Annotated in this window: 52 protein-coding genes and 1 other annotated feature (2 of these 53 cut by a window edge); of the genes, 50 read left to right on the top strand and 2 right to left on the bottom strand. The window is 39.1% G+C overall.

Features of this window, described 5'->3' with window-relative positions:
• The 26 genes from flgL to FLK20_RS03785 form a co-directional block, all read left to right on the top strand.
• Positions 1 to 164 carry the end of a flagellar hook-associated protein FlgL gene (gene flgL / locus FLK20_RS03905; protein ID WP_152655250.1) on the top strand. It extends 706 nt beyond the left edge of the window, so 164 of the gene's 870 nt are visible here — the last part of the coding sequence; its start codon lies beyond the left edge, outside the window; it ends in the stop codon at positions 162 to 164.
• Positions 165 to 441: 277 nt separating this feature from the next.
• Positions 442 to 1,005, top strand: coding sequence for a DUF6470 family protein (locus tag FLK20_RS03900; RefSeq protein ID WP_152655249.1), 564 nt, complete (start codon positions 442 to 444; stop codon positions 1,003 to 1,005).
• Positions 1,006 to 1,020: 15 nt separating this feature from the next.
• Positions 1,021 to 1,467 (top strand): flagellar assembly protein FliW, encoded by a 447-nt coding sequence (gene fliW / locus FLK20_RS03895; RefSeq protein ID WP_152655248.1) that lies wholly within the window; start codon positions 1,021 to 1,023, stop codon positions 1,465 to 1,467.
• The gene (gene csrA / locus FLK20_RS03890) at positions 1,467 to 1,691 is read left to right on the top strand and encodes a carbon storage regulator CsrA (RefSeq protein ID WP_152655247.1); all 225 of its coding nucleotides are present in this window, start codon (positions 1,467 to 1,469) and stop codon (positions 1,689 to 1,691) included. The genes fliW and csrA overlap by 1 nt, the downstream gene beginning before the upstream one ends.
• Before the next feature lie 116 nt (positions 1,692 to 1,807).
• Positions 1,808 to 2,167 (top strand): flagellar protein FlaG, encoded by a 360-nt coding sequence (flaG, locus tag FLK20_RS03885; protein WP_152655246.1) that lies wholly within the window; start codon positions 1,808 to 1,810, stop codon positions 2,165 to 2,167.
• A 13-nt stretch (positions 2,168 to 2,180) separates the two neighbouring features.
• Positions 2,181 to 3,686 carry a flagellar hook-associated protein 2 gene (locus tag FLK20_RS03880; protein WP_152655245.1) on the top strand — a complete coding sequence of 502 codons (1,506 nt, stop codon included), beginning with the start codon at positions 2,181 to 2,183 and terminating at the stop codon, positions 3,684 to 3,686.
• 19 nt (positions 3,687 to 3,705) lie between these two features.
• Complete coding sequence (gene fliS / locus FLK20_RS03875) at positions 3,706 to 4,107, top strand: flagellar export chaperone FliS (protein WP_152655244.1); 402 nt, start codon at positions 3,706 to 3,708, stop codon at positions 4,105 to 4,107.
• On the top strand, positions 4,107 to 4,460 hold the full coding sequence (gene fliT / locus FLK20_RS03870) for a flagellar protein FliT (RefSeq protein WP_152655243.1): 354 nt from the start codon (positions 4,107 to 4,109) through the stop codon (positions 4,458 to 4,460). Before fliS ends, fliT begins: the two co-directional genes overlap by 1 nt.
• 355 nt (positions 4,461 to 4,815) lie before the next feature.
• On the top strand, positions 4,816 to 5,370 hold the full coding sequence (hpf, locus tag FLK20_RS03865) for a ribosome hibernation-promoting factor, HPF/YfiA family (protein ID WP_152655242.1): 555 nt from the start codon (positions 4,816 to 4,818) through the stop codon (positions 5,368 to 5,370).
• A 306-nt stretch (positions 5,371 to 5,676) separates the two neighbouring features.
• Positions 5,677 to 5,829, top strand: coding sequence for a hypothetical protein (locus FLK20_RS21520; RefSeq protein ID WP_194165514.1), 153 nt, complete (start codon positions 5,677 to 5,679; stop codon positions 5,827 to 5,829).
• Positions 5,830 to 6,128: 299 nt separating this feature from the next.
• Positions 6,129 to 8,645, top strand: a complete 2,517-nt coding sequence (gene secA, locus FLK20_RS03860; protein WP_152655241.1) for a preprotein translocase subunit SecA — start codon at positions 6,129 to 6,131, stop codon at positions 8,643 to 8,645.
• A 26-nt stretch (positions 8,646 to 8,671) separates the two neighbouring features.
• Positions 8,672 to 9,773 (top strand): peptide chain release factor 2 gene (prfB, locus tag FLK20_RS03855; RefSeq protein WP_152655240.1). Its coding sequence is split into 2 segments (ribosomal slippage): positions 8,672 to 8,743 and positions 8,745 to 9,773, totalling 1,101 coding nucleotides; the frame shifts between segments, so codons are not numbered across the junction.
• Positions 9,774 to 9,929: 156 nt separating this feature from the next.
• Positions 9,930 to 10,238 (top strand): c-type cytochrome, encoded by a 309-nt coding sequence (locus FLK20_RS03850; protein WP_152655239.1) that lies wholly within the window; start codon positions 9,930 to 9,932, stop codon positions 10,236 to 10,238.
• Positions 10,239 to 10,983: 745 nt separating this feature from the next.
• Positions 10,984 to 11,670, top strand: a complete 687-nt coding sequence (gene ftsE / locus FLK20_RS03845) for a cell division ATP-binding protein FtsE (RefSeq protein WP_152655238.1) — start codon at positions 10,984 to 10,986, stop codon at positions 11,668 to 11,670.
• The gene (gene ftsX, locus FLK20_RS03840) at positions 11,660 to 12,553 is read left to right on the top strand and encodes a permease-like cell division protein FtsX (protein WP_152655237.1); all 894 of its coding nucleotides are present in this window, start codon (positions 11,660 to 11,662) and stop codon (positions 12,551 to 12,553) included. The genes ftsE and ftsX overlap by 11 nt, the downstream gene beginning before the upstream one ends.
• Before the next feature lie 174 nt (positions 12,554 to 12,727).
• Complete coding sequence (locus FLK20_RS03835; RefSeq protein ID WP_152655236.1) at positions 12,728 to 14,344, top strand: murein hydrolase activator EnvC family protein; 1,617 nt, start codon at positions 12,728 to 12,730, stop codon at positions 14,342 to 14,344.
• A 532-nt stretch (positions 14,345 to 14,876) separates the two neighbouring features.
• Positions 14,877 to 16,355 (top strand): S41 family peptidase, encoded by a 1,479-nt coding sequence (locus FLK20_RS03830; protein WP_152655235.1) that lies wholly within the window; start codon positions 14,877 to 14,879, stop codon positions 16,353 to 16,355.
• Between the two features lie 134 nt (positions 16,356 to 16,489).
• Positions 16,490 to 17,698, top strand: a complete 1,209-nt coding sequence (locus tag FLK20_RS03825) for a PDZ domain-containing protein (protein ID WP_152655234.1) — start codon at positions 16,490 to 16,492, stop codon at positions 17,696 to 17,698.
• Positions 17,699 to 18,025: 327 nt separating this feature from the next.
• Positions 18,026 to 20,008: an excinuclease ABC subunit UvrB gene (gene uvrB / locus FLK20_RS03820; protein ID WP_152655233.1), complete on the top strand. Its 1,983-nt coding sequence runs from the start codon at positions 18,026 to 18,028 to the stop codon at positions 20,006 to 20,008.
• 7 nt (positions 20,009 to 20,015) lie between these two features.
• Positions 20,016 to 22,889: an excinuclease ABC subunit UvrA gene (uvrA, locus tag FLK20_RS03815; protein ID WP_152655232.1), complete on the top strand. Its 2,874-nt coding sequence runs from the start codon at positions 20,016 to 20,018 to the stop codon at positions 22,887 to 22,889.
• A 297-nt stretch (positions 22,890 to 23,186) separates the two neighbouring features.
• Positions 23,187 to 23,540 (top strand): YojF family protein, encoded by a 354-nt coding sequence (locus FLK20_RS03810; RefSeq protein WP_152655231.1) that lies wholly within the window; start codon positions 23,187 to 23,189, stop codon positions 23,538 to 23,540.
• A 53-nt stretch (positions 23,541 to 23,593) separates the two neighbouring features.
• The gene (gene bshB2 / locus FLK20_RS03805) at positions 23,594 to 24,277 is read left to right on the top strand and encodes a bacillithiol biosynthesis deacetylase BshB2 (protein WP_152655230.1); all 684 of its coding nucleotides are present in this window, start codon (positions 23,594 to 23,596) and stop codon (positions 24,275 to 24,277) included.
• Between the two features lie 515 nt (positions 24,278 to 24,792).
• Positions 24,793 to 24,984 (top strand): PspC domain-containing protein, encoded by a 192-nt coding sequence (locus FLK20_RS03800; RefSeq protein WP_152655229.1) that lies wholly within the window; start codon positions 24,793 to 24,795, stop codon positions 24,982 to 24,984.
• The gene (locus FLK20_RS03795; protein WP_152655228.1) at positions 24,984 to 25,337 is read left to right on the top strand and encodes a phage holin family protein; all 354 of its coding nucleotides are present in this window, start codon (positions 24,984 to 24,986) and stop codon (positions 25,335 to 25,337) included. The genes FLK20_RS03800 and FLK20_RS03795 overlap by 1 nt, the downstream gene beginning before the upstream one ends.
• A gap of 84 nt (positions 25,338 to 25,421) precedes the next feature.
• A complete protein-coding gene (locus FLK20_RS03790; RefSeq protein WP_152655227.1) occupies positions 25,422 to 26,366 on the top strand; it encodes a helix-turn-helix transcriptional regulator in 945 nt (314 codons plus the stop codon).
• A gap of 69 nt (positions 26,367 to 26,435) precedes the next feature.
• Positions 26,436 to 26,957 (top strand): GyrI-like domain-containing protein, encoded by a 522-nt coding sequence (locus tag FLK20_RS03785; RefSeq protein WP_152655226.1) that lies wholly within the window; start codon positions 26,436 to 26,438, stop codon positions 26,955 to 26,957.
• 131 nt (positions 26,958 to 27,088) lie between these two features.
• Here FLK20_RS03785 and FLK20_RS03780 read toward each other — a convergent pair whose 3' ends face one another.
• Both FLK20_RS03780 and argS read right to left on the bottom strand, forming a co-directional pair.
• On the bottom strand, positions 27,089 to 27,865 hold the full coding sequence (locus tag FLK20_RS03780) for a MerR family transcriptional regulator (protein ID WP_152655225.1): 777 nt from the start codon (positions 27,863 to 27,865) through the stop codon (positions 27,089 to 27,091).
• Positions 27,866 to 28,026: 161 nt separating this feature from the next.
• Complete coding sequence (gene argS / locus FLK20_RS03775; protein WP_152655224.1) at positions 28,027 to 29,715, bottom strand: arginine--tRNA ligase; 1,689 nt, start codon at positions 29,713 to 29,715, stop codon at positions 28,027 to 28,029.
• Positions 29,716 to 29,775: 60 nt separating this feature from the next.
• Positions 29,776 to 30,249, bottom strand: a binding site (T-box leader).
• Between the two features lie 221 nt (positions 30,250 to 30,470).
• On the opposite strand from argS, the gene hprK reads away from it, so the two are divergent.
• From hprK to FLK20_RS03655, 24 genes are all read left to right on the top strand, one after another.
• Positions 30,471 to 31,409: an HPr(Ser) kinase/phosphatase gene (hprK, locus tag FLK20_RS03770; RefSeq protein WP_152655223.1), complete on the top strand. Its 939-nt coding sequence runs from the start codon at positions 30,471 to 30,473 to the stop codon at positions 31,407 to 31,409.
• 13 nt (positions 31,410 to 31,422) lie between these two features.
• Positions 31,423 to 32,301, top strand: coding sequence for a prolipoprotein diacylglyceryl transferase (gene lgt, locus FLK20_RS03765; RefSeq protein WP_152655222.1), 879 nt, complete (start codon positions 31,423 to 31,425; stop codon positions 32,299 to 32,301).
• Positions 32,302 to 32,343: 42 nt separating this feature from the next.
• Positions 32,344 to 33,291 carry a nucleoside recognition domain-containing protein gene (locus FLK20_RS03760; RefSeq protein ID WP_152655221.1) on the top strand — a complete coding sequence of 316 codons (948 nt, stop codon included), beginning with the start codon at positions 32,344 to 32,346 and terminating at the stop codon, positions 33,289 to 33,291.
• Entirely contained in the window at positions 33,266 to 33,925 is a 660-nt protein-coding gene (gene ppaX, locus FLK20_RS03755; RefSeq protein WP_152655220.1) for a pyrophosphatase PpaX, read from the top strand. The genes FLK20_RS03760 and ppaX overlap by 26 nt, the downstream gene beginning before the upstream one ends.
• The gene (locus FLK20_RS03750) at positions 33,903 to 34,424 is read left to right on the top strand and encodes an acyltransferase (RefSeq protein ID WP_152655219.1); all 522 of its coding nucleotides are present in this window, start codon (positions 33,903 to 33,905) and stop codon (positions 34,422 to 34,424) included. The genes ppaX and FLK20_RS03750 overlap by 23 nt, the downstream gene beginning before the upstream one ends.
• Before the next feature lie 13 nt (positions 34,425 to 34,437).
• Entirely contained in the window at positions 34,438 to 34,977 is a 540-nt protein-coding gene (locus FLK20_RS03745; RefSeq protein ID WP_152655218.1) for a glycerol-3-phosphate responsive antiterminator, read from the top strand.
• A 561-nt stretch (positions 34,978 to 35,538) separates the two neighbouring features.
• Positions 35,539 to 37,305: a solute:sodium symporter family transporter gene (locus FLK20_RS03740; RefSeq protein ID WP_152655217.1), complete on the top strand. Its 1,767-nt coding sequence runs from the start codon at positions 35,539 to 35,541 to the stop codon at positions 37,303 to 37,305.
• A gap of 15 nt (positions 37,306 to 37,320) precedes the next feature.
• Positions 37,321 to 37,998: a DUF4867 family protein gene (locus FLK20_RS03735; protein ID WP_152655216.1), complete on the top strand. Its 678-nt coding sequence runs from the start codon at positions 37,321 to 37,323 to the stop codon at positions 37,996 to 37,998.
• A gap of 76 nt (positions 37,999 to 38,074) precedes the next feature.
• Complete coding sequence (locus FLK20_RS03730; RefSeq protein ID WP_152655215.1) at positions 38,075 to 39,304, top strand: Gfo/Idh/MocA family protein; 1,230 nt, start codon at positions 38,075 to 38,077, stop codon at positions 39,302 to 39,304.
• A gap of 59 nt (positions 39,305 to 39,363) precedes the next feature.
• The gene (locus FLK20_RS03725; protein WP_152655214.1) at positions 39,364 to 40,803 is read left to right on the top strand and encodes an L-fucose/L-arabinose isomerase family protein; all 1,440 of its coding nucleotides are present in this window, start codon (positions 39,364 to 39,366) and stop codon (positions 40,801 to 40,803) included.
• Positions 40,800 to 41,972: a diphosphate--fructose-6-phosphate 1-phosphotransferase gene (locus tag FLK20_RS03720; RefSeq protein ID WP_152655213.1), complete on the top strand. Its 1,173-nt coding sequence runs from the start codon at positions 40,800 to 40,802 to the stop codon at positions 41,970 to 41,972. Before FLK20_RS03725 ends, FLK20_RS03720 begins: the two co-directional genes overlap by 4 nt.
• Entirely contained in the window at positions 41,953 to 42,687 is a 735-nt protein-coding gene (locus tag FLK20_RS03715) for a GntR family transcriptional regulator (protein WP_152655212.1), read from the top strand. The genes FLK20_RS03720 and FLK20_RS03715 overlap by 20 nt, the downstream gene beginning before the upstream one ends.
• Positions 42,688 to 42,702: 15 nt before the next feature.
• Positions 42,703 to 43,569: a class II fructose-bisphosphate aldolase gene (locus FLK20_RS03710; protein ID WP_152655211.1), complete on the top strand. Its 867-nt coding sequence runs from the start codon at positions 42,703 to 42,705 to the stop codon at positions 43,567 to 43,569.
• A gap of 43 nt (positions 43,570 to 43,612) precedes the next feature.
• A complete protein-coding gene (locus tag FLK20_RS03705) occupies positions 43,613 to 45,046 on the top strand; it encodes an aldehyde dehydrogenase family protein (protein ID WP_152655433.1) in 1,434 nt (477 codons plus the stop codon).
• A 93-nt stretch (positions 45,047 to 45,139) separates the two neighbouring features.
• Positions 45,140 to 46,021, top strand: a complete 882-nt coding sequence (locus FLK20_RS03700) for an AEC family transporter (protein ID WP_227994851.1) — start codon at positions 45,140 to 45,142, stop codon at positions 46,019 to 46,021.
• 355 nt (positions 46,022 to 46,376) lie between these two features.
• Complete coding sequence (locus FLK20_RS03695) at positions 46,377 to 48,290, top strand: alpha/beta hydrolase (RefSeq protein ID WP_194165513.1); 1,914 nt, start codon at positions 46,377 to 46,379, stop codon at positions 48,288 to 48,290.
• 24 nt (positions 48,291 to 48,314) lie between these two features.
• Complete coding sequence (glpK, locus tag FLK20_RS03690) at positions 48,315 to 49,814, top strand: glycerol kinase GlpK (protein WP_152655208.1); 1,500 nt, start codon at positions 48,315 to 48,317, stop codon at positions 49,812 to 49,814.
• Between the two features lie 303 nt (positions 49,815 to 50,117).
• Entirely contained in the window at positions 50,118 to 51,779 is a 1,662-nt protein-coding gene (locus FLK20_RS03685; protein WP_152655207.1) for a glycerol-3-phosphate dehydrogenase/oxidase, read from the top strand.
• Between the two features lie 248 nt (positions 51,780 to 52,027).
• On the top strand, positions 52,028 to 53,029 hold the full coding sequence (locus FLK20_RS03680; protein ID WP_152655206.1) for a tetratricopeptide repeat protein: 1,002 nt from the start codon (positions 52,028 to 52,030) through the stop codon (positions 53,027 to 53,029).
• A gap of 83 nt (positions 53,030 to 53,112) precedes the next feature.
• Positions 53,113 to 54,045, top strand: coding sequence for a thioredoxin-disulfide reductase (gene trxB, locus FLK20_RS03675; protein ID WP_152655205.1), 933 nt, complete (start codon positions 53,113 to 53,115; stop codon positions 54,043 to 54,045).
• 532 nt (positions 54,046 to 54,577) lie between these two features.
• Positions 54,578 to 55,465 carry an RNase adapter RapZ gene (gene rapZ, locus FLK20_RS03670; protein ID WP_152655204.1) on the top strand — a complete coding sequence of 296 codons (888 nt, stop codon included), beginning with the start codon at positions 54,578 to 54,580 and terminating at the stop codon, positions 55,463 to 55,465.
• Complete coding sequence (locus FLK20_RS03665) at positions 55,462 to 56,412, top strand: gluconeogenesis factor YvcK family protein (protein ID WP_152655203.1); 951 nt, start codon at positions 55,462 to 55,464, stop codon at positions 56,410 to 56,412. Before rapZ ends, FLK20_RS03665 begins: the two co-directional genes overlap by 4 nt.
• An 84-nt stretch (positions 56,413 to 56,496) precedes the next feature.
• The gene (gene whiA / locus FLK20_RS03660) at positions 56,497 to 57,447 is read left to right on the top strand and encodes a DNA-binding protein WhiA (RefSeq protein WP_152655202.1); all 951 of its coding nucleotides are present in this window, start codon (positions 56,497 to 56,499) and stop codon (positions 57,445 to 57,447) included.
• Positions 57,448 to 57,575: 128 nt separating this feature from the next.
• On the top strand, positions 57,576 to 57,671 hold the 5' end (the start) of the coding sequence (locus FLK20_RS03655) for an HPr family phosphocarrier protein (protein WP_152655201.1). Its footprint extends 162 nt past the window's final position; the window shows 96 of its 258 coding nt (coding positions 1-96); its start codon is at positions 57,576 to 57,578; its stop codon lies beyond the right edge, outside the window.

Below are 57,671 nucleotides of genomic sequence, written 5' to 3'. Positions count from 1 at the left end.
TAGCCGATCAAAAAATCGTAACGACAAAAACGTTATCTGATAATGAAGACGTTGATTTTGCTGAGGCAATCACAAATTTAATCACACAAGAGAGTTTACATCGGGCAGCACTTTCAGCAGGTTCCCGGATTATCCAGCCTTCTTTAGTTGACTTTTTACGTTAATGACCATGCACCCTGCCCATTTTTTGAGTGGAGCAGGGTATTTTTAAAGAAAACTTGGTAAGCCAACCTTGAAGAGGCGGAGAATTTGCTTAGCTGGGGCTGGGACTGCGATTACTCGTCCCACCGAAGAGCTTTTGCGATTACTCACCCCATTAAAATCGTTGCACTTATACTTTATTTCTTAAAGCTTTAATCCTCTTTAAAATGTAAAGAAATTCCTGTAATTCAAGCAGTACCAATCCTATAGTGCGAAAAAACTGATAATGAGGGAATAGTGATGGAGATTCCACAAATTAGAATATATTCACAGCTGGCAAAAATTAAAATACAAACGGATCCGGCACAATTACATATATTACAGCCGGCTGGTGATTTGACAATCAGACAGCCCAAAGCAGAGGTCTCTATGCGTACTAGACCGGGGAGACTCAGCATCGATCAGAGTCAGGCATGGGAGGAAATGAACTTATTAAGTGCGAAAAAAAGTATTGCCAAAAATGCTCAGGCAGGACAGCAGGCAGCTGCTGAAGGAACTGCCAGAAGAGCGCGGCAAGGTGATGCTTTAATGCGAATTGAAAATCATACAGAATCAATCAAGGTACAAGCAATAGAAAATGGCTTTTCCCGGCAAAAAAGATTGGGACTTACATTTATCCCTTCTACCTTTGCTGTTAAGACCTCCTATCAACCGGCAGAATTAGAGATTCAGGTTCAAACACATCGGCCAATCATTGAAGGACGTGCCAACCGGCCAGTAATGCAATATACACCTGGAAGCATAAAAACTTCTCTTGCACAGCGGCCGGAGTTAACAATAGAAGTAGTCAATATAAAAGTATAAGGAGTGTACACCGCGATGAAGATGACATCTGCTTATTTAGGTGAAATTGAAGTTAATGAATCAAAAATAATAACATTTCCATCAGGAATACCTGGATTTTCAGAGTCCAAACAATTTGTGCTGCTGGAATTTCCTGATAATCAAATTTTTCATATATTACAATCGGTCGATAATGTGAAGCTGGCTTTTATCATTACCGATCCTTATTATTTATATCAGGAATATACTTTTGAACTGGAAGCTTCTACCCTGGAGCTATTAAAGATAAAGGATCGCAATGATGTAGCTATATATACGATCGTTACCGTAAACAAACCTTTTGCGGCCAGTACGATGAACTTAAAAGCGCCAATCGTAATTCATGTAAAGGAAAACCTGGCAAAGCAGGTCGTCCTGCAAAAGGAAGATTATTCTTCCAGAGCTCCAATCAGTCTATCTCTTCATGAAAAGGAGGAGAAATAATGCTTGTGCTCTCCAGAAAAAGAAATGAAGCCATTCAAATCGGCGATGATATTGAAGTGGAAGTAATCGCTGTTGAGGGCGATCAAGTCAAGCTTGGTATTCGTGCTCCAAAGTCGGTAGATATCTATCGTCATGAAATCTATGCAGATATTAAAAATCAAAATAATCAGGCAGCACAAATTGATCAAAACCTCTTTGAATTCTTAAAAGGAGAAAAACTGTAGCTACTGGAATTTCCGGTTTTCTGCGTTTTAAGCAGCCTTTAAAAATATTACATGTAATCCTTTAGATTTCAAAATAAAAGCCGATATAAAAGATAAACAGTAAGGAGTGTAACCTAATGGTTGTAAATAAAACTGGAGTTCAGGATACTTCATTTATCCCTCATTCCATTAAGACTGTTACATCACCCGCTGCTTTACAATCTGACTTGAAAGAAAAAGAAACAGCTTTGAAAGAAGAGAACAAAGTAGTGAGTAAGGAGAAAGTAGAGCAAGTTATTGATAAAATGAATGGTTTTTTAGAGCCTGTCAGAAGAAATGTAAAGTTTGAAATGCATGAGAAACTGGAAAAATATTATGTTACTGTTGTCGACGCAGATAAGGATGAAATCATACGGGAAATCCCGCCGAAGAAGCTTTTGGATATGTATGCAGAAATGGCTGATTTTATGGGACTGTTAATTAATAAAAAAATATAAGAGGTGAGGGAAAATGCGAATTGGCGGATTGGCAAGCGGAATTGATACAGAATCTATTATTAGAGATTTAATGAATGCAGAAAGAATGCCGCTCGACAGACTTCATCAGGATCGGGCAAGATTGGAATGGAAGCGTGATGCTTTCCGGGACGTGAATAAAATGCTGGCTGATTTTGATCGGAATTTGATTTTGAATATGAAACTGAGCGATACATTTAATACAAAAATTATTTCCTCGACACAGGAAGGTGCGGTTCGTGCAACAGGAAATGCAGGTGCGAATAGCGGGACGTACCGGATTAATGTCAGTCAATTAGCAAGTTCTGCGATTAATGTTGGGGAAAAGGGAGTAGATTTTGATACGAATCAGACGTTAAATGAAGCAGGAATTACGGGAGCTATTACATTTAGAACGTATGGAAAAGATAGTTCGTATGGGGAAGACGGTAATAATTACAGAGATCATGTATATGAAATACGGGAAGGCGATAAACTGTCTGATGTTATCAAACGAATTAATGATGATGTAAATAGCCCTGTTCGTATGACCTATGATGAAAATTCGAATAAAGTTATTTTAGAGGCAACAAGGACAGGGATATATAATGAGGGTGGAGCTGAAATTGATTTTGGCTCTGATGAAAGTGGCTTTTTTGATAGATTGGGTCTTGATATAAACAATGAACAAGGTGCTCAAAACGCCAGGTTCACCTACAACGGTGCTTATGAAGTAACAACCCAGGACAATCATTATCAGTTAAACGGTGTTACTTTTCAATTTCTAAACGTTACAGACGGTGAAGCGACTTTAAATGTAACCAATGATATTGACCATACCGTTGAAAAAATCAAAGAATTTGTCGAAGCTTATAATGAAATTGTTGATAAAATTACAGCATCACAGCGTGAACAGGTTTTTCGTGATTACCCGCCATTAACAGATGAGCAAAAAGCAGATATGTCAGAGCGTGAAATTGAACTGTGGGAAGAGAGAGCAAAAAGCGGGATGCTTCGGGGAGAATCATTCTTATCTACCGGCTTATCCAGTATGCGTATGAGCTGGTATGGAACAGTAAAAAATGATGGGGCATTTACCTCTTTAACGCAAATTGGAATTGAAACCTCATCTGACTATATGGATGGCGGGAAGCTGGTTATTGATGAGAAAAAACTTCGAGAGGTGCTTGCTGAAGACTCTGAAAGTGTGCAGAAGCTTTTCTCCAACAATGTAGAAGGGGAAGGCAGAGGGCTAATTAATCGTCTGGAAGATGCTGTAGAGTCTACAATTGGTCAAATTAATCAGCGTGCCGGACGGGCAACAGATGTCAGCTTGGATAGCTATGCATTAGGTAAACGGATGGAAGAAATAAATAGCCGAATTGAGAATTTTGAACGTCGTCTGGAGAAAGTCGAAGCGCGTTATTGGAGACAATTTTCAGCAATGGAGCAGGCTGTTGCCATGATGAATAATCAATCCAATATGCTGATGGCAAACTTCTTCCCGGGACAAGTACAATAATGAAAGAGGGGTGCACGTTATGTCTACCAATAAAGCTTATCAGACATATCAAAATAATTCCGTTAATACAGCAACTGGCGGTGAATTAACACTAATGCTTTATAACGGCTGCATGAAGTTTATAAAACAAGCAAGAAAAGACATGGAAAATAAAGATTTTGCTGCCAAAAATACCAATATCCAAAAAGCGCAAAAAATCATTAATGAATTAATGGTAACTTTAGATATGAAAATGGAGATTTCCCATCAAATGATGCCATTGTACGACTATATGCACAATCTTTTAACAGAAGCTAATATAAAGAATGATTTAGAGAAATTAGAAGAAGCACTTGGCTATACAGAAGAGTTCCGCGACGTCTGGAAGCAGGTTATTCTTAAGGATCGTCAACAGAAATATAAGCAAGGTGCTTCCATCTGATGAACCGGATAGTGCGTATCCACCAAATAACTGAAAGTATGCAGCAGCTATTATCACAGGATATTGGTTCTCATAATCGTGAAGAGGTAATCGGTATATTTCAAGAAAAGATGGAGGAGAGAGGGCAATTGCTTGAGTCGATAGCTCCTCCGTATACAGAAGAGGAAGATAAGCTTGGGAAATCCGTTGTACGAATGAATCAAGAGATTGAGAAAAAAATGCAATACTTATTTCTTGCCTTAAAAAACGAGATGAGACAGGTGCAGCAGCAAAAAAAATCGACAACAAGCTATTCGAATCCATATAAAAATATACAAAGTATGGACGGGATGTTCTTAGATCAAAAAAAATAAAAAATCTATTTAACTACAAAAAGAGATGATGTGTACATTTTGATAAATACGCATTATCTCTTTTTGTATGCTAGATATGTATTTAATTGTAGTTGTATTTGTCAAAAATAATAGAAAGTCATTTGAAAAACCTGCTAAACAGATAAAGAAAAATAAAGATATATCTACGATTCATATATTTTATCTGTTTTATTCGAATTTTGTCAAAAAAACTTTAATCATTACAAGCCTTGTACATAAAGGGGTTTACATCATACGAAAGAAAACGTTTTCAAAAAAATAAGGGTTTAGACAAGAGAAGTTTGTGAAATAGTGCTATAATAAATCTATAAAAGTATAGAAGGAGGACACTTACATGAAATTTAATATTAGAGGCGAGAATATTGAGGTTACAAACGCTATTCGGGAGTATGTTGAGAAAAAGATTAGTAAACTGGAAAGATATTTTGATTCCGCTCCGACTAGCGATGTGCATGTTAATTTAAGTGTCTATAACGATGAACAGCGCATTGAGGTTACTATCCCAATGACAAATCTATTACTGCGGGCTGAGGTACAGCATCTTGATTTATACGCAGCTGTAGACCTGGCCGTAGATAAATTAGAAAGACAAATTCGCAAACATAAAACAAAAATTAATCGCAAGTTCAGACAAAATGGTGCCGCTAAGCATGCATTTGCTGAGTTAGAAAAAGAAGCAAGAGCAGCGTCTGCAGAAGCTGAAAATGAAATTGAACTGGTACGTACAAAACGTTTTAATTTAAAACCAATGGACTCTGAAGAAGCAATCCTGCAAATGGATATGCTTGGGCATAGCTTTTTTGTATTTACCAATGACCAATCAGGAGAAACCAATGTGGTATATAAACGCCGCGACGGGAAATACGGCTTAATTGAACCGCATGTTTAATTTTAAATAGAAAAATATATTTATAGAAAAAGCAGTATACCTTTTCATTCTAAATGAGGCGGTATACTGCTTTTGTTTTATCGTGATTAATATGAATCTATGGAAAATGAATGGTATTTGTCGAAAAAAATATCAATTTAGCTTTTTATTACTCTTTTTGCGGGCGAACTGCCCTTTATTACAGTCAAATATTCAGTTTGCCCTAGACAAACTGAATATTTGACAGCTTAAAAATGCATTTTGCTGATTCGCAAGAAAAAGAAGGCTATGGTATAAACAAATTAGAAAGAAAAAGGAGGCAGTCAAATGCAATATACCGATCAGCGGCTGTTGAATGAATTGGAGCAAAGAGTGAGACAGCAGGAGCATACGATTCAACAATTATTACGCATTGTAGGTTCCCTCAACAAGAATATTGCACAGCTATCCCCTGAACAAAAAGAAAAATTATTAAAGTAGTATAACATTAAATGATACTGCTCTTCGTAAAAACTCCCTCGCAAGACCTCCTCATTTAGAACTGGAATAATCATTTCAGTTCTTTTTTTATCAGACTTTTGAAACAAGCATGTAAAGAGATGTATTGTTAGAAATAGAATGGACAATGTAAGTTGTCATAACGGTTTAGGAAGTGTTATGATACTATTGTTGACCATTATCTATAAACTATAAACAATGGTATATCATATATATTAATTACACGGTAGTGTGTGATGAGATAAGTAATAAAAGTTTCAATTAACTGAGGAGCGTTCATTATGGCAGGATTATTAACAAAGATTTTTGGAGACGGAAATCAAAAGCAAGTGAAGCGTATCGAAAAACAGGTGGACAGAATTGAGGCCTTGGAGCCTGAGGTGGAGAAGCTTTCAGATAAAGATTTGCAGAAGAAAACAGAGGAATTTAAAGAACGGATTGCAAATGGAGAGGAATTGGATGATCTTCTTGTTGAAGCATATGCAGTTGTCCGCGAAGCCTCTAAACGAGTGCTCGGAATGCGTCCTTTCCGTACACAATTAATTGGAGCAGTAGCTCTGCATAACGGAAATATATCTGAAATGAAAACCGGGGAAGGTAAAACGTTGGCTTCAACCATGCCAGCGTATCTTAATGCACTTTCCGGTGAAGGCGTGCATATTATTACGGTCAATGATTATTTGGCAGACCGTGATGCGAAAGTAAATGGGGAGCTGTTTGCCTTTTTAGGGTTAACGGTTGGTTTAAATCATAATGGTCTCTCTAAGGAAGATAAGCGTAAAGCATATCAGGCTGACATCACTTACGGAACAAATAATGAATTTGGTTTTGATTATTTAAGAGATAATATGGTGCTGTATAAAGAACAGATGGTACAGCGCTCATTAAATTATGCCATTATTGATGAGGTCGACTCAATTTTAATTGATGAAGCCCGTACACCATTAATTATTTCCGGATCAGCAAAAAAATCTGCATCGCTTTATCAGCAGGCAGATCGGTTTGTGCGTACACTGCAAAAGGAAACAGATTATACCTTTGAAGAAAAAACAAAGGCAGTACAGCTGACCGAGCAAGGGATTGATAAAGCAGAGAAATTCTTCCATATTGAAAACTTATTTGATTTATCACATGTCTCCCTGACACACCATATTAATCAATCTTTAAAGGCACATGTATCTATGCATAAGGACACGGATTATATGGTGGAAGAAGGTGAAGTCATTATTATTGATCAGTTTACTGGTCGTAAAATGAAGGGCCGCCGATATAGTGATGGTTTGCATCAGGCTATTGAAGCAAAGGAAAATCTGCAGATTCAAAATGAAAGCATGACACTTGCTTCCATTACCTTCCAAAACTATTTCCGGATGTATAAAAAATTATCCGGGATGACAGGTACAGCGAAAACAGAAGAAGAAGAGTTCAGAAGCATTTATAATATGGATGTCATTGCGATACCTACAAATCAGCCTGTTCAAAGAGATGACCGGGCAGATCAAATTTATAAAACGATGGAAGGTAAGTTTAAATCTGTTGTAAATAATATTAAAGAGCGCCATGAAAATGGACAGCCTGTATTGGTTGGTACAGTAGCTGTAGAAACATCTGAATTAATTTCACAGATGTTAAAACGTGCAGGAGTAAAGCATGAAGTGCTGAATGCCAAAAACCACTTTCGTGAGGCGGAAATTATCGAAAATGCCGGTCAAAAAGGTGCAGTAACCATTGCAACCAATATGGCTGGCCGGGGTACAGATATTAAACTTGGAGATGGTGTGACAGAGCTTGGCGGACTGGCTGTAATCGGTACGGAACGCCATGAATCTCGCCGGATTGATAATCAGCTTAGAGGTCGCTCAGGGCGTCAGGGAGACCCGGGTATATCACAGTTCTTCCTGTCAATGGAGGATGAGCTGATGCGCCGCTTCGGATCAGATAATTTAAAAGCGATGATGGAAAGGCTTGGTATGGATGACTCCCAGCCAATCGAAAGCAAAATGGTTTCACGGGCAGTAGAATCTGCTCAAAAACGGGTGGAAGGAAATAACTATGATGCCCGTAAAACAATCCTGTCTTATGATGATGTGCTGCGCGAACAGCGTGAGATTATTTATAAACAGCGTTTTGATGTCATTGACTCGGATGGCAATCTGCGTGAGATTATTATAAATATGATTCAATCGACTGTAGAGAGAATTGTTGCAACACATACGCAGGACAATGATGAAGATAATTGGAATCTGGATGCTATTGTAGAATACGTGGAAGGGAACTTGTTAAATCAGGGCGATATTACAAAAGATGCCTTTAAAGATAAGGAAGCAGATGAAATAACAGGCATCATAATGGAAAAAGTGAACCGCCGTTATGACGAAAAGGAGGCAGAACTTACACCAGAGCAATTTGCCGAATTTGAAAAAGTCATTTTATTACGTACAGTGGATTCCAAATGGATGGATCATATTGACCAGATGGATCAGCTGCGTCAGGGGATTCATTTACGCGCATATGGTCAAAATGATCCATTGCGTGAATATCAGATGGAAGGCTTCGCAATGTTTGAAGAGATGATTGCAAGCATTGAAGAGGAAGTGTCCAAGTATGTTATGAAGGCGCAAATCCAGGACAACCTGCAGCGTCAAGAGGTTGTGAAAAATACACAAGCTGTTTCCGGGGGCGGAGAAGGGCAAAAGAAGAAATCAAGGAAGCCGGTTGTGAAAAATAACACAGTTGGGCGAAATGACCCTTGCCCATGCGGCAGCGGCAAGAAATATAAAAACTGCCATGGAAAATAATACATTTTACTAGGAGGACTCCGTTTATGGAATTAAGCGAAATTAAACAAGAGCTGGAAAAAATAACTTCACGAGTTGAAGAATTCAGGGGGTCTCTTTGACCTCGAACAGAAGAAAGCGCGAATTGCTGAATTAGAAGCATTCATGGCTGATCCTACTTTTTGGGATGATCAGAGCCAGGCACAAACAGTTATTCAGGAATCAAATGGATTAAAAAGCTATGTTGATTCCTTTGAAGAAATCGAAGAAACATTAGAGAATCTGGAAGTTTCCTACGAGCTGGTTAAAGAGGAAAATGACCAGGAATTATTTGATGATCTGCAAATAGAGTTAAAAGATTTTAAAGAACAAGTAAATAAATTTGAATTACAGCTCTTATTAAGTGAACCATATGATGCCAATAACGCCATTTTAGAGCTGCACCCCGGGGCTGGCGGTACAGAATCGCAGGATTGGGCAAGTATGCTGTTGCGTATGTACCAACGCTGGGCGGAGAGTCAATCTTTTTCTGTAGAAACGATCGACTACCTTCCGGGAGAAGAAGCAGGTGTGAAAAGTGTGACATTGTTAATCAAAGGCCATAATGCTTACGGTTATTTAAAAGCGGAGAAAGGGGTGCACCGTCTTGTGCGCATCTCTCCTTTTGATTCATCTGGCAGACGCCATACATCTTTTGTATCCTGTGACGTTACTCCAGAAATGAGCGATGATGTCGATATTGAGGTAAAAACAGAGGATATTAAAGTGGATACGTATCGTGCCAGCGGTGCTGGTGGACAGCATGTTAATACGACAGATTCGGCTGTCCGGATTACGCATCTTCCGACAAATATCATCGTAACATGTCAAAATGAGCGGTCACAGATTAAAAACCGCGAACAAGCATTAAAAATGTTAAAATCAAAGCTTTATCAACTGGAAATTGAAAAACAACGACAGGAATTAGCTGAAATTCGCGGAGAACAAATGGAAATTGGCTGGGGAAGTCAGATCCGTTCTTATGTTTTTCATCCGTATTCCATGGTGAAGGATCACAGGACAGATGTAGAGACAGGAAATACACAGGCTGTCATGGACGGCGATCTGGATATGTTTATTGACGGCTATCTCCGTTCGCAAATGAAATAAAGCGAAACTTCATTCAGAGGGAATTTCCAAAAATCAATTGTTTCCGGCGGGACTATGATAAAGCAAAATTGTTCTTTTTTGTTCAAAATGGTTTATGCAGAAGCAATTGAAAAAAAGATATACTAACAGTAACAACTAACGAGGAGGAATGAAGCTATGAAAAAAGGAATAACTGCCTTGTTCTTAGGAATGATTTTTGTCCTTGGAGCTTGTGGGAATGCAGATGACACCAATACCAGTGAAAACCTAGAAGCTGGTGAGGAAGTATATCGAAATAACTGTGCTGCTTGTCATGGTGCTGATCTTTCCGGAAATGGCGCCCCAGAACTGACGGATATCGGCTCGAAGTATTCTCAGGAGCAAATTGAGGATATTGTTCAAGAAGGTATTGGCAGCATGCCGCCCCAGACACAAGTGGAAGGGGCAGACTTGGAAGAGCTAGCTTCGTGGTTATCTGAGCAGTAGTGATTGACCGGCGTTTGCTCTATTGCAGACGTTGGTCATCTCCCTTTCTCGTTGTAATAAAAGAAATAGTCTACTATTCCTATTATCGTATTAAGGCAGCTTATTGATAATTCTTCTTTGTATTGATATTATGTTATATCTTCTATCCAGTTTTGATATTTGAGCAGAAATAATGATAAATTGTATCCTCCTTGATGAAATATACTCCATCCCTTTTTCCTATTATTTAAGTTGTTGACAAGTTATCAGCTGAAAATCGTTTAATGTAAAGTAATCTTTGGCTTCTGTGTTTTAATTATAAAGAAAAGCATGAGTTTGCTAAAGAACAAGCTTGTATCGTTTTCTAATTTAATTATCACAGTGTAAATTGCTGTAAGGCTCCTATATCAATAAATAAGAAAAATGTCATTTTTAAGTGGGAGATCTAACAGCCCAAAACAGCCAGATTGGTCCGGGACTACTGAATGAAGTTTGACTTTATTACAAGGATTGTCGAATTGAAATAAAAATGTAATACGATTTTTTCATCATAAAATACGCAGAGATGTTATAATTATTTTTGTTCGTCCAAATCTATGTTAAGCAAGTTTAATTGACATGAAAAAGATAGAGAATAAACAGCAAAAATAAAAAAATAATCGAAGTTTGTAAATAAATAGATGTCGCGAAATATATATTTTTAGCAATGAACTAGATGTGTCAGGACATAGACAGAAATAATATATTAAATTTAGGTGGTCATGAAATGATAACAATGGAGAATGTATCCAAAACATATAGTAATGGTGTAACAGCACTGAACGATATAAACATACAAATCGAACGCGGTGAATTTGTTTACCTTGTTGGCCCAAGCGGAGCTGGAAAATCATCGTTTATTCGCTTGATTTATCGTGAGGCAAAGGCGACAGCTGGGAAAATCATCGTTAATGGGCGGGATTTAAGTAAAATAAAAGAAAGGCATATCCCATACTTGCGACGTGATATTGGCGTTGTCTTTCAAGATTTTAAACTTCTGCCGAAACTGACAGTCTATGAAAATGTGGCGTTTGCTTTAGAGGTCATCGAAGCATCGCCGAAAAGCATCAAACGCAGAGTTACTGATGTTCTGCAACTGGTGGGTTTAGAAGGTAAGGCAAAAATGATTCCAAGTGAATTATCTGGGGGAGAGCAGCAGCGTGTGGCAATTGCACGGGCTATTGTAAATAATCCAAAGGTCGTTATAGCAGATGAACCGACAGGAAATTTGGACCCGGATACTTCATGGGAGATTATGAAAGTGTTAGATGATATTAATTCAAAAGGTACAACCATAATCATGGCAACTCACAGTAAACATATTGTGAATACAATTAAACGTCGTGTCATTGCAATTGAAGATGGAAATGTTGTACGAGATCAACAGCGGGGTGACTACGGCTATGAAGTTTAGAACATTATTAAGACATATACGTGAAGGTACAAAGAACATATTCCGGAATGGCTGGATGACATTTGCTTCCATTGCGGCTGTAACAACAACATTAATTCTTGTTGCCGTATTTTTAGCCTTAGTCCTGAATCTTGACCAGATGGCAAGAAACATTGAGCAGGATGTACAAATTAGTACATTAATTGATGTGATGGCGGATGAGGATCAGATTGTTGCGTTGGGTGAAGAAATAGAACAGATAGACGGTGTTGCAGAAGTACAGTTTTCTTCTAACGATAACGAACTAGAAAGATTGATTGAGAGTATGGGAGATGAAGGTCAAGCATGGGTGATGCTTGAGCAGGATAATCCATTAAACCATGTGTATATCGTAGAAGCTGTTGTGCCAGAGGATACAGAGGCTATTGCTAATCAAATTGAAGAATTAGACAATGTAGAGAATGTGTTATATGGACAAGAAGTTGTCGAACAGCTTTTCCAATTTAATAACTACGCGAGAGCGATTGGACTGGCGTTAATTGTAGCGCTTGTATTTACAGCTATATTCTTAATTTCAAATACAATCAAGATAACAATTATTGCGAGAAGTACAGAAATCGGGATTCAAAAATTAGTAGGAGCAACGAATGCATTTATTCGCTGGCCATTCTTTGTGGAAGGAGCATTATTAGGAATCCTCGGTTCCCTGGCTCCAATAGCAGTTATAATAGGCGGATATTATTATGTGTATCACAATTTCCCGGATGCTGTTACTTTCCGGTTTGTAGAGCTCCTGCCATTTGATCCATTTGCATGGCAATTGTCGGGAATGGTTCTTCTCATAGGAGCATTAATTGGAGTCTGGGGAAGCGTGATGAGTGTACGTAAATTCTTAAAAGTATAGACAGAAACAGCCTGATGAAAGAGTATATTTGATATTTGAAAACAATACGAAAAACTCGCATTCGCTTAATAAACGAATACGAGTTTTTCTAAAAATAGAATAATCAGCTGTAACGAAGGATTCATGTTTTGCTGATTTTTTAATGCAGAAACATAATGGAGAGGAGAACAACATATGAGAAGCTTACAAGTATTTGCGGCAGGAAGCTTAGTTGCATTGCTTGCTGCGGCAGCGCCAATACATACTGTTTCAGCAGAATCTGTAAAAGATGTAGAAGATGAAATTAATGAATTACAGGAAGAAAAATCTAATTTGAAATCAGAAAAAGAAGAAGTAAAGAAAAAGCAAGAAGAGTCTGAGGAAAAGTTAGAATCAAATCAAAGAGAGCAGGCTGAGGTGGAAAGTGAAATCTTATCAATAGATGAAGAATTAAGACAAACCGAGTCTGATATCACTGCAAAAGAAGGCGAAATTGAGCAAACCAACCAAGAAATTGAGAACTTGACGAATGAAATTGAAGAATTGTCAAACCGTATTGAAGAATTAATAGAAGATATAGATGATTTAGAAGAGCGAATTGAACAAAGAGATAAACTTATTAAAGATCGACTTCGCAGTATACAGCAGAATGGCGGGGAGATTCAATACTTAGAAGTTATTTTCGGGGCGCAAAATTTCAGCGAATTTGTATCGCGAAGCACAGCTGTTAATAGAATCATGGATTCCGACAGAACTATTTTGGAAGAACAAGCTAACGATAAGGCACAGCTGGAAGATGACAAAGAAGAACTGGAAGTTAGCAAGACAACTGTTGAAGAAAATAAAGTTGCTGTAGAAGAAAATAAGGCAGCACTTGAAGCCCAACATGATGAACTGCTTGTATTACAAGACCAATTAGATGAACAAATTTCTGATAGAGAAACATTATTGGCTGACTTGGAAATTGAATATGATGAAATTCAGGAAGTGAAATTAACAGCTGAAGAAGAACAGCAGTTAATTGATGCTCAAACCAGAGCAAAACAAGTTGCATTGGAATCCGCCCAAAGTAAGAAAGAAGAATTAGAGCAGAAGGAAGCAGAAGAGGCAGCGCGTGCCCAAGCTGAGGCGGAAGCAGAAGCGGAGCGTAAGGCAGAAGAAAAACGTCAGGCAGAAGAGGCGGAAGCAAATCGCCAAGCTGAGGAAGAACGTCAAGAAGAAGCGAAGCAGCAAGAGCAAGTACAGGAACGAAATCAGGAACAAGAAAGCGTAGAACCGGAAGAGAACGAATCAGAAAGTAATGATTCTTCCGGTGAATCGGAAAGTGAGAGTGCAGGGGATGTACAAGTTGCCAGCAGCGCTTCAGGAGAGGTAAAATCAGATAGTGCACCACCAAGCAATAGTTCTGGTTTTATTCGCCCGACTTCCGGTCCGACGACTTCTCCTTTTAACCCGAACCGAGTGCATCCAATTCATGGAGATGTCAGACCGCATAATGGAATAGATTTTGGACAAGCTGGAGAAGCGGATAAAGTGATTCGCGCTGCAGCAGATGGTGTGGTTGCCTTTACTGGTTCAATGAGCGGATACGGTAATACTGTGATGGTTACACATACTATCAATGGCCAGGATTATACTACATTGTATGCACATTTGGATAGCTATACTGTATCTAGCGGGCAAACAGTAAGTCAGGGCGATCAGATTGGTGTGATGGGGAATACTGGAGGATCCACCGGTGTCCATCTTCATTTTGAAATACACCCTGGAGGTTACAAGAACCCTGTAAACCCGGCAGGTTATATTAATTAATGCAGTGAATAAAATATAGAATAAAGCAGTCTATCAAACGAGAAATCCGAACTATTACTTCTTTTTCTTCTATTTAGAAATTGAATTAGTCCGGATTTCTTCTTTTTTGATAAGGTTGTCAGATTTAGGCTTTGAATAATTCGGGAAGTAGATTTCTTGATGAAGTTTGTGTGTAAAATCGTAGTCATTCCTTTCATAACATGATATGATTTCCTTATCAGAAATAAAGAGAAACATTTTAGTAAAGAAGTGCATATTCTCAGAAGTGCCGAAAAAGAGATAGTCAGCTAAGGTCTTAGACGTCATGGGACTGGGACTGCGATTTTGCGATTACTCTTCCTGTCGAAGAGCATTGCGATTACCCGTCCCACTAAAAAGCGTTGTACGCCGAAGATGAAGGTGACGAAGTTTTTCAGCTTAAGAGAGCAGGTATTATGGAAGAATAAGAACAGTGACATACCTTTGGTGAGGTATATATTAATTTAACTTCAGAGGTAGATGCAAGCTTTTGAAGCAATAAAGAGGTGTAGAAATGAAGCTTAATCAATCGAAAATCATCCTGATATTCATCGGTGCATTACTTATCGGTGTATTAGGTGGTTACGGTGGAGTCAAGTTAGCCGGGAATCAAGAGGATAACTCTACCTTAGAGATATCGAATACGGAAAGAGCTACATTGAGTAATGACAATGAAGATTCGGATACTGAATTGCCAGCAGATTTAAATAAAATTTCTCAAACCTTTGATTTGATTAAATCAAACTATATAGAAGATGTAGATGATAACGAGCTGGTGGAAGGAGCTATTGAAGGGATGCTTTCTACACTGGAAGATCCCCACACGTCTTACTTAGATAGTGAAATGATGAAGCAGTTCAATGAGCAGATTGAGTCATCCTTTGAAGGAATTGGTGCAGAGGTCAGTGAGGTAGATGGTTATATTACAATTGTATCGCCAATGAAAGAGTCTCCTGCAGAAAAAGCAGGATTGCGCCCAAATGATCAAGTTTTAAGTGTGGATGGAGAAAGTATTGAAGGATTAAATGTAAATGAAGCAGTTGCTAAAATTCGTGGAGAAAAAGGAACCGATGTTGTGTTAGAAATACAGCGTTCAGGTGTTTCTGATTCATTTGAAGTTACGATTCAACGGGATACGATTCCAGTTGAAACGGTGTATAGTGAAATACACACAGAGGATGGCAAGGATACAGGTGTTATTCAAATTACAAACTTCTCTGAACATACAGGTGAAGAGTTTGAAGAACAACTGACTGATTTAGAAAATCAAGGTATTGATGGTCTGGTTATTGATGTTCGTGGAAACCCTGGAGGATTATTAGATGTTGCTGAAGAAATTTTACAGCAATTCGTCCCAAGTGATATGCCTTATCTGCAAATAGAGGATGCGGATGGGAACACGGAAGAATACGTATCCGATTTAGATGAGGAGAAAGACTATCCTATCAGTGTATTAATTGACGAAGGCAGTGCCTCTGCTTCTGAAATTATTGCTGTTGCTATGAAAGAGCTTGATTATGATATTGTTGGCGAAACGAGTTTCGGAAAAGGTACAGTCCAGCAGGCTATTCCACTGGGGGATGACAGTTCAGTTAAAATGACAACCTTTAAATGGTTATCTCCTAATGGTGTCTGGATTGATGGAGATGGAGTGGAACCGACAATCGAACAAAAACAGGATGACTACTACTATTCTATTCCGATTCAAGTAACAGATGACGAGCCACTCACCTTTGACCATACAAGCGAGGCAGTGGCGAATATGCAAGTGATGTTATCTGGTCTGGGATATGATACTGGAAGAACAGATGGTTACTTTAACGAAGAAACAGAAAATGCTGTAGAAGAATTCCAGGATGATAATGATCTGGAAGTAACTGGAGAAGTTGACGAAGAAACGGGCGGTTTAATTGAAACACAGGTTATTGAAAAGATTCGGGATGGAGAGGATGACAGGCAGCTGGAGCGCTCCTTAGAGGAGCTTTATCAATAACAGAAGAGGTTTGTTCATTCATCGAACGATGGTGAATGAACAAATTTTTTTACAGATAATCATCTGTAAATTTCCCCACTGAAAGAAGGTTTACTTTATCTGACAAATTGTATTTGCAAAGCAGGTGAGAAGTTTTGATCGAAGCATGGCTTATTGAACTGGCAAAAGGTATAGGTAAGTTTTTTCTGAACCCGGCATTATACTGGTTTTTATTTATATTAACCATAGCAAGTTATTTTCGTATTAAAAGAGAGCGATATGATTTTGGAATAAAAATATATCCGAAGTTCATTGAATGGCATCAGACATGGCTTGTCTCACTAATCAGCGGAATATTAATATCTGCCGTAATCATTAGTGTGGGTATGGTGTTTTCCTATGAAACACTGTTCGTATTAGCTCTCAGCTTTATCATTTTAAGCATCAGTACACGTTTTACATTGCTGTCTCCCAGCTATACGTTAGGATTGACTTTTTTAATTTTATTTTTTGCACCTTATATGATTGACATGCAGAATGTTTTTGATTATTCCCTGGTTTATGAACGCAGTCTTCCAGCATTGGCTGTATTAGCAGGATTGCTTCTTTTTGTAGAATCTTTATTTATTAAACGTATTGAAAAACAAGATACATTTCCAAGAATTCAACTGAGTGACCGCGGTGTATGGGTAGGAGAGCAGCAAATTAAACGATTGACAGCTGTTCCGCTGCTTATGCTTGTACCTGAAGGGTTAATCACATCTTTTGCACCGTGGTGGCCATATTTATCCATTGGGGAGTCTACATTAGGCTTAGTTCTTATTCCATTTTTAATTGGTTTTAACTATAATGCAAAAGGACATTATCACCAGGATGCTATTTACAAGCTTGCGAAGGCGAATACATTCTTAGCAATAGGTATTCTGCTTATTGCTGTCAGTGGAGTGTTTATCCCCTATCTTTCGCTGGCCGCTATGATCTTAGCAATTATCGGAAAAGAGTATTTGAATTATCGCTATAGAGAAGGTGACCGTTTACGCCGTCCGTATTATCAGCCTCATCCAAAAGGCTTGAGAGTGATTGGTATTTTACCGGAAAGCCCGGCAGACAGGCTGGAAATAGAGCTTGGTGAGACGATTTACCGTGTAGGTGGAAAAAATGTGCAGTCAACTCAAGCTTTTTACGAAGCACTGCAAGGAAGCGGGGCTTATATTAAAATGGAAGTTCTGGATAAGGATGATGAGGTCCGTTTTGTGCAATGCTCTCTTTATGAAGGCGAGCATCACTCCCTAGGCTTTCAATTCGCAGAGGAGCCTTTTAAAGCAAGAAGAGAGAGAAGAGAGGAAAGCGATGACGCATCCTAAAATAAAAATGCTTGGAACGACAGCTGCAAATCGGTCCAAGCATTTTTTATTTCATTATCAACTGTAAACGGGGATTGAAAGATTGACAGAAGGGCTATAATGAACATAGGAGTTTTTTAAGAGGATAATATTTGATAGGATCAGTTATATATGCTGGTGTGTTAAATGAACAACATTTCCCCAGGCATTTCTGATAATCTGCATTAACTCGTAAACGATATAAGCAAAAAAATATATAATTTCTAAAAAAACAAATCGAATACTTGTTCGTTTTCCGGGAAAAGGATATAATAGAAGATAGCTATTGTAAGGAACGGAGGAAATAGAATGAAGGAGCATTTTGAATTAGTTTCTGCTTATGAACCGGCAGGCGATCAGCCGGCAGCTATTAAAGAAATTGTAGAAAAAGTACTTGCCGGTCAGCGCCATCAGACCCTGCTAGGAGCCACCGGAACGGGGAAAACATTTACCATGTCCAATGTTGTCAAAGAAATTAACCGTCCGACACTTGTTATTGCACATAATAAGACGCTGGCGGGGCAGCTTTATAGTGAGTTTAAAGAATTCTTTCCCAACAATGCTGTGGAGTATTTTGTAAGCTATTATGATTATTATCAGCCAGAAGCTTATGTACCTTCAACAGATACGTTTATTGAAAAGGATGCAAGTATTAATGATGAAATAGATAAATTGCGGCACTCTGCTACATCTGCACTTTTTGAACGGAATGATGTACTGATTGTAGCGAGTGTATCGTGCATTTACGGGTTAGGTAATCCGGAAGAATACAAGAGCCAGGTACTTTCCTTAAGACTTGGCATGGAAAAAGAAAGAGATCAGCTGCTGCGGGAATTAGTAGATGTTCAATATGCCCGAAATGATATTAATTTTCAGCGCGGGACATTTCGGGTGCGCGGGGATTCAGTTGAAATTATTCCCGCCTCTCATGAGGAACATTGTATCCGTGTAGAGTTTTTTGGAGATGAGATTGACCGGATTCGTGAGGTAGATGCTCTGACCGGCGAGATTATCGGTGATCGTGAGCATGTAGCTATTTTCCCGGCATCTCACTTTGTTACCCGTGAAGAAAAGATGAAAATTGCGATTAAAAATATTGAAAAAGAATTAGAAGAACGGCTGAAGGAATTAAATGATGCCGGTAAGCTGCTGGAAGCACAGCGTCTGGAGCAGCGAACCAATTATGATTTAGAAATGATGCGGGAAATGGGCTTTTGCTCCGGAATTGAGAATTATTCACGTCCGTTAACACTGCGGGAGGCAGGTGCAACCCCATATACCTTACTGGATTTCTTTCCGGAAGACTTTTTAGTGATTATTGATGAATCTCATGTGACACTGCCGCAAATTCGCGGTATGTATAATGGAGACCAGGCGCGGAAGCAGGTTCTGGTTGATCATGGCTTCAGATTGCCTTCTGCAATGGATAATCGTCCATTACGTTTTGAAGAATTTGAGGAAAAGACGAATCAGCTCGTTTATGTTTCTGCAACGCCTGGACCATATGAATTAGAGCATTCACCGGAAATGACAGAACAGATTATCCGTCCGACAGGATTACTGGACCCAGAGGTGGAAGTCCGTCCAATTGAAGGACAGATTGATGATTTAATTGGTGAAATTAACAAGCGGATAGAGCGTAATGAACGAGTGTTAATCACTACTTTAACAAAGAAGATGTCGGAGGACTTAACCGATTACTTAAAAGAAATTGGGATGAAGGTTGCTTACCTGCATTCTGAAATTAAAACTCTGGAGCGGATTGAGGTTATTCGTGATCTGCGTGTCGGGAAATTCGATGTGCTGGTCGGGATTAACCTTCTCCGGGAAGGCTTAGATATTCCGGAAGTATCTTTAGTTTCCATTTTAGATGCAGATAAAGAAGGTTTTCTTCGCTCAGAACGTTCCTTAATCCAGACCATGGGACGTGCTGCGCGAAATGAGCACGGGAAAGTCATTATGTATGCTGATAAAATGACGGACTCCATGCAAAAAGCGATTGATGAGACAAATCGCCGCCGTACCGTTCAGCAGGAGTATAACGAAAAGCATGGTATTACACCAAAAACCATTCGTAAAGAAGTCCGGGATGTTATTCAGGCAACGATTGCTGCGGAAGCACCGGAAGTGTATGAATCAGAAGCAAAACAAGTGAAGAAGATGACGAAGAAGGAAAAACAGAAAGTCATCGAGAAAATGGAAAAAGAAATGAAGCAAGCAGCCAAAAATCTAGACTTCGAGAAAGCAGCAGAATTGCGGGATGTTCTCTTGGAGCTAAAAGCGGAAGGATGAGTTTTTTATGCCAAGCAAATCTATAAAAATTCAAGGTGCCAGAGCGCATAATTTAAAAAATATAGATGTAGATATTCCTAAAAATAAATTAGTTGTTCTGACTGGGCTTTCTGGTTCCGGGAAATCATCCCTCGCATTTGATACGATTTATGCAGAAGGACAGCGCAGATATGTTGAATCCTTATCTGCTTATGCAAGACAGTTTTTAGGACAAATGGATAAACCGGATGTTGATGTAATAGAAGGGCTGTCTCCGGCAATTTCGATAGATCAGAAAACAACCAGTAAAAATCCCAGATCGACAGTTGGAACAGTGACAGAGATTTATGACTATTTACGCCTGCTTTATGCACGCGTTGGGAAACCGACCTGTCCGAAGCATGGTATTGAAATCAGTTCACAAACAGTGCAGCAAATGGTTGATCGGGTGCTGGAATATCCAGAAAGAACGAAAATGCAGATTTTATCTCCTGTGGTCTCAGGCAGAAAGGGAGAGCATGTAAAAGTATTAGAAGACTTGAAAAAACAAGGCTATGTGCGTGTACGTATAGATGGCGATATGATGGAAGTTACAGACGATATTAAATTAGAGAAAAATAAAAAACACTCTATTGAGGTAGTTATTGACCGTATCGTTATTAAAAGCGGAATAGAAAGCCGTCTGAGTGATTCCCTGGAAGCTGCGCTTAAATTAGGAGAAGGAAATGCAATTGTGGATGTCATTGATGATGAAGAGCTCATGTTCAGTGAAAATCATGCCTGTCCCATCTGCGGTTTTTCTATCAGTAAATTAGAACCGCGTTTATTCTCCTTTAACAGCCCTTTCGGCGCCTGCACGAGCTGTGATGGATTAGGGACAAAGCTTGAAGTCGATGTTGATCTGGTTATTCCTAATTGGGATAAGACGTTAAATGAGCACGCGATTGCACCGTGGGAGCCAATCAGCTCGCAGTATTATCCGCAGCTTTTGAAAAGTGTCTGTGATCATTATCATATTCCGATGGATGTTCCTGTTAAAGATATCCCTGAGGAGCAAATGGACAAAATTTTATATGGAAGCGGAAAAGAAAAAATTCATTTTCATTATGAGAATGATTTTGGGAGCTCCCGTACGAAGGATGTTACTTTTGAAGGTGTACTGAAGAATGTTGAGCGCAGGTATAAAGAGACTTCTTCTGATTTTATCCGTGAGACATTAGAAAAATACATGGCACAGAAAAATTGTCCAACCTGTAAGGGGCATCGTCTGAATAAAGAAGCTCTTGCTGTATTAATTGACGGGAAGCATATCAGTCACATAACTGATTTTTCTATTTTAGAATCAATGGACTTTTTCAAACAGCTTGATTTAAGTAAAAAGGACCGCCAGATTGCACGTTTAATCTTAAAAGAGATTGATAATCGGCTGTCATTTTTAAATAATGTCGGTTTAGATTATTTAACTTTATCCCGTTCAGCAGGAACACTTTCGGGCGGGGAAGCACAGCGGATCCGTCTGGCTACACAGATTGGCTCGGCGCTGACAGGTGTTCTTTATGTACTTGACGAGCCTTCTATAGGACTGCATCAGCGTGATAATGACCGCCTGATTGAAACGCTTAAACAGATGCGTGATTTAGATAATACGCTAATCGTGGTTGAGCATGATGAAGATACGATGCTGGCAGCGGACTGGCTGATCGATATTGGACCTGGTGCCGGTGAGCATGGTGGAGAAATTGTTGCCAGTGATACGCCAGAGAATGTGATGGCTAATGAAAATTCATTAACCGGCCGTTATTTATCCGGAAAAGAATTTATCCCTGTCCCTTCCAAACGTAAAAAAGCGGACAAGCGCAAAATAAAAGTAACCGGAGCATCAGAAAATAATTTGAAAAATGTATCGGCCGACATACCGATTGGTCTGATGACGGTTGTAACGGGTGTTTCCGGTTCCGGTAAAAGTACACTTGTTAATGAGATTATCTATAAATCTTTAGCAAAAGAATTATATAAAGGCAAAGTGAAGCCTGGTAAGCATCGCAGTATGAAAGGAATCGAGCATATTGAAAAGGTCATTGATATTGACCAATCGCCAATTGGAAGAACGCCCCGTTCTAACCCGGCGACGTATACCGGTGTATTTGATGATATTCGTGATGTGTTTGCCCAAACAAACGAGGCCAAGGTCCGGGGCTATAAAAAAGGCCGTTTCAGCTTTAATGTGAAAGGCGGGCGCTGTGAAGCCTGCCGTGGAGACGGCATTATCAAGATCGAAATGCATTTTCTGCCGGATGTGTATGTGCCTTGTGAGGTTTGCGACGGAGCGCGTTATAACCGGGAAACTCTGGAAGTGAAGTATAAAGGGAAGAATATTTCAGATGTGTTGGATATGCGTATTGAGGAAGCGTTAGAGTTTTTCTCAGCTATTCCAAAAATTAAACGGAAGCTGCAGACGATTTATGATGTCGGTCTGGGTTATATTAAACTGGGGCAGCCGGCGACAACCCTATCAGGCGGGGAAGCACAGCGTGTAAAATTAGCAAGTGAACTGCATAAACGCTCCAATGGAAAGACTTTTTATATTCTGGATGAACCGACAACCGGACTCCATGTTGCAGATATCCGCCGGTTACTGGATGTTCTGCAGAGAATCGTTGATAATGGGGATTCTGTCTTAATTATCGAACATAATTTAGATGTGATTAAAAGTGCGGATCATATTATTGATTTAGGTCCGGAAGGCGGAGACCGCGGCGGTCAGATCATTGCTACGGGAACGCCGGAAAAAATTGCGGAGCAGGCGGATGTTTCTTATACAGGAAAATATCTTGGTCCTGTACTTGAACGGGATAAAGAACGTATGAGTGAAATGGTGAAAGAGAAAGTTGCCAGCAAATAAAATGAAACGGATCCATCTGGAGAGTATAATTTTGCTCTTTAGGTGGATTTTGCTTTCATCCAGTTTTTTATAAGCAAATCATAGCTATTCTTCAGAAAAATTGGTTGGTTTCATCAGGAATTTGTAAAAATTCAATCGGAATACTTTGTTATAAAAGAAACTGAATATACTCCTAATAGAGAGCAGGTATTTTTGAAGGCAATGTGGGAAAATAGTATTTTCATGTTGATGAAGCTATCTAATTGACGCTTGGTCTGCATTTCGATAAAGTAAAAGAATAGAATTGGAGGTTAGAGCATGAAACCGATAGAAATAGAAAAAGTTCAACAAATGCTGGACAATTATTTAGATAAAGAAGTATATATACATTTAGAAACAACAAATGGTGCTTATGCGAATCATTTAGACGCCAATGCATATACAGTCGGAGCATATATTCGGAATACGAAAGTAACCTATAAGCAGGCAAAGATTATAGGAGACGGGAGCTCTTATCGTGTCGGCTTAAAAATGGAGCTTGGCTGGATTTATGCAGAAGGGTTAACTGACTGGACCATCTATCAGGAAAATCAATTACTGCTGGCTGGCCATGATAGGGAAGGCCGGTTAATGGTAGCTTTAGAGATTAGTGAAACGCCTTTTCAACAATAGAAAATAGAATAAATAAAATGGATGTTTTTACACTAGAAGGATAGGTGAAAGTAATGGAAAAACATGTTGTCGTTATTTTTCCGCATCCGGACGATGAAGCATTTGGAGCTGCTGGGTCTGTTGCAAAGTTTCGTGCGGAGGGTGTGCCAGTGACATATTTATGCGGGACGTTAGGGCAAATGGGAAGAAATATGGGAAATCCGACGTTTGCCAATAGAGAATCTTTACCGGAGATTCGCAAAAAAGAATTAAAACAAGCATGTGCTACATTGGATATGGAGCTGAAGATGCTGGGATACCGCGATAAAACAATTGAATTTGAAGATAAGCAGGAGGTTGCAGATCATTTAAGAGGCTATTTAGAAGAGATTAAACCTTCTCTTGTGATTACGCATTATCCTGGTTATGCCGTACATCCAGATCATAATTCGTTAGGAGCCGCTGCAATTCAGGCAGTAGAAGATATGAATCCGGAAGAAAGACCTAAAATATGGGCTCAAGCCTTTTCAAATGGACATGAAGAAGCCTTGGGAGCACCTGATATAAAGCATGATATTCATGATTATTTTGATAAAAAGCTGCAAACAATCCTGTCACATGATTCACAGGTGGCTGGCATGTTCGGCTGGTATAAACAGCTGGATGATTTAGATGAAGAAGTGAAAAAAGAATTAATTGAAAATCAGGCAATCGAACGTTTTTATCTTTGGGAGTTCGATAAGAATGACGAAAAATAATCGGATTGTTTAAAAAGAATACGAAGTGGGAAAATAGAAATGTGTGTTCAAAAAGTCCGATAAAAAGAATCAGTCGGTTAAAAACGCGACGTCCTGGGGTTGCGATTACTCACCCCACCGTAAAGAACTGTCGCAACACCGACACTAGCACGTCCTGTGCGTCGAAAGTTCAAGGCGACTTGGCTTTTACGAACGGGCTTCCACAGGATGTGGTGATTTCTACGTTGCCCACACGATGTGGGCGTTCTTAGTAGAAGTTCCCCCATGCTTTTAAATACGTGAGTAACGCTCTTGGTGGGGCGAGTGCTCGCACAAGCTCTTCGGTGGGACGAGTAATCGCAGTCCCAGCCCCATCGGAAAAGCCACGTCAACGCAGAAATTCGCCATGTTATTTTTGTTGGGCTTTTTGAACGTCCTCTAGAAATGAAACTTTTTCATTTCTATTTTCGTATGAAAGTATAGAAGAGCATATAATCATGAATAAATAGACAAAAAACGTGGAGGGAGGTATGACGATGAAAAAGTTACATCGATCAGAATCAAATAAATTTCTGGCAGGGGTACTTGGCGGGTTAGGAGAATATTTAAATGTAGATCCGACATTACTCCGTATTATCTTTTTAATATTACTAATCCCGAGCTTTTCAACGTTAGCAATTGTTTATGTGATTGCTGCATTTATTATGCCTAAAGGAGACGTGTATTAATGTTACTTCGGGGAATTGTTTCACTCGTTTTAAATGCCGTAGCGCTAATAGCAGTTGCTCAGATTTTTGATTCCTTTCAACTCGAGGGATTTGGCACAGCGCTTTTAGCCAGCTTTATCTTAGCTATCCTGAATATTTTTGTAAAACCAATTTTAATCATCTTAACATTGCCAATCACGGTGATTACATTTGGTTTATTCTTAATTGTTATCAATGCGATTACCTTAATGATTACCCAGGCATTAATCGGCTCTGCGTTTGTCATTGACGGATTTGGTACCGCGCTTATTGCGTCTATTGTTATTTCGTTAATTACAATGATTTTAAACAGTGTTGTTCGGGATATAAGGTAAGAAGAGAAGGTCAGGTTTTACCTGGTCTTTTTCTTATGTATACAACTTAGGCTGGTTATCTTATTTTTGTCAGGAGAGAATGCCATGAAATTAGAAAGACTGCTATCTATCATTATTTTATTAATAAATCATCGTATGTTACAGGCAAAGGATTTGGCAGAACGATTTGAAGTATCTGTCCGGACGATTTATCGGGATATTGATGCGATTAATGCAGCCGGCATTCCCATCGTAACCTATCAAGGAGTTCATGGCGGTATTGGACTGGCAGAAGGTTATCGATTGGATCGTAATCTGCTGACCAATGATGAGCTGGCAGCGATTGTGACTGCACTCCGCAGTATTTCAACTTCCTATGAAAAAGAGCAGTATCAGCAATTGATGGAAAAAATGAATAGTGTCGTGCGTTCCAGTGATGCAGAAGCTTTTCAGAATAAAACGAGCAGGGTACTCATTGATTATGCTCCCTGGGATAAAAGTAAAAGCCTTCAAGTAAAGCTGGAAAGCATTGAAAAAGCAATTGACCAATGTTTGGTAATGGCATTTACATATTCGGATGCGGGAGGGAAAATTACCAAGCGGACTGTAGAACCGCATACCCTGATTCTTAAAGGGAGGCAATGGTATATACAGGCATACTGTCTGGAGAGGAAGCAATTCCGTTTATTTAAATTACGGAGAATGAAAAACGTATTGGTTGATTTAGAAACGACATTTCCTCGTCGTCCTTTACCAGAGCAAAATCACATAACGGGAAAACAATCAGCTATTGCTGCTGGTAATGAGGTGGTTTTACGCTTTCAGGAAGAGGCACGCCATTTAGCAGAAGATTGGTTTGATGCAGAGGAACTCATCCCTGCAGCTGACGGGTCATGGCAAGTAAAGAAAGCCTACCCGGAGGATGAATGGTTATACAGCTTTATTCTCGGCTTTGGTCCCTATGTGGAAGTATTAGAGCCTGTTCATTTACGGGAGATCATTGCAGATCGTGCGGAACAAATTAGTAAATTGTATAAAAAAGATACCTAAACCTGACAGATAGCTGTCAGGTTTTCTGCTTTATAATAGCTATTATAAAAATGATGAGGAGATGGATAGATGATGAAGCGAGATAAATTGCCAGCAGAAAAAATAAAGCCGGTTCGTATTGAAAAGCGACCAGCCTTTACTTTGGCGGGAGTCAGTGCAGTGACTACAAATGAAGCAGAGCAGCTTGGAAATGGAAAGATAGGCACGTTATTTGAACGCTTTTTCACAGAGAATATTGGAGAAAAATTGGGTGTGAATATTCGCGAAGCAGGGAATTACAGCTGTTATTTTCATTATGAGCAGGAGGATAAGGGCGCTTATGAAATTATGGTAAGTGTACAGGTAGAGGATGAAGCTAGCATTCAGAACGTAGAAGGAATACAGACCTATACCGTGCCGGAAGCAACATATGCTGTATTTAAAACGGAGAAGGGACCTGTTGTGGAAAAGATTCAACAAGCTTGGGCAGCTATTTGGGAGTGGCAGCAGCTGCCTGAAAATCAGCGAACCTTTACTGGTGATTTTGAATATTACAGCGGTGATATGGCTCCGGAAAATGGGCAGGTAGAAATATATATTGCGATTGAATAAACTGGGTGAGACAAAAAATACCTTAGATGGTAAAGCAAGATAGCAATCTTTAGAATTTGTAAAAAATCGAATGAAAAAGTTCGGACAATGTCTATTTTATATAGAGCAAAGCTCCGGACTTTTTCACTCCATTATTTTTCCTTATCTCCCTCATACTTCTGCTCCATTGCTTTTGCTATTTCCTCTACATATGCTTCTTCCTCTTTTGACCAAAAAGTTGGAGCAATAAAGTCATCCGCTTCAGGAGCAGATTCCAGCTGCTTTTCCCATTTATCCATATTTTCTGTTATGACATCCTCAGGAATCATTTTTAGGAATAGCTCACTGAAATTTACAAGCACCTGCTGCGCTTCAGGAGCATGCGGTGGAACATTATCTCGCATCAGCTTTTTTACATCAGCCAGGATGGATAGCGATTCTCGATCTAATTTCTTGCGTTCTTCCTTTGGTATATCTATAAAAAGAGGTGAAAAATCATCTGGAAAATGCTCTTTCATCCATGCCTTTTGCTCCTCTTCAAATTCCATACCGTGGAGCAGCGAGGTGAGCACGGTCCAATCTAACGGAAAGTCCTCATCCAAAAGCGTTTGCACATGCTCAATAGCTGCAATCGCCCTGTCTAATTCTTCCCGTTTATGAACTAAAACCTTTCTTTGGACAGGCAGAGAATCTGCAAAATTTGCTAACGTGATGTCTTCTTTATCCAGCATTTCTTTAATTTCCTGCAGAGAATAGCCAATAAACTTCAATGATTGAATGCGCTGTAAGATTGCCAGCTCTTCCAATCCATACAGACGGTGACCACTTTCCGTTCTTTTGCTTGGGTACAGAATACCAAGCTCCTCATAAAATCGCAGCGTTCGTGTGGAAAATCCCGTTTTTGCTCCAAATTCACCAATCGTATACATCTGTATCAGCTCCTTTACCGTTAAGTATAACGGTTTCCGTAACGTGAAGTGCAAGGACGAATTTGAATATATATGATGCTTTTATAGTTACTATTGCAATTTAGGAAAATGGAATTAACATCCCCCCGATACCTATAAATCATGATAACCAAACAGGTTTTTTACAGTTTTTCAGGAGCTTTGATTCCAAGTAATCTCAACCCTTCTTTCAAAACAATCGTAACAGATTTCACCAATGCCAGCCTGCTGCTTTGCTCTGCATCATCAGCTAAAATCTTGATATAACCATAATATTTATTGAACTCCTGACTTAATTTCAGCACATACTTGGCAACCACAGAAGCTTCCGCCTGTTGAAAGCTTTTTTCAATAACATCTGGAAAATCCATCAATGTTTTGATGATGGGCCAGCTGTATGAATCGGTGAGCCCGCCGATAGCCAGGTTATTTTCAGAAGGAGCTTTACGAAGTATTGAGCAGGCACGGGCGTGTGTATATTGCACATAAAGTCCCGTAGACCCTTCAAATCTTAGCATCTCATCCAGATTAAATTCAATATTATTTTGGCGTTCATTTTTTAAGTCGTGAAAAATAATCGCGCCGACACCGACCATTTTTGCTACTTCTTCTTTATTTATCAGTGCTGGATTTTTGGCTTCAATGTTTTGATAAGCCAGGTTAATGGCTTCCTTGATAACATCTTCCAGCAGCACAACCTTCCCTTTTCTGGTCGACATCTTCTTTCCGTCTTTTAATATAAAGCCAAAAGGAACATGCTTTAATTCTGCTGCCCAGTTATATCCCATTTTTTGAAGCACAAGGAATAGCTGCTGGAAATGCAGGCGCTGCTCCTGACCGACAATATAGAATGACTTGTCAAACTGATAGGTTTTTTTGCGATAAATAGCTGCTGCTAAATCTCTGGTTGCGTAAAGGGTAGCACCATCCTTCTTTTTGATTAAGCATGGCGGTAATTTCTCATCCGTTAAATCAACTACCTCAGCTCCATCCGAGTGAGACAGAAGATCTTTTGCTTTTAATTCCTGGACAACATCATCCATCTTATCGTTATAGAATGCTTCTCCATCATAGGAATCAAATTTGATATTTAACAGCTCATAAATTTTCGCAAATTCTTTTAAAGATTCTTCTCTGAACCATTTCCACAGCTGAAGTGCTTCTTCGTTTCCTGATTCTAATTGTTTGAACCAGAAGCGGGCTTCATCCTCTAAATGGGGCTGCTTTTCCACCTGTTCATGAAAGGAAACATAGAGATGAAAAAGTTCTTTAATCGGATTCTCCCGTACTTTCTCTTCTGATCCCCATAGCTGATAAGCAGTAATAAGCTTGCCAAATTGTGTACCCCAATCGCCAAGATGATTGATACGAATTGCTTTATAGCCGCATTTTTCTGATATATTTGCAAGTGCATTGCCAATTACAGTAGAGCGTAAATGTCCCATAGAGAAAGGCTTGGCAATATTCGGTGATGAGAAATCGATAGTAATTGTCTTTTCAGCACCTGCAGAAAGTGAACCGTAGTTTTCCTGCTCTTTATTAATGTGTTCCATTGCCTGTTTACTGACGATTTCCTTGTTTAAAAATCCATTCAGATAAGGGCCTGCAGCAACAGTCTTTTCTAAAAAAGGAGCAGATACTTTCTCAGATAACTCCATAGCGATTTGCCGGGGAGCTTTCTGGAGCTTTTTTGCAAGTGTAAAGCAGGGAAAGGCTAAATCACCATGCGTATTATATTTTGGCTCCTCAATCAATGGAATAATCTCATCCATGTCTAGTTTCTTTTCTAACTGGGTATAAATCTCCTCCGCAAATTGTTGTCGATAATTCATCGTATAACTCCTCCTGTTTCATTTTATAAAACCATAAAAAAACCCGTCTCCATGCTGTCACATAGAGACGGGTTTATCCGCGGTACCACTCTAATTGTTCTTTGTTACACTTTAAGTATAAAGAAATTAAGGAATAAAGTACGACGGATACGATGCCCTAGTATCGGCGTAGGCTACAACGATGTGGCTGTACTTAGTCGATGAAAGTGCAATGGTTTTCGGTGGGATGAGTAATCGCAAAAGCTCTTCGATGGGGCGAGTAATCGCAGTCCCAGTCCCAGCTAAGGCAAATCTGCACCTTCTCAGGCTTGGTTTATCAAGCTTTCCTTATGTTCATAAAGCATTATCCTTCTCGAAAAATAAAAAAGAACCTTCTTGTCATATCGATAACGGAATTACCCGGCACATCCTACTCGTTGTTCAGACAGCACCTCCGAAGTGCGCTTCATTATATTCTGTATCATCAGGCTTCCACCAGCTCCCGATTCGCTAACACACAGGAAATATAATTACTCTCTTCATCCACGGTTATATATTATGCAATATTATACAGCGATTTTTAAAAATGGCAAGGGCTTACTTATAAAAATGATGAAATAAAGGAATATTGTATATAGAAAAGCCAGAAAGGAAAAAATTTCACGATCTTTTCTTTTATGAAACATATAGGATTAAAAAACTTCTCCCCTACGTTTTTTAAATGGATTATGCTAAAATGTATATCAGTTAGCTTTGTTGAAGAGAGGAGCTTCAAAATGGTATCGACCGTCTGTACAAAGGATTTATTGGACAGGTTTAATTTACAACTGGTAGCAGGAGAAGAGGGGATTCACCGTGAAATTATCACAAGTGATATTTCACGCCCGGGATTAGAAATGACAGGCTTTTTTGATTATTATCCGAGAGAACGCCTGCAATTGATCGGAAAGACAGAATTAGCTTACTTTCTGGGGTTAAGTGCGGAGGAAAGAAAGCAGCGTGCTGAAAATCTATGTACGGATGTAACACCAGGGATTATTATTTCCCGCGGGATGGATGTACCGGAAGAATTTTTTGAAGCATCGAAGCATTCTGGTGTTCCTATCATACAATCACCGCGGACAACTACGCGGGTATTAAGCCGTTTAACCAATTACTTAGAATCTAAATTTGCGCCATTTACAGCAGTACATGGTGTTTTAATCGATATTTATGGCGTCGGCGTTTTAATTATCGGACAAAGCGGTGTCGGTAAAAGTGAGACTGCATTGGAATTAGTCAAGCGGGGACACCGGCTTGTAGCGGATGATAATGTAGAAATCAGGCAAGAGGATTATGAGAGTCTGATTGGAAATGCACCTGCGCTTATTGAACATTTGCTGGAGATTCGGGGCTTGGGTATTATTAATGTTATGACATTATTTGGAGCCAGTTCCATTCGCAGTCAAAAAAAGATATCTATGGTTATTCAGCTAGAAATTTGGGATGAAAAGAAGCAGTACGACCGCTTAGGTTTAGATGAGGATACGATGAAGATTATGGATGTTCATTTGCCAAAAGCAACGATACCAGTCAGACCCGGGAGAAACCTGGCTGTTATTATTGAAGTAGCTGCTATGAATTTCCGTTTAAAAAGGATGGGCGTGAACACAGCAGAGGAATTTTCAGATCGTTTAACAAAAATGATAGAACAAGGTGATTTAGAATCACAATAGGAGGTAGGTATGGATGGTTGGGACAGCAGCTCCTATTGACCGTGTATTTTTAGAAATTGGTCCATTAACCATATACTGGTACGGAATCATTATTGCTATTGGAGCTATACTTGCAGTTTATTTAGCGACGAGGGAGGCAGAAAGGGTCGGACTTGGCAAAGAAATCATTATGGATTTCATTATCTTTGCCGTGCCGATTGCGATTATTTCAGCAAGAATTTATTATGTATTTTTTGAATTTGATCAATACGCAAACGGTCCGTTATGGAAGATATTCGCTGTCTGGGAAGGCGGTATTGCTATCCATGGAGCGATTATCGGCGGAGTTATTACAGCGATCGTTTTTGCAAAAGTAAAGAAAATTTCATTTTGGCGGCTTGCTGATATCGTTGCCCCGAGCTTAATACTGGGACAGGCAATTGGGCGCTGGGGAAATTTTGTGAATCAGGAAGCGCATGGCGGTCCGATTTCAGAAGCTACATATGAAAGCTTTCATCAGTATTTGCCGGATTTTATTATGAATCAGATGGTGATTGATGGTGTCATGTATCATCCGACATTTTTATATGAATCTACCTGGAACTTCCTGATATTTTTCGGATTATTATTTTTCCGCAGAATGAACCCGAGGCGTGGAATGGTTTTCTTATCGTATGCAGTTACCTATTCTATTGGACGGTTCTTTATTGAAGGACTGCGCGCAGATAGTTTATACATTATTGGGGAACTCAGGACAGCACAGGTTGTCTCCATTCTAACGATTATAGCAGGGATTATTATCATGCTGTATCTAATGAAGACAACAAACGTCCGTTATCTTGATGTGCCAGCGAAAAAGAAGCAGGCAAAGAAGTCAAATAAAAATAAAGGTAAAAAGAAGAAAAAGAAATAAAGTGAAACTTGATTTGTATGAATCTGGAAATGAGGTAATAAAATGAAAGGTATGCTTTACAGGGGATTAATCCAGGGATTAAAGACCACACGAACACTTGGAAAGGTTATTTTTCCAATTACATTAATCATAACCATACTGCAATTTACACCTGTTTTTCCCTGGTTTATGAATATTATCTCGCCATTTATGGGGTTATTCGGTTTGTCAGGTGAAGCTGCTGTACCGCTTGTTTTAGGGAATGCGCTGAATTTATATGCTGGTATTGCAGCGATCATTTCCTTTGATTTTACAGTCAAAGAAGTATTTATTATGGCAGTAATGCTGTCTTTCTCCCATAATCTCTTTATTGAATCTGCTGTAGCAACAAGAGTGGGAGTAAAATGGTGGGTTATTGTCGGAGTTCGGATTGGGCTCGCTGTGATGTCCGGACTTTTAATTAATTTATTCTGGAATGGCGGCGCAGAGCTCGCGCAATATGGGTTTATTTCCAGCAATGAAGTTGTTTTAAATAATTGGTGGGAAATTGCACTGCATGGTGCGCAGGCTGCCATCATAGCTATTGTTCAACTAGCTTGTATTGTTATTCCGTTAATGATTATCATGCAAATTATGCGGGAGCTGGGATGGATGACTGCAATGTCTAATGCATTGGCTCCGTTTATGAAGCTGCTTGGAATGGATAAACGTGCTTCCATGACAATGGTTGCCGGGCTTACGATCGGACTTGCTTATGGGGCAGGATTAATGATGCAGGCGGTAAAAGAGGATAATGTACCAAAGAAGGATATGTATTTAGCATTAATCTTTCTGGTATCCTGTCACGCTGTCGTTGAGGATACACTTGTCTTTATTCCGCTCGGTATTCCAGTTTGGCCATTATTAATTATCCGGCTATCTGTGGCGATTATTTTAACGATAACCATTGCTTATTTTTGGAAGAAGGAAGAAAGGAAAATGCAGCATGAGCATTCGTACCATTCTGTTTGATTTAGATGGAACATTATTAAATACAAATGAGCTGATACGTGCTTCCTTTGAACATACATTTGAAAAATTTCAGATGCATTTTTCACCGGAAGAGATCAAAGCTCTTAATGGTCCGCCTTTAAACGAAACATTTCGTGAAATAAATCCGGATCAATCGGAGCAAATGATAGCAACCTACCGGGAATATAATATGAGAGAGCATGACCATTATGTAGAAGCTTTTCCATATGTTTATGAAACGATAAAACAGCTGCATGAAGCAGGTATCACCTTAGGAATTGTCAGCACAAAAATAAGAAAAACGGTCATGATGGGATTAGAATTAACAAAGCTGACCGATTTCTTTTCTGTCATCATTACCTACAATGATGTTATTCATAAAAAGCCTGATCCGGAACCGGTGAAAAAAGCGATGAGTCTGCTTGATGCAAATCCGGAAACAACATTAATGGTAGGTGACAATTTCCATGATATTGTTTCTGGGCAGCGTGCTGGTACACAAACGGCTGCAGTAAGCTGGTCCGAAAAAAAAGAGGATTTTTTGAAAAGCTATCATCCAACCTATTATTTGGATACAATCAGGGATTTATTAACAGTGGCAGGTGAACGTCATGCGGAGAACAGAAAGGTATAAAGTCCGCCATAAAGCAAATTCTCTATGGCAGATGTACAGTACAGTATCTTTTTTTAAAATAGCGAAGAATTTTATTGTCATTCAGCTGGCGCGTTACACGCCTTTTTTGAGTGTGAAAAATTGGATGTATCGCCATTTGCTGCGTATGAAGGTAGGAGAACGTACATCATTTGCTTTAATGGCGATGCCCGACTCGATGTTCCCGGAAAAAATTAAAGTAGGGAATAACAGTATTATCGGCTATAATACAACCATTTTAGCGCATGAGTATTTAATTACGGAATACCGGTTAGGAGAGGTGCATATCGGGGATGAGGTAATGATCGGTGCAAACTCTACCATATTACCGGGCGTCTGTATTGGTGATGGAGCTGTTGTTTCAGCTGCAACTCTTGTACACAAGGATGTACCTGCCGGAGCTTTTGCCGGCGGAAATCCGATGCGGATTATTTATACAAAAGAAGAGATGGAATCACGTAAAGTGCCGGATAGTGATTAAGGAGGAAGTTCTGATGCAATTACCTGCTGGTGTGCTGCCTGCTGTGCGGCGTATGAAGGATTTTGAAAAAGCGCTGGAAAGCGATCATCCGTATATTGTTATTTTGGAATCAAGGCTGGTTCAGCTCAAAAGTATGATTGATTATAGTCATCGTGCGGACAAAAAAGTGCTGATTCATTTTGATTTGATTCAAGGATTAAAAGCAGATGAGTATGGGGTGGAATTTCTATATAGGGAAATGAAGCCGGACGGGATTATCTCAACAAGAGGAAATGTTATCAGTGCTGCTAAGAAGCATCAGCTGCTTGCTGTACAGCGTGTTTTTTTATTGGATAGTGTGGCTTTGGAACACAGCATGAAGCTGATGGAACGACTTCAGCCGGATTATATTGAACTGCTTCCGGGACTGCTGCCTGAAAAAATCAAACAAATAAAAGAAGACTATGATGTTCCTTTGATTGCGGGTGGATTCATTGAGGAAGAAAATCAGGTTAATCAGGCATTGGAAGCGGGAGCCGTAGCAGTTACTACTTCGGATCGCGAACTTTGGTAGAACATGCAAGAAAGAACAGAAATCAATGAAGATAGCCCGTTCGTAAAAATCATGTCGCCTTGACCTTCTTGCTTCTAATATGTACCTTTTTGAACACAAACTGATAGGTAAAGTAATTCCAATTAATAAAAAACAAGCAAATCTTTTTGCCATGGTAGTTACCCCCTAAAAGTTAGATTTTCTACTCTAACTTTTAGGGGACGGTGCCCATTCGTAAATTGATTTGCTTGTTTTTTTTATCCAACACAGAACAGAGGAATTTTCTTACTGAAGGGCAATGCGTTATGTTAAAGCAGCTGCGCCAGATATTTATATGAATATAACCAGGAAAAATACCTTTCCGATAAAAATATTTCAAAAAGGACTTGCCTTTTTGAATACGTTTCCACTATAATATGTTTAAAGATAGTGATGTTTATATAAACATAATGATGTTAGGTGGAAGGTGGATTCTAATTTGATTGATAAAAAAGAATAGATAATTTACGTAATGGTCAAGGGGCAGGGCATTTAAAAATAAACAAATATGAAATAAAGTATGAACGAGAAGGAGGAGCAAGGATGGGAAGTATTGTATTTACGCTAATATCATGTGCTTTCTTTATGGGGCTGGTGGCCTGGTATTCATATCAGAAAACAAAGAATACAGTGAGTGATTCAACAGGGTATTTTTTAGCCGGAAGGGGCTTAACAGGCGGATTTATAGCTGGATCATTAATTTTAACCAACCTGTCTGCTGAACAATTAATAGGTTTAAATGGACAGGGGTATAATGCCAATTTGTCGAATATGGCATGGGAGGTTACAGCCGGTTTTTCTGTTATTATACTGGCACTTGTTTTACTGCCTAGATATTTAGGCGGGGCATTTACCACACTTCCAGAGTTTATTAATAACCGTTTTGACCAGGGAACCAGATTATTAATTGTTTTATTGTTTATGTTAGGCTATGGATTGATTACAATTCCTTCTGTTCTATATTCAGGATCCATTGCTGTATTGCAATTATTTGATATACCTTCTATGTTTGGTATAACTTTTGAGCAATCGATGTGGCTGGTTGTCTGGATTATTGGTATTATCGGTTCGATTTATGCGATTTTTGGCGGGTTAAAAGCAGTAGCAATATCTGATACATTAAATGGAGTTGGTTTATTGATTGTTGGCTTGTTGGTGCCAATCCTCGGTTTTATTGCTTTAGGTGATGGAAACTTATTTGAAGGAATGAAAACGATTACTACAGAGCATCCAGAAAAAATGAATGCAATTGGATCGAGCGATGATGGTGTTCCTTTTGGTGCTATCTTTACCGGAATGTTATTTGCCAATTTATTTTATTGGGGAACAAATCAATATGTTATTCAGAGAACACTTGGAGCAAAAAGCTTAGCAGAAGGGCAAAAAGGAGCGCTGATAACAGGCTTCTTAAAAATCTTAGTTCCATTCTTAATGATGATTCCAGGTGTTATTGCATTTCATTTATATGGGCCGGGGCTGGAAACAATGGATTTAGCGTACCCGACTTTAATCAGTGATATCTTCCCTACATTTTTAAATGGCTTTTTCCTAGCGGTATTATTGGGGGCAGTTTTTTCAAGCTTTAACTCTTTATTAAACAGTGCTTCCACGCTATTTGTTTATGATGTCTATAAAGTTGTTATTAACAAGGATGCGAGTGATAGGAAAATGATACGCATCAGTCAATGGTTTGGAACCATTCTGGCATTAGTAACATTTTTCATTTCTCCTCTGCTAATTAACGCACCTGACGGGTTATGGACACTTATTCGCCAGTTTACAGGATTCTTTAATATTCCAATTATAGCAATTGTGCTGGTAGGAATATTTTCAAAACGGGTGCCTTCTATTGCACCGAAAATTACAATTATTCTGCATGTAATCACATACTATTTCTTAATTTGGGGACTACCGACATTCTTTAATGTAGAATTGGCTATCAATTTCATTCATATTCAAGGGTTAATGTTTGTAATTGAAGTGGCATTAATGCTTGTGATTGGAATGATTAAACCATTAGACAAACCATTTGTATTTAAAACCAATGCACAGGTTAGCATGGTTCCTTGGAAATATGCATTACCAGTTACTGTTACGCTGTTAGGGGCGATGGTTTTCAGTTACATTTTATTTTCTCCAATTGGTGTTGCTTCACCGGAGAATATTGTTTCAGGCTGGTTCTGGCCAGCAACGATTGCTCTCATCATTGTAACTGCATTCCTTTATTTGTTTGCACTTAAATCGTGGAATAAAAAATATGAAGACAAGCTGATAAGCAGTCATGAAGAGCAATTACAGAAAAAAGCATAGGTCAGGAGGAATACAGTGAAAAAGGTATTTAAACAACTAAAAGAAAATAATCCAAACCAGACAATTCATCATATTACAGCTGAAGAATTTGAAAAGTATGGAAAAATATTGAACGGTTTTGATTGGAAGGAATGGAACGAAATAATGAGGGATAAAGATATTCCTCATGATACTAATCAATATATTGCTTCTGATCCGGAGTTAGAGAAGGCAAAGCTGACACAAAGAATAGCGGCAACATTGTACGCAGGAATGGAAGTACAGGTAGGATATTGTAACGGACCTAACAGCCATTTGAATGGTTTAGAGTATCATAAAGGCAGTGAAATAAACATTGCTGTCACCGATTTAGTTCTTATCCTGGGACATACTGGAGATATTCACAAAAATCAGTATCGGACAGAAAAGCTTGATATTTTTTATTTACCTGAAGGAACCATGATTGAAATTTATCAGACGACGTTACATTTTGCACCTTGTAAAGTGCATAAGGAAGGCTTTAAATGTATGGTTATCCTGCCTAAAGGAACGAATGAACCTATTGATTTTAATAAGACAGTAACGATGGAAGAAGACGAGCTGCTGTTTATGAAAAATAAATGGCTGCTTGCTCATCCAGACAGGAAACCACTTATTTCAAAAGGCGCTTACCCAGGAATTATCGGGGAAAACCTTAAAATAGAAGCAATATAAAGGGAAATTTTCGTTCAACCGGATCCCTACGCCAGTTATACTGCAAATTTACGATATTAAAAGGAGAGATTGACAAATGACAGTAGAAAGACAAGAATTAGATATTTTAGCAGGGTTTGATAAATCGAAATTTGACTATTTACCAGGTGAAGACCGTTATTTAACGGCGGACAATCAACCTAAATTAAAATTTAATTTAATCGGTACGGGGAATATTGGTCAGGAGCATATGAAGGTAACGATATTGGAAGGGCGAGCAACCATTCATGGTTTATATGATCCAAATGAAAAAAGTATTGAACAGGCGAAAGATGTATTTGTCCATGAGCTCCAAGCTGGAGATATAAAAGTATTTGAATCGCTGGAGGAAGCATGTAATGATCCTGAAGCGGATGCGCTATTAATCTGTACTCCAAATTATACACATATTGATGTGGTCAGAGTAGCGGCAAAATCAAAGAAGCATATTTTTCTGGAAAAGCCAATGACTACAAATCTGGAAGATGCATACGAAATCATGGAGATTGCTAAAGACTATCCAAGCATTTTTCAAATCGGTTTGCAATACCGCTATAAGCCAATCTATGTCGAAGCAATTCATGAAGCATTGGAAAGAAAATCCGTTGGTGATATTAAAACAATTTCGATTATGGAGCATCGTGTACCTTTTCTGGATAAAGTTGGCCAATGGAATAAGTTCACTGAAAAATCAGGAGGTACATTTGTAGAGAAATGCTGTCATTATTTTGATCTATTTAATCTATTTGCACAATCAAAGCCGGCGGAAGTATATGCAACAGGCAGCCAGGCAGTAAACTTTCAATCCTTTCAATATGAAGGAGAGAAGTCAGATATTATTGACAGCGGATTTGTCATTGTAAAATATGAAAATGGTATTCAATGTAACTTTAACTTATCTATGTTTTCACCAATGTTCTATGAAGAATTAGTTCTTTGCGGGGATGAAGGACGATTGAAAGCAACAGAAACAGAACGCTTTGTACCATTAGAAGGACCGGACAATTATTTAGAACTTATCCGCGGCGCAGGCAGTCCTTCAAAAACATCTACACCGGTTTATCCGACAGAAATTCAAAGAAGCGGGCATGGCGGCGCAACCTATTATGAGCATGTTTACTTTGTGGATAATATTTTAGGGAAAACAACATCGACAGCTACCGTAGAGGAAGGCTTCTGGTCCATTGTTGTTGGTTTGGCAGCTGAGGAATCATTAAGGACTGGTGAAAAAGTAAACATTAAAGAATTTTTAGAAACGCATCAACAAAATTCAGTAATCAATAATTAACGGGTATTCAATAGAGAAATAACAATTCTATAATATGTTGTCGAAAGTGAGGAAGGGTAATGGCTAACAAACTGCTATATATTCCAATTGGAAGAAAAACGTTTGATTTACAAGCTGCTGAAAAGCAAAGAGACCAGAGTTCAAAACTATTAAATACGCTGGCTGATAAGGTAATAGAACCAGATGAGATTATCACGTCTACAGAAGATTTAATGGATTTTCTAAATAATGAAGATGTAAGTGATGTATCATACGTTGTATATCAGCATGCAACCTTTGCTGATGCTGCCGCAGTGGAAGACCTTATTCAAGTAGTAAAAGCACCAATTATTGTCTGGAGTGTCCGGGAGCCGAGTGTTGGCGGAAGACTGCGCTTAAATTCTTTAACTGGAGGAAATGCAACCAGCCATCATTTGAAAAGCGCAAAACATCCCTATGTCTTTGTGCTTGGTAATGCCGAAGAACAGCAGGTAAAAGAAAGGTTAACAAATCATCTCAATGGCATGCAGGAGGAGAAGGAACGCAATCTAAAGACAATTAATACCCAAATAGAAGTAAGTGCAGACCAAAAATCAGAGGTAGAAAAGGTTGTAAAAGACCTTCAAAGCATTAAAATTGGCGTTTTTGGAGATCATCCACCCGGGTTCTTTTTCTCAGGAACAAACGAAGAAAAGCTTGGAGAACAATTGGGAGTCTCGGTAAAATATTTTGATTTAAATGAAGCATTTGAAAAATGTGTTGAGCTTCCGCGGGAAAAATGGATTGGGGCTGTCGAGAGAGCAGAGAAACAGGTTATCGGTTTAAACCGATCCGATGAAACAGTAGAGCGATTTGCACAGTTTACTACTTATGTGAAAGAGAAAATCGATCAGGAGGAACTCACTGGAACCGCAGTGCGCTGTTATCCGGAGTTCTTCAATAAACTAGGTGCAGCAGCTTGCTCAACGCTATCACAATTTACTGAAGACGGGATTGTTTCGGCATGTGAATCGGACATACACGGAGCTATCTCCATGTCGATTCTTCAGCAGCTGTCAAAAGGAAATGCACCTTATTTAGGGGATATGGTACATGTCAATGAGGAACGCAATTCTGTCGTATTTTGGCATTGTGGAGCAGGGGCATATTCTTTGGCAAATCCGAAAACCGGGGCACGCCCGGGAGTCCATCCAAATAGAAAATTAGGATTTACCATGGAATTTGGCTTGAAACCAGGCAGAGTTACTATTTTCAGAGTCAGCTATACACCTGCTGGATACCGCCTGCTTATTATGTCAGGAGAAGCCCTAGATACGCCGCAGCGTTTTCATGGAACATCCGTAGAAGTAGAACTGAAAACAAACGTAACTGATACGCTCTATGATCTAATGGACGAAGGGTTTGAACCACATTACGCACTTGTATATGCAGATATAACGGATGAATTAGTCGAACTGGGCAGACAGCTGAATATAGAAACTGTGGTGTATCACAATCGTGTGGAAGAAGTCAGCTCATGAAAAAGATTGTTGTAGGACAGGCAGGTGGTCCGACTTCCGTTATTAATGCATCATTGGCAGGATTTATAGAAGAGGTCATGGATGAGAATAAGCTTACTTTTTTACAAAATGGCTACGAAGGCCTGGTTTACGGAAATTTTTTGGATGGAACAGCAGAAATAGAAAGATGGATTATAGAAAATAAACATGTCCCTGGAGCTTGCCTTGGTTCTGGACGTTTTTCGTTAGAATCTGAGCATATCGTGCAGTGTGTTGCGCAATTAAAGAAAATGCAGGCGGATGCCCTTGTCGTTATCGGCGGCAATGGCACTATGGAAGCGTTAAGTAAAATTGAACAGGAAGCAGCAAATGTCCATTATGATTTACAAGTTATTGGTATACCGAAGACGGTCGATAATGATTTGGGGGCTACCGATCATGCACCCGGATTTGGAAGTGCTGCAAGATATGTTGCCCAATCAACTCTGGACGTTAGCAGAGATCTTTATTCGATGAGAAATTTTGAACAGGTTCGAATTTTAGAGACAATGGGGAGAAATGCTGGCTGGCTTGCATTAGCTTCAGGATTTCTTCGCAGGCATAAAGAAGACGGTCCTCATTTGATTTTAATTCCTGAACGGCCTGTGAAAAAAGAAGAACTATTAAAAGAAGTCGATCAAATTATTCAGAAATATGGCTATGCAGTGATTATAGTGAGTGAGGGGGTGCAATGGGAAGGAGCAGGTCAGGTTGAGAAAGAAGTGATTGACGGCAGAACAATTCTTGGCGGGATTTCCTCAGAAATGGAGCTTTTATTAAAAAAAGAATTAAAGATCATGGCGAGAGCAGAGTTACTGGGAATGAATCAACGCAGTTCTTCCATGTTTGTTTCACCAGTGGATTACCAGGAAGCCTATCAAGCAGGTGTCTGTGGAGGAAAATGGCTGAAGGAAGGTAAAAATAAAATCATGGTTTCCCTACAAAGAACAAAGCAATTCGACTATAATATAAATAAAATACCAGTCGATTTGAAGGAAGTAGTTCAAGAGGGAGAAAGAATGGTGCCGGATTATTTTATCGATAACAAACAAGCGTATTACAACTGGCTGGCTCCATTAATTGGAGCAGATCTTCCATCTTATCCTTCACCGATTCCTAGGAGAGATAGTCATGTCAAGGAGCCGTTTTGAGCCTAAAAAAGGTGAGGCATTATATTTACAGGTGAAAAATGAATTGTATAAACGTATTCAACAAGGTATATGGAAGGCTGATACGTTGATCCCGACAGAGCAAGAATTAATTTCAGAATTTGATGTCAGCCGTACGACCATCAGACAGGCAATAAATTTACTTGTTCAGGATAATCTGCTTGAAAAAAAACAGGGGAGAGGGACAATTGTTCGTCCACAAAACTTAGTAGGGCATTTGGGTAAACTAAAGGGATTTACGGAAGAGGCAAGAGAAAGAGGACAGATCCCAAGAGCAAAAGTTTTACGAAGTGAGTTTAAGACAAAGTTTTTTTTCGAACAGGATATATTAGAAGTTTCGGAAACAGAACCGATTTTATTGATAGAGAGAATCAGATTGGCAGATGATGTTCCAATAGCAATTGAAAGGTCTTGCTGGCCAAAGGATATTGGAGAACTGCTGCAGACGCATAATCTAAATGAAGCACATTACTATGAAATTTTAGAACAGCATAATATTTATTTGAAACGTGCAAAAGAAACAATCAGAGCAATTAATGCCACGTTGGATGAAGCAGATTATTTAGGTGTTCGTCCTGGTGAAGCGCTGCTGGAAATGACAAAAGTCAGCTATGGAATGGACGATCGTCCGATTGAATATACGAAAACAAAATATCGAAGTGATAAATATCAATACAGTATTGAATTAAAAAGATAGAGGAGTGGATATAGTATGCCATTTATAAACGGAAAAGAACTGCTCAAGCATGCTTATGAAAATGGGTATGGTGTGGGAGCCTTCAGTGCGCATAATGCAGAAACCATTTTAGGGATTTTAGAAGCAGCAGAAGAAGAGCAGGCACCAATCATGATTCAAGTGGGGCAAAAGGTGATTCAAACGCTAGGAATGGAATCAATGAAAGCTTTAATAGATATCTATGCAAAACAATTCACGATTCCGGTAGCAATACACTTGGATCACAGCAGGAGCTTTGACCAGACAATGCAGGCTGTTCAGCTTGGGTTCCAATCTGTTATGTTTGATGGTTCAGCACGATCCTTTGAAGAAAATAGTAAAATCACCCGTGATGTAGTTCAAGTGGCTAGAGCGCTGGGGATCGGCTCAGAAGGTGAAATTGGAAAAATAGGTGGAACAGAAGATGATATTTCTGTAGATGAAAAAGATGCACTCATTACCACGACAGAAGAAGCAGTTGCCTTTGTGGAAGCAACGGATGTGGACTATTTAGCTGTTTCTATTGGCACGGCTCATGGATTGTATAAACAAACTCCTCATTTGCGATTTGAAAGATTAAATGAAATCTCTAAAGCTATTCAGCGTCCAGTCGTCCTGCATGGAGGTTCAGATGTTCCTGATGAACAGGTACAAAAGGCCATTCAATTAGGGGTTGCAAAAATCAATGTAGATACAGAATTACGTCAGGCATTTACGAATGGTGTAAAAGATACGTTTAAGCAGGATCCGGATGAAATTGTATTAGCCAATTCTTTAGGGAATGGAAAAGCTTATTTAAAGAAAAAAGTACAAGAAAAAATGAAAGTGTTCGGCAGCGATGGAAAAGCAAAGGACTTATTATAAATAAAAAGATAGTGACCTTATATCATTGGAGGATGATGTTATGATGAATGATATCTTATTAAAAAATGCGTACGGTCTTTTCATTGATGGAAAGTGGAAGGTGAAGAACAGCAAGCTGCTGGTTTTAAATAAATATTCACAGGAAGTTATTGCTGAAATCTCTATCGCAGAAGAACAGGATGTGAATGCCAGTGTAGCAGCTGCTAAGAAGGCTTTAAATACCTCGTTTTCACCATATGACCGTTTTAGAGTTTTAAAAAAAGCATCTGAGTTATTGCTGGAACAAAAAGAAGGTCTTGCCGACGTCCTGGTTCAGGAAGTGGGTAAACCTCTTACAGAATCTATCGGGGAAGTAGAAAGAGCAGCTTTAACATTAGAAATTTCAGCAGAAGAAGCAAAACGTATTCATGGTGAGGGAGTGCCAATAGAATCAGCACCGGGGTCAGAAAACAGGAAAGCCATGACAATCAGAACGCCAGTAGGGGTTGTAGCTGCGATTACGCCATTTAATGTTCCTTTAAATTTAGTTTGTCATAAAGTTGGGCCAGGACTTGCCGCAGGAAATAGTGTGATATTAAAGCCGGCGGAAGAAACATCTCTATCAGCATTATTGCTGGCAGAAATATTTGAAGAAGCAGGGCTTCCGGCAGGACGTTTAAATGTACTGACAGGAGAAGGCGCTGAAATTGGCGGCTATTTAACCTCAAATCAGGAAATAAATATGTATACTTTTACAGGAAGTCCGAGAGTAGGTCAAATTATTCGTGAAAGTACAGGGATAAGAAAAGTAGCATTAGAGTTAGGAAATAATTCTGCAACCATTGTTCACCGGGATGCTGCTATCAAAGAAAGTGCTGTGGCAGCTGCACAGAAAAGCTTTAATAATGCCGGGCAGGTTTGCATATCTGTCCAGCGTGTCTTTGTTCATCAAGACATTTATGAAGCATTTTTGGAAGAAATGATCAAGGCAGCAAAAGCACTTAAAGTTGGTGATCCAGCAGATGCTTCGACAAATATTGGTCCGATGATTGCAGCCAAAGAAGCCATTCGTGTTGAAAATTGGGTCGATGAAGCTATAAGCCAAGGTGCACAGCTGCAAGTCGGCGGGAAACGTGACGGCGTATTTTATCAGCCTACTATCTTGACAAATGTAGATCAAGAAATGAAAGTATGCAGAAATGAGGTTTTTGGTCCGGTAGTTGCTGTAGATACTTATCGAGAAGAAGATGAAGTGATTGAAAAAGTAAATAACTCGGAGTATGGGCTGCAGGCTGGATTATTTACAAATGATTTGAGCTTTGCGATGAAAGCAGCCGAGAAGATTGAAGTGGGCGGATTAATTATTAATGATACCTCCGGCTACAGGGTGGACCATATGCCTTACGGTGGTGTAAAGAAAAGTGGTACGGGTAAAGAAGGTCCGAAGTATGCAATGGAGGAAATGACAGAGGAGAAATTAATCGTATTTCAATCATAATCGTTCCAATTCAGGGTCTATAACAGGGCTGAGCAGCCCTGTTATAGACCAATAAAAAATAAGTAAGGTGATCCAGTGTTCGTTCTATCCATTATGTTACCAATTTTCTTTGTATTTGCCGTCGGATACGCAGCTCAGTCTTTGTTAAAGCTAAACACAGCAATGATATCAAAGCTGGCTATTTACATACTTGTTCCCTTTTTAGTTTTCCGTACTTTTTATTCCCAGACTATCGATAGCTCCTTTATGTATTTTACAATTTTTTTACTGGGACTTTGTTGTTTAAGTATTTCTATCATTACTCTATTTACGAAGATTTTGAGATACTCAGAGGGAGAACGGTGCGGGTTAATATTATCCAGTGCTTTTATGAATAATGGCAATTATGGCACACCACTTGTTCTCTTTTTATTTGGTTCAGAAGGGATGAAAGTCGCTATTGTGTTAATGGTTTTACAACAATTATTAATGAGCACAATAGGAGTCTATTATGCAGCTAAAGGAAGTCCGTATAATGTAGGAGGCATACATGCTGCAGGCCAGATTTTGCGCATGCCGATGATTTATGGGGCAATACTTGGCATTCTATGTAATTGGATGAGTATTCCTTTAGGGAGCCTGATGAAAGGAATTGATTTTATAGCAGACGCTGCTATTCCAGTGATTATGATTGCTCTGGGGATGCAATTAGCAAATATGACCGTAAAAAAAGTGAATTGGAAAATACTTTCTTTCAGCATTTTTATGAGGTTAATGCTTTCTCCTGTATTAGCATTCCTTCTCGTAGCGCAGTTACCATTAGATAACTTGACGAAACAAATAATGGTTATTATAGCGGCTACACCAACCGCTGCTAATACAACGATGTATGCTATTCAGTTTAGGGTGCAAGAGAATAATGTGTCTGCTGCCACCTTGATGTCAACTGTATTGAGCTTGGTTACTGTTCCTGCTGTGATTTATTTGACCAGGTGAATAAAGTGGATACTCTGTGAGTAGGAATACATCTATAATAAGATCATCTGCAAAATGTTCAAAAAAATATTGACACCGTTTTCATCTTATTGTAATATATCTGTAACAAGTTAAAGTTGTGCCGGAGATGATGAGTCCACATAACATATCGTACTTTTCTGGGAATAAGTACGATGATGTTTGCGTGGACTTTTTTTTATTTCCAATCGTACAGCTTGGACAGGCTTGTAAATGAAAACATGGTATACCGAGTTTTTAAATGCATAGGATTGCTTTTATTGCTGGACAAAAGAAAGGGAATGGTTAAACGTAGGGAAAGTAATCATTAACAGCTAACATCATGAGGAGTGAGGACATGAAGAATACAAGTATAACCAAATTTATTTTAATTTTGGCAATATTATTAATGGTTGGTGGTTCCATCATTGGGAAAATTGCACATACAGATGGAGGAGATATTAATGTTAAGGATATTTCTTTTGTAACAGAAGACGGAGCCGAATTAAGAGGGATTTTATATATACCAAAGTCAGCTTCTGAAGAAAATAAACTTCCTGCAATCGTTGCATCGCATGGTTATAACAATACTGCCGAGCTGCAGGCAATCAATGCGATTGAATTAGCCCGGCGCGGTACGGTTGTGATAGCGATTGACAACTATGGACATGGACTGTCGACCTTTCCGGATGAAAATATCAACGACGGGATAGCAGCAGATTTAGGAACATATTCCGCATTACAATATTTAGGAACATTACCTTATGTAGATGTAGATCGTGTTGGAATGGTAGGGCATTCAATGGGTGGGTCTGCTATTCAAAATGGAGCATTAAGAGCCTATCAAAATCATGCAGAAGACCCGTCCATCGTTGTTCCGACAGCAGTGTTGCCGACAGCACAAGCTTTCAGTGTAAATGAAGAGGCAACAGAATCGATCCTTTCAGCATACCCAGTCAATTTAGGGACCGTTTACGGACAATACGACGAGTGGGCTGAAGGTATGTGGGGAGTCAAAAAAGGAAGCGATATAAACACAAGTCCTGTTGCAGCGGCAGCACTTGGTTTTGAGACACCTGACTTTGATACATACTACAGCTATGGTGAAAATATTGAGATTGATCGTGAAGGTGCTGTTGCAGCAGCAGAAACTGGTGAATTTCGTGTTATGTATTCACCAGCAATCAATCATCCGGCCATTCATTTTTCAAAGAATGCAGCTAGTAGTATTATAGATTTCTTTGATATTACATTATTGAATGGCGAAAGTGAACGCGCTTCAACGGATCAGATTTGGTTATGGAAGGAAATTGGTACAGGAATCGGGCTGATTGGATTCTTCCTGTTTATCCCTTCCCTTGGATTATTACTATTGTCCTTGCCATTCTTCCGTACAATTGTACAAAAAGAGCCAGAATCGATTTCCGTTATTAATAATGGAAAGGATCGATTTATTTATATGATCTTTTTCGTATTAGCATTACTGCCATCGCCATTCCTGTATGTATGGACGACAGGTTATCCAATCGATATTAAGGCAATGGGCAGAACTGTTCCAACGGTTTTCCCGGCAAATGAAATATTTCCAATGCCAATAATGAATGGGTTAGTCCTATTTAATGTTCTCTCTGCTCTTGTTATTCTGTTATTTTTTGTCGTCGTTTATTTTACAATTGCGAAAAGGCAAAGTTTAGGGAGCAGCGGTCTGGGAATAAGACTGCCTTTTAATGAAATTTTAAAAGCATTATTGTTGGCAGTAGTTGTGTTTGGAAGTGCTTATGCATTTTTAGTACTCGCCCATTTCTTATTTTTAAGCGATTTCCGATTCTACGTGTTTAGTGTAAAAGCATTAACACCAGAGAAGTTCTGGATATTAATTAAATATATTCCGTTCTTTGCGGTATTCTTTATTACCAGCAGTTTAACATTGAATCTAACAACAAGAATCAAAGGTGCTTCCGAATGGAAAAATATTATTCTTATTTTAATTGCAAGCAGCGGCAGCCTGTTCATCCTTTTTGCATTAGATTATATTGCCTTATATACAACTGGAATTAAAATGTTTGAAACCATTCCTTACCCGGAAGGTACGACTTCTGCATTGGCTGGCGTTTTACTTTGGGGGCTATTATTTATTCTGCCGATAGCAGCAATTTATGCACGTATTTTCTTTAGAAAAACAGGTTCTATTTGGGTGGGAGGATTTATTAATTCCTTTGTAGTCACATTCTTTGCAATGTCTAATACGGTTATTGCCGCTGGTATACTATGATAAAATGATTGGAGAGAAGTCAGCATGGAAAAATATATCTTATCCATTGACCAAGGGACAACAAGTTCCCGTGCCATTTTGTTTAATAACAAAGGAGATATTGTAGAAACGGCACAAAACGAATTCAAACAATATTTTGATCAACCTAGCTGGGTGGAGCATGATGCTAATGAAATTTGGACGTCAGTACTAGGGTGTGTTGCTGAAGTATTAAATAAGACAGGGATTGAGCCAGGCAATATACAAGGCATCGGTATCACAAACCAGCGTGAAACAGCCATTGTATGGGATAAACATACTGGAAGACCGATTTACAAGGCAATAGTCTGGCAATCGCGGCAAACAGAAAGTATTTGTAAAGAGCTTAAGGAACAGGGCCATGAAGATACTGTTCGCAATAAAACGGGCTTATTAATTGACCCATATTTTTCAGGAACAAAGGTAAAATGGATTTTGGATAATGTGGATGGGGCAAGGGAGAGAGCTGAAGCAGGAGAACTGTTATTTGGAACAGTTGATTCTTGGCTGATTTATAAGTTTTCTGGTGGAAAAACACATGTTACGGATTACTCCAATGCTTCCAGAACATTAATGTTTAATATTTATGATTTAAAATGGGATGAGGAGCTTCTGGATATTTTAAATGTACCGAAGTCGATGCTTCCGGAGGTCCGCCCATCTTCAGAGGTATATACAAAAACGGTTTCCTATCATTTCTTTGGTGAAGAGGTTCCCATTGCGGGGATTGCAGGTGATCAGCAGGCTGCTTTATTTGGTCAGGCCTGCTTTGAAAAAGGCATGGCTAAAAACACATATGGTACAGGCGGTTTCCTGTTAATGAATACAGGAGAAAAGCCTGTCAGCTCTGAAAATGGTTTGCTGACAACGATTGCCTGGGGCATTGATGGCAAAGTCAACTATGCTTTAGAAGGCAGTATCTTTGTCGCCGGGTCAGCAATTCAATGGCTCCGTGATGGTTTACGAATGATTGAATCGAGTCCGGAGAGTGAGACTTTTGCCAGCAAAGTCGATACAACAGAGGGTGTTTATGTTGTCCCGGCATTTGTAGGGCTGGGAACGCCGTATTGGGATAGTGAAGCTCGTGGTGCAGTATTTGGATTAACCAGAGGAACAAAGAAGGAGCATTTTATCCGGGCGACATTAGAATCTTTAGCTTATCAGACCAGAGATGTGATGGAGTCTATGTCTGCTGACTCAAATATAAGTCTAAAGACGCTTCGTGTGGATGGCGGAGCAGTAAAAAATGATCTCTTAATGCAATTCCAGAGTGATATTCTGGATGTAACAGTGGAGCGTCCGGCTGTTCAGGAAACAACGGCACTTGGTTCAGCTTACTTGGCCGGATTGGCTGTCGGGTTCTGGGAAAGTCAGGAGGAAATCTCACAGCAATGGCAGAAGGAAAAAATATTTAAAGAAAAAATGGATCATAAAAAAAGAGAAAGCTTATACAAGGGTTGGAAAAAAGCTGTTGAAGCAGCACGTGTATTTAAATTAGAAGATTAATTTTAAAAAAAACGTTTTGAACAACCTTCATAATGCAAGATAAGGATTGTTACTTATAAACAAAAGGCTATACAACCTTTATGATGTATGTTAGTATAAAATCAAGTTAATAAATACGGACGGAGAACTTATGGAGAGGCCGCAGGAAAGCTGGTATGTTTATACCAGTGTTCTTGTGGTCTTTTTTAGTTATCCGAAGTATTTGAAGTAGGAAGAGGATAAAAGAACACTTTGGATGCTTAGATGAATAGCCGTCTTTAAAAAGGGAATAAGAAATTATAGATGATTATAGGAGTGTAGATAATGAGTATATTTTCAGGAAAGCAACGTAAAACAGTGTTAAAAGCACTGGAAAGTGAAAAGCTTGATTTATTGGTGATTGGTGGAGGTATTACCGGCTCTGGAATTTCCTTGGATGCTGCAACAAGAGGCATGAGAACGGGGCTTATTGAAATGCAGGATTTTGCGGCAGGCACCTCCAGCCGTTCTACAAAATTAGTGCATGGCGGTCTTCGTTACCTGCAGCAATTTGAAGTGAAAATGGTAGCAGAAGTAGGAAAAGAGCGGGCTGTTGTTTATGAAAATGGTCCACACGTTACGACACCAGAATGGATGCTGCTGCCTTTCCATAAAGGAAGCACTTTGGGGCCATTTACATCCAGTATTGGTCTGCGTGTCTATGACTTTTTAGCGGGGGTTAAAAAGTCAGAACGCCGGGAAATGTTAAAGCCTGCTGAAGTATTAAAGCGTGAACCGCTTGTAAAAAAAGAAGAGCTTCGCGGCGGCGGGTATTATGTAGAATATAAAACAGATGATGCACGCTTAACGATTGAAGTTCTTAAAAAAGCTGTTGAAAATGGTGTGCAAGCAGTCAATTATACAAAAGCAATTGAATTCATTTACGAAGATGGCAAAGTAGTCGGAATTGTAGCAGAAGATCAGATCAGTAAAGAAAAACATAAAATTTATGCGAAAAAAATTATTAACGCCGGCGGCCCCTGGGTAGATGATGTCCGTGAATTAGATGGTTCGAAAAAAGGAAAAACACTTCATTTAACAAAAGGTGTCCACCTTGTATTCGACCAATCTGTCTTCCCGCTGAAGCAGGCAGTATATTTTGATACGCCAGATGGCCGTATGGTATTCGCTATTCCGCGTGATGGCAAAACGTATGTAGGAACAACAGATACCAGCTATAAAGGAAATATTGCTCATCCAACCATGACAGAAGAGGATCGTGATTATATTTTAGATGCGATTCATTATATGTTCCCTTCTGTCGGTATTGATGCAAGTAAAGTAGAATCGAGCTGGGCCGGGCTACGGCCATTAATTGCACAGGAAAATGCCGGTAGTCCAAGTGAAATTTCGCGGAAGGATGAAATTTTCCAATCTGAATCCGGGTTGCTTTCTATGGCAGGCGGAAAATTGACAGGCTATCGTAAAATGGGCGAGCATGTGGTTAATATGGTTGCAAAACAATTAAAAGAAGAAGAAGGTATCCTTTATACAGAAAGCCAAACCAAGCATTTACCTATTTCCGGCGGTGAAGTTGGAGGATCAAAAGGCTTCAAGAAATTTAAAGCAGAAAAAGTTAAAGAAGGTGTCAGCCTTGGATTAACCGAGAGTGAAGCAGCAGAGCTTACCCAACGCTACGGAGCAAATGTAGAAAAAGTATTCACGCTTTATAAAGAGAACAAAGAAGCTGCGAAAAAAGAAAACATTGAACCGGCAGTATTTGCACAGGTATTATATGCAATTAACGAAGAAATGGTCTATAAAGCGGTGGACTTCTTCATCCGCCGTACAGGCGCGTTGTTCTTTAACCGCCCATGGGTAGAAACGCATATGGATACAGTGCTTCCGTTTATGGAAAAAAACTTAAGCTGGACAAAGGACGAAGCAGCAGCTTATAGAAAAGAACTGGAACAATTATTATACGAAGCAACCCATCCAGAAAAATAAGATATAAAAAATAAGATGCACGTACGTTGTCGTGTATCTTATTTTGGGTTTGAATAAAATTATTTCCAATCAATAAAACAGAAGCTTTTCATCACCTTCAAGAGAATCGTTGTTTTAGCAGTGGATAAAATAAAAATATTCACTTCCTGAAGAAAGAAACTTGCTATTAACGGAAACAACAAATATGGGAATCTGTTATATTCTATGGTATACTTTTTTCGACTTGTCTTTAAGAACGGGGGAGATCCATGATAAAAGGAAAAAGAAATAAAACCAAAACAAGTAACGTAACCCCATTCATTCCTGAAGGCGACTTTTACTATACAAAGGGTGTAGAAGCATTTAAGAAAAGGAAGTTTGATGTTGCGATTAAATGGATTCAAAAAGCAATCGAAGATAAACCCTATTTTCCTTTATATAAATGCCAATTATCCATCATTTATACGGAAACCGGTGCTTATCATAAAGCCAATCAACTGTTGACAGAGGTTCTGCAGACTGGCGAGTATGTGGATTGTTATTATTTAGCTGCAAATAATTATGCGCATCTTGGACTGCTTCAAGATGCTAAAAAGTATGCGCAAATGTATTTAGATAAAAATCCAGATGGAGATTTTAGTGATGATGCTGTACAGCTTCTTGATTTTATAGAAATAGAAGGGGAAGAAGAGGAAGAAATCTTTGCTCTGGAGGATGAAGATGAACTGATAATTCTGCAGGAAACGGCTTTTTATCATATTGAAAATAATGAATGGGAAAAGGCGATTCCTTTTATTGAAGAGATCATGGAAAACTTTCCAGATCAGAAGCTCGCTGTCCATGATTATGCACAGGCTCTATTTAATACAGGAAAAAAAGAAGAAGCAATGCATATTGAAGAAGATCTGCTGATAGATTACCCCAATAATTTGCATAGTCACTTAAATTTAGCACTGTTTTATTATGAGACAGGAGATCCGGATTATCAGAAGCATATCCAAATTGTAAACAATATTTATCCAATGCATGAAGAGCAAAAGCTGCGCATTGCCGAGGTGTTTGCCAAAACAGCAAATTATGCATTAGCATATGAACGGTATCAAAATGTTTCTGGAGAGCAAGCTAAACGAAGAGCATCCTACTATAAATGGTATAGTATAACAGCTTACCAATCGGGAAACCCAAGCAAAGCATTGCGGTTATGGGAAGAAGGCTTGAAGCGGCATCCAAAGTTATCCGAAGAGGAAGGGCCTTGGACGTTAAACAAATGAGCAAAAAGATAGACGTTATATCTTAATTTCATTACACTATACGGTGGAATAAGAATATTATAAAGATAAAGGGGCGGTATGTAATGTCCGAAGAGAAAGTATATGATGTGATTATTGCCGGAGCTGGACCAGCGGGAATGACAGCTGCTGTTTATGCTTCCCGGGCAAATTTAGATACATTGATGCTGGAACGGGGAATTCCAGGCGGTCAAATGGCAAATACAGAGGAAGTGGAGAACTATCCTGGATTTGATCATATTTTAGGACCGGATCTGTCGAATAAAATGTTCGAGCATGCTAAAAAGTTTGGTGCTGAATATGCCTATGGTGATATTAAATCCATTGAAGATCATGGCAAGTACAAAACCATTCATGCGGGAAAAAAGGAATATCACACAAAAGCTTTAATTATTGCAACAGGAGCACAATACAAAAAGCTTGGTATCCCGGGTGAAGAGGAGCTGGGCGGACGCGGTGTATCTTACTGTGCTGTTTGCGACGGTGCTTTCTTTAAAGAGAAAGAACTGGTTGTTGTCGGCGGAGGGGACTCTGCTGTAGAAGAAGGCGTTTATTTAACAAGATTTGCAAGCAAGGTAACCATTGTTCATCGCCGTGATGAACTGCGGGCACAGCGCATTCTTCAGGACCGTGCTTTTGACAATGATAAAATTGAATTTATTTGGGATACGGTAGCTGAAAAAATTAACGGACCAGATGGAAAGGTCAGCAGTATCACATTAAAAAATGTGAAGACAGATGAGGTATATGATTTCCCTGCAAATGGTGTATTTGTATATATCGGTATGCTTCCTTTAAATGATCCATTTACAGACTTAGGGATTACAGATGAGGAAGGGTATATCCCGACATCTGAAAACATGGAAACGAAAATACCGGGCATCTTTGCGGCTGGAGATATTCGTGCAAAAGATCTTAGACAAATTGTGACAGCTACTGGTGATGGAAGTATCGCTGCTGAAACAGCGATTAAGTATGTAGAAGAATTAGAAGATTAATGGATATGTTTGTCGGATTTTAGGGGATAACTAATTCAAAAGTTATCATAATTGGTTGGATTGACAGGGGAGATCCTTCTTTGGATAGAATTTGTATAGAAAAATTAATATCCAGTAATTTCATTTTAATGTGGCTGTAACATGTGTGAAACAATAAAAAGGTAAGATAAAGTTAACTAATTGACCCCCTTTTAATAGATAGATTAGTTTTGGGACAGGTGATTCACCTGTCCATTTTTTTTGGCTAAAATAAAAGGGGATATTTGTTGTTGCGGTGAATTTTTTCATAGTATAATGAAATAAGATATAAAAAAGTACAGTAATAGGAGTGACCGGCTAGGATCGGCATTATTCCGGGACGGCGATAAGAATTGCTGCCAGGTTGATAAAATTTCATACAGAGAGCGATGAAACCGGCGCGGTTTTCAATGGAATGAGTAATCGCAGTCCCAGCACCAGTCGAAGCGGGAAAACACGGAAATTTTGACGGAAAGCGTTAGGTGCTGGATGAGATTGGAAAGGGGAGAGTTTAGTGAATCAGGAAAAAGAAACAAAGCTCGTTATTATTACGGGAATGTCAGGAGCTGGGAAAACAGTTGCGATACAAAGCTTTGAGGATTTAGGTTATTATTGTGTAGATAATTTACCTCCTGCACTTCTTCCCAAATTTTTAGAACTAATGAAAGATGCCTCAAATACCATTCAAAAAGTGGCACTTGTCATGGATTTGCGGGGAAGGGAATTTTTTGATTCTTTATACAAAGCGCTTGACGCCATTAGTCATACATCATGGATTCAAAGCCATATCCTGTTCCTGGATGCTGCGGATGAAACATTGGTGACAAGGTATAAAGAGACAAGGCGTTCACATCCACTGGCTGTCGGCGGACTGCCTTTAAACGGAATCCACCAGGAGAGAATTATTATAGACGAATTACGGGGACGCTCACAGCGAATTATCGATACATCGAATCTCAAGCCGAGAGATTTACGTGAAAAAATCCTTAAATTATATAAGGAAGAGAAACAGGAAGTATTTTCTGCGCATTTCGTATCCTTTGGTTTTAAATATGGCATCCCAATTGATGCCGATTTAGTATTTGATGTACGCTTTTTACCAAACCCGCATTATGTATCTGCACTTCAGCCATTAACAGGATTAAATCAGGAAGTTTCTTCTTATGTATTTAAATGGTCGGATACGAACTTGTTTACAGATAAATTAAATGATTTATTCCGCTTTATGCTCCCGCAGTATAAAAAAGAAGGAAAATCACAGTTAGTTATTGCTATTGGCTGTACTGGCGGTCAGCATCGCTCCGTTGCTTTAGCGGAATATTTTTCAAAGGAATTCAGCGATGATTATATTACCCATGTCAGCCATCGGGATATTGAAAAGAGAAAGGCTAAGTCATCATGAGCGATGTCCCGAAAATCACAGCGATTGGCGGGGGGACAGGAATGCCGGTTTTACTTCGTGGCTTGAAGGATTTACCAGTGGCGTTGACAGCTGTTGTAACTGTTGCAGATGATGGTGGCAGTACAGGAAGAATTCGCTCAGAGATGGAGATGCCTGCACCAGGAGATATTCGGAATGTGATTGCAGCTTTATCTGATGCCGAGCCGATGCTCTTAGAGCTTTTTCAACACCGGTTTCAACAGGGAAACGGGTTGACCGGGCATTCGTTAGGAAACTTATTGTTAGCTGCAATGACATCGATGACCGGTAATTTTAATCAGGGGATAAAAGAAATTTCCCGGGTTCTTAATGTAAAAGGAAATATTTATCCGATCTCGAATGATAATATGTCTTTGCACGCAATCATGGAAGATGGGGAGATTATCCATGGCGAATCAAATATACCTTTATCAGGAAAACGTATTAAACGGATTTTCATAGAGCCCCAGCCTCTGCATCCATTACCGAATGCTGTTGAATCAATTCAAAATGCAGATCTGATTGTTATTTCTCCGGGAAGTCTCTATACATCTATTATGCCGAATTTAATTGTTCCAGAAGTGAAGGAAGCATTATTAAATGCACAAGCAAAGGTTGTTTACGTGTGTAATATTATGACACAATATGGAGAAACAACAAATTATTCTGTGGCAGATCATGTTCAGGCGATTCATGACCATGTCGGTGATGACTGCATTGATTATGTCATTGTTCACGATCAGCCAATCGATGCACAAACACAGGAAATTTATAAAGAAGAGAAAGCTTTTCCTGTCAAATTAGACATTGCCCGTTTACAAGCAATGAATGTGCATATTGTTCCAGGGAATATTATAGTGAAGCATAAAGATGGAACACTGCGTCATAATAATGGTAAAATAGCGGAAATGCTTTATAATTTTTTATAACACGATGCAGCGGGATATATATTTATCCCGCTGCATACGATTTTCATGTAAATGCATGTTTGAAAAGAGAAGGAGAGTGATACGATGTCCTTCGCATCAGATATTAAGAAAGAACTAACCGCTATTCAATCGGATTCCTGCTGTCAGTTGGCTGAGCTAGCTGCATTAGTTCGAATGAATGGCGTTATTTCTATATCAAAGCAAGGTTATGGACTGGATGTCCAGACGGAGAACGCAGCGATTGCAAGGCGGATCTACACATTAATTAAGCAAAATTATACATTGCCGGTAGAATTGCTTGTCCGTAAAAAAATGAAGCTGAAAAAAAATAATGTTTATATTGTCCGTATGAAAAATGGTGTTCGATCCTTATTAGAAGATTTAAATTTAATGGAAAATCAATACCAAATCGTCCGTACGATTTCAGAGAAGTACTTAGGAAAAGAATGTTGCCGAAAAGCATATTTACGTGGAGCGTTTTTAGCCGGCGGATCAATGAATAACCCTGAGACATCTTCGTATCATTTGGAAATTTTTAATTATTATGAGGAACACGCAGAAGCTTTAAAAACATTATTAAATGAATATGATTTGCATGCGAGAACGTTAGAGCGCAAAAATGGGCACATCGTATATATTAAAGAAGCAGAGAAAATCACTACATTTTTAAATATAGTTGGAGCGCATCAGGCATTATTAAAATTTGAAGATGTACGTATTGTTCGTGATATGCGGAATTCTGTAAACAGGTTGGTAAATTGTGAAACAGCGAACTTAAATAAAACGATTGGTGCAGCATTCCGTCAAATTGAAAATATTAAATTGATTGAAAGAACAGTTGGGCTGGAGCAATTGCCAGAGAAATTACAAGAAATAGCGAAACTGCGTATCCAGTATGAAGAGGTTTCCTTAAAAGAGTTAGGGGAACTCGTCAGCAGCGGGACGATTTCAAAATCGGGTGTAAATCATCGTTTGAAGAAAATAGATGCATTTGCAGAAAAAATTAAACGTGGTGAGCTGCAGCTTGGTAATTAATGCTAATATCAGCAAAATATGATATAATGCAATAAATATAATGAGAAACCGCCAAGAAGATAGACGCAGAGTTTTCTCTGCTTTCCAAAAAATGGAGGCGTTTGCTTAAAGACAGGAGAGTGAATTTGTTGGTTGAGAAGACGGTGAAAATTGAATTGGATTCAGGGCTGCAAGCGAGACCGGCTGCCTATTTTGTACAAGAAGCCAATCGATTTGATTCACAC

Source organism: Oceanobacillus sp. CFH 90083 (assembly GCF_009389585.1).
GTDB lineage: Bacteria > Bacillota > Bacilli > Bacillales > Amphibacillaceae > Oceanobacillus.
The sequence above is the reverse complement of the archived record's forward strand: the minus strand, read 5'-3'. Positions and strand labels throughout refer to the sequence as shown.

Bases quoted from the DNA above. Each gene is read 5' to 3' on its own strand.
- FLK20_RS03900 (WP_152655249.1), top strand. From the start codon at position 442: ATGGAGATTCCACAAATTAGAATATATTCACAGCTGGCAAAAATTAAA.
- fliW (WP_152655248.1), top strand. From the start codon at position 1,021: ATGAAGATGACATCTGCTTATTTAGGTGAAATTGAAGTTAATGAATCA.
- csrA (WP_152655247.1), top strand. From the start codon at position 1,467: ATGCTTGTGCTCTCCAGAAAAAGAAATGAAGCCATTCAAATCGGCGAT.
- flaG (WP_152655246.1), top strand. From the start codon at position 1,808: ATGGTTGTAAATAAAACTGGAGTTCAGGATACTTCATTTATCCCTCAT.
- FLK20_RS03880 (WP_152655245.1), top strand. From the start codon at position 2,181: ATGCGAATTGGCGGATTGGCAAGCGGAATTGATACAGAATCTATTATT.
- fliS (WP_152655244.1), top strand. From the start codon at position 3,706: ATGTCTACCAATAAAGCTTATCAGACATATCAAAATAATTCCGTTAAT.
- fliT (WP_152655243.1), top strand. From the start codon at position 4,107: ATGAACCGGATAGTGCGTATCCACCAAATAACTGAAAGTATGCAGCAG.
- hpf (WP_152655242.1), top strand. From the start codon at position 4,816: ATGAAATTTAATATTAGAGGCGAGAATATTGAGGTTACAAACGCTATT.
- FLK20_RS21520 (WP_194165514.1), top strand. From the start codon at position 5,677: ATGCAATATACCGATCAGCGGCTGTTGAATGAATTGGAGCAAAGAGTG.
- secA (WP_152655241.1), top strand. From the start codon at position 6,129: ATGGCAGGATTATTAACAAAGATTTTTGGAGACGGAAATCAAAAGCAA.
- FLK20_RS03850 (WP_152655239.1), top strand. From the start codon at position 9,930: ATGAAAAAAGGAATAACTGCCTTGTTCTTAGGAATGATTTTTGTCCTT.
- ftsE (WP_152655238.1), top strand. From the start codon at position 10,984: ATGATAACAATGGAGAATGTATCCAAAACATATAGTAATGGTGTAACA.
- ftsX (WP_152655237.1), top strand. From the start codon at position 11,660: ATGAAGTTTAGAACATTATTAAGACATATACGTGAAGGTACAAAGAAC.
- FLK20_RS03835 (WP_152655236.1), top strand. From the start codon at position 12,728: ATGAGAAGCTTACAAGTATTTGCGGCAGGAAGCTTAGTTGCATTGCTT.
- FLK20_RS03830 (WP_152655235.1), top strand. From the start codon at position 14,877: ATGAAGCTTAATCAATCGAAAATCATCCTGATATTCATCGGTGCATTA.
- uvrB (WP_152655233.1), top strand. From the start codon at position 18,026: ATGAAGGAGCATTTTGAATTAGTTTCTGCTTATGAACCGGCAGGCGAT.
- uvrA (WP_152655232.1), top strand. From the start codon at position 20,016: ATGCCAAGCAAATCTATAAAAATTCAAGGTGCCAGAGCGCATAATTTA.
- FLK20_RS03810 (WP_152655231.1), top strand. From the start codon at position 23,187: ATGAAACCGATAGAAATAGAAAAAGTTCAACAAATGCTGGACAATTAT.
- bshB2 (WP_152655230.1), top strand. From the start codon at position 23,594: ATGGAAAAACATGTTGTCGTTATTTTTCCGCATCCGGACGATGAAGCA.
- FLK20_RS03800 (WP_152655229.1), top strand. From the start codon at position 24,793: ATGAAAAAGTTACATCGATCAGAATCAAATAAATTTCTGGCAGGGGTA.
- FLK20_RS03795 (WP_152655228.1), top strand. From the start codon at position 24,984: ATGTTACTTCGGGGAATTGTTTCACTCGTTTTAAATGCCGTAGCGCTA.
- FLK20_RS03790 (WP_152655227.1), top strand. From the start codon at position 25,422: ATGAAATTAGAAAGACTGCTATCTATCATTATTTTATTAATAAATCAT.
- FLK20_RS03785 (WP_152655226.1), top strand. From the start codon at position 26,436: ATGATGAAGCGAGATAAATTGCCAGCAGAAAAAATAAAGCCGGTTCGT.
- FLK20_RS03780 (WP_152655225.1), bottom strand. From the start codon at position 27,865: ATGTATACGATTGGTGAATTTGGAGCAAAAACGGGATTTTCCACACGA.
- argS (WP_152655224.1), bottom strand. From the start codon at position 29,715: ATGAATTATCGACAACAATTTGCGGAGGAGATTTATACCCAGTTAGAA.
- hprK (WP_152655223.1), top strand. From the start codon at position 30,471: ATGGTATCGACCGTCTGTACAAAGGATTTATTGGACAGGTTTAATTTA.
- lgt (WP_152655222.1), top strand. From the start codon at position 31,423: ATGGTTGGGACAGCAGCTCCTATTGACCGTGTATTTTTAGAAATTGGT.
- FLK20_RS03760 (WP_152655221.1), top strand. From the start codon at position 32,344: ATGAAAGGTATGCTTTACAGGGGATTAATCCAGGGATTAAAGACCACA.
- ppaX (WP_152655220.1), top strand. From the start codon at position 33,266: ATGAGCATTCGTACCATTCTGTTTGATTTAGATGGAACATTATTAAAT.
- FLK20_RS03750 (WP_152655219.1), top strand. From the start codon at position 33,903: ATGCGGAGAACAGAAAGGTATAAAGTCCGCCATAAAGCAAATTCTCTA.
- FLK20_RS03745 (WP_152655218.1), top strand. From the start codon at position 34,438: ATGCAATTACCTGCTGGTGTGCTGCCTGCTGTGCGGCGTATGAAGGAT.
- FLK20_RS03740 (WP_152655217.1), top strand. From the start codon at position 35,539: ATGGGAAGTATTGTATTTACGCTAATATCATGTGCTTTCTTTATGGGG.
- FLK20_RS03730 (WP_152655215.1), top strand. From the start codon at position 38,075: ATGACAGTAGAAAGACAAGAATTAGATATTTTAGCAGGGTTTGATAAA.
- FLK20_RS03725 (WP_152655214.1), top strand. From the start codon at position 39,364: ATGGCTAACAAACTGCTATATATTCCAATTGGAAGAAAAACGTTTGAT.
- FLK20_RS03720 (WP_152655213.1), top strand. From the start codon at position 40,800: ATGAAAAAGATTGTTGTAGGACAGGCAGGTGGTCCGACTTCCGTTATT.
- FLK20_RS03715 (WP_152655212.1), top strand. From the start codon at position 41,953: ATGTCAAGGAGCCGTTTTGAGCCTAAAAAAGGTGAGGCATTATATTTA.
- FLK20_RS03710 (WP_152655211.1), top strand. From the start codon at position 42,703: ATGCCATTTATAAACGGAAAAGAACTGCTCAAGCATGCTTATGAAAAT.
- FLK20_RS03705 (WP_152655433.1), top strand. From the start codon at position 43,613: ATGAATGATATCTTATTAAAAAATGCGTACGGTCTTTTCATTGATGGA.
- FLK20_RS03700 (WP_227994851.1), top strand. From the start codon at position 45,140: ATGTTACCAATTTTCTTTGTATTTGCCGTCGGATACGCAGCTCAGTCT.
- FLK20_RS03695 (WP_194165513.1), top strand. From the start codon at position 46,377: ATGAAGAATACAAGTATAACCAAATTTATTTTAATTTTGGCAATATTA.
- glpK (WP_152655208.1), top strand. From the start codon at position 48,315: ATGGAAAAATATATCTTATCCATTGACCAAGGGACAACAAGTTCCCGT.
- FLK20_RS03685 (WP_152655207.1), top strand. From the start codon at position 50,118: ATGAGTATATTTTCAGGAAAGCAACGTAAAACAGTGTTAAAAGCACTG.
- FLK20_RS03680 (WP_152655206.1), top strand. From the start codon at position 52,028: ATGATAAAAGGAAAAAGAAATAAAACCAAAACAAGTAACGTAACCCCA.
- trxB (WP_152655205.1), top strand. From the start codon at position 53,113: ATGTCCGAAGAGAAAGTATATGATGTGATTATTGCCGGAGCTGGACCA.
- FLK20_RS03665 (WP_152655203.1), top strand. From the start codon at position 55,462: ATGAGCGATGTCCCGAAAATCACAGCGATTGGCGGGGGGACAGGAATG.
- whiA (WP_152655202.1), top strand. From the start codon at position 56,497: ATGTCCTTCGCATCAGATATTAAGAAAGAACTAACCGCTATTCAATCG.